This is a genomic window from Gimesia sp. (assembly GCF_048260065.1).
Taxonomy (GTDB): Bacteria; Planctomycetota; Planctomycetia; order Planctomycetales; family Planctomycetaceae; genus Gimesia.
In genome coordinates this window covers 1-57,671 of the sequence record NZ_JBLXHC010000021.1, presented here as the reverse complement: position 1 = coordinate 57,671, position 57,671 = coordinate 1, and the positions used below count along the sequence as shown (strand labels likewise).

Annotated in this window: 52 protein-coding genes (1 of these 52 running past the window's edge); 24 read left to right on the top strand and 28 right to left on the bottom strand. The window is 49.2% G+C overall.

The window, feature by feature from the left end:
* From ACN0YN_RS27485 to ACN0YN_RS27475, 3 genes are all read left to right on the top strand, one after another.
* Positions 1-134: the 3' portion of a hypothetical protein gene (locus ACN0YN_RS27485; protein WP_417388162.1), read on the top strand. Its footprint begins 256 nt before the window's first position; the window shows 134 of its 390 coding nt (coding positions 257-390); the start codon falls outside the window, past its left edge; it ends in the stop codon at positions 132-134.
* A 26-nt stretch (positions 135-160) separates the two neighbouring features.
* The gene (locus ACN0YN_RS27480) at positions 161-472 is read left to right on the top strand and encodes a S24 family peptidase (RefSeq protein ID WP_417388161.1); all 312 of its coding nucleotides are present in this window, start codon (positions 161-163) and stop codon (positions 470-472) included.
* Positions 473-812: 340 nt separating this feature from the next.
* Positions 813-1,772, top strand: coding sequence for a histone deacetylase (locus tag ACN0YN_RS27475; protein WP_417388160.1), 960 nt, complete (start codon positions 813-815; stop codon positions 1,770-1,772).
* A gap of 154 nt (positions 1,773-1,926) precedes the next feature.
* Here ACN0YN_RS27475 and ACN0YN_RS27470 read toward each other — a convergent pair whose 3' ends face one another.
* Positions 1,927-2,517 carry a hypothetical protein gene (locus ACN0YN_RS27470; protein ID WP_417388159.1) on the bottom strand — a complete coding sequence of 197 codons (591 nt, stop codon included), beginning with the start codon at positions 2,515-2,517 and terminating at the stop codon, positions 1,927-1,929.
* Positions 2,518-3,362: 845 nt separating this feature from the next.
* Between ACN0YN_RS27470 and ACN0YN_RS27465 the strand changes: the two genes are divergently transcribed.
* Complete coding sequence (locus tag ACN0YN_RS27465; protein WP_417388158.1) at positions 3,363-4,118, top strand: hypothetical protein; 756 nt, start codon at positions 3,363-3,365, stop codon at positions 4,116-4,118.
* A gap of 14 nt (positions 4,119-4,132) precedes the next feature.
* Here ACN0YN_RS27465 and ACN0YN_RS27460 read toward each other — a convergent pair whose 3' ends face one another.
* A complete protein-coding gene (locus ACN0YN_RS27460; protein ID WP_417388157.1) occupies positions 4,133-5,503 on the bottom strand; it encodes an aspartate kinase in 1,371 nt (456 codons plus the stop codon).
* A 336-nt stretch (positions 5,504-5,839) separates the two neighbouring features.
* Here ACN0YN_RS27460 and ACN0YN_RS27455 point away from each other — a divergent pair, with 336 nt between their 5' ends.
* The 5 genes from ACN0YN_RS27455 to ACN0YN_RS27435 all read left to right on the top strand — a co-directional run bounded on the left by ACN0YN_RS27455 (position 5,840) and on the right by ACN0YN_RS27435 (position 12,096).
* Positions 5,840-6,367, top strand: coding sequence for a DUF6790 family protein (locus ACN0YN_RS27455; protein WP_417388156.1), 528 nt, complete (start codon positions 5,840-5,842; stop codon positions 6,365-6,367).
* 30 nt (positions 6,368-6,397) lie between these two features.
* Entirely contained in the window at positions 6,398-6,709 is a 312-nt protein-coding gene (locus ACN0YN_RS27450; RefSeq protein ID WP_417388155.1) for a hypothetical protein, read from the top strand.
* A 46-nt stretch (positions 6,710-6,755) separates the two neighbouring features.
* Positions 6,756-9,164: a hypothetical protein gene (locus ACN0YN_RS27445; protein ID WP_417388154.1), complete on the top strand. Its 2,409-nt coding sequence runs from the start codon at positions 6,756-6,758 to the stop codon at positions 9,162-9,164.
* A gap of 83 nt (positions 9,165-9,247) precedes the next feature.
* Positions 9,248-11,650: a hypothetical protein gene (locus ACN0YN_RS27440; protein WP_417388153.1), complete on the top strand. Its 2,403-nt coding sequence runs from the start codon at positions 9,248-9,250 to the stop codon at positions 11,648-11,650.
* 254 nt (positions 11,651-11,904) lie between these two features.
* Entirely contained in the window at positions 11,905-12,096 is a 192-nt protein-coding gene (locus ACN0YN_RS27435) for a hypothetical protein (RefSeq protein ID WP_417388189.1), read from the top strand.
* A 27-nt stretch (positions 12,097-12,123) separates the two neighbouring features.
* Here the strand turns inward: ACN0YN_RS27435 and ACN0YN_RS27430 are convergent, their stop codons facing one another.
* The 7 genes from ACN0YN_RS27430 to ACN0YN_RS27400 are packed head-to-tail and all read right to left on the bottom strand — an operon-like array spanning position 12,124 to position 18,748.
* Complete coding sequence (locus ACN0YN_RS27430) at positions 12,124-13,227, bottom strand: SAM-dependent methyltransferase (RefSeq protein WP_417388152.1); 1,104 nt, start codon at positions 13,225-13,227, stop codon at positions 12,124-12,126.
* Positions 13,224-14,018, bottom strand: a complete 795-nt coding sequence (locus tag ACN0YN_RS27425; protein ID WP_417388151.1) for a DUF1295 domain-containing protein — start codon at positions 14,016-14,018, stop codon at positions 13,224-13,226. The genes ACN0YN_RS27430 and ACN0YN_RS27425 overlap by 4 nt, the downstream gene beginning before the upstream one ends.
* A complete protein-coding gene (locus ACN0YN_RS27420) occupies positions 14,015-15,325 on the bottom strand; it encodes a class I SAM-dependent methyltransferase (RefSeq protein WP_417388150.1) in 1,311 nt (436 codons plus the stop codon). Before ACN0YN_RS27420 ends, ACN0YN_RS27425 begins: the two co-directional genes overlap by 4 nt.
* Complete coding sequence (locus ACN0YN_RS27415) at positions 15,325-16,107, bottom strand: DUF1365 domain-containing protein (protein ID WP_417388149.1); 783 nt, start codon at positions 16,105-16,107, stop codon at positions 15,325-15,327. Before ACN0YN_RS27415 ends, ACN0YN_RS27420 begins: the two co-directional genes overlap by 1 nt.
* Positions 16,023-17,357 carry an NAD(P)/FAD-dependent oxidoreductase gene (locus ACN0YN_RS27410; protein WP_417388148.1) on the bottom strand — a complete coding sequence of 445 codons (1,335 nt, stop codon included), beginning with the start codon at positions 17,355-17,357 and terminating at the stop codon, positions 16,023-16,025. Before ACN0YN_RS27410 ends, ACN0YN_RS27415 begins: the two co-directional genes overlap by 85 nt.
* The gene (locus ACN0YN_RS27405; protein WP_417388147.1) at positions 17,354-17,770 is read right to left on the bottom strand and encodes a thiol-disulfide oxidoreductase DCC family protein; all 417 of its coding nucleotides are present in this window, start codon (positions 17,768-17,770) and stop codon (positions 17,354-17,356) included. The genes ACN0YN_RS27410 and ACN0YN_RS27405 overlap by 4 nt, the downstream gene beginning before the upstream one ends.
* Positions 17,771-17,803: 33 nt before the next feature.
* Complete coding sequence (locus tag ACN0YN_RS27400; RefSeq protein ID WP_417388146.1) at positions 17,804-18,748, bottom strand: sigma-70 family RNA polymerase sigma factor; 945 nt, start codon at positions 18,746-18,748, stop codon at positions 17,804-17,806.
* Between the two features lie 245 nt (positions 18,749-18,993).
* Between ACN0YN_RS27400 and ACN0YN_RS27395 the strand changes: the two genes are divergently transcribed.
* Positions 18,994-19,872, top strand: coding sequence for a MerR family transcriptional regulator (locus tag ACN0YN_RS27395; RefSeq protein WP_417388145.1), 879 nt, complete (start codon positions 18,994-18,996; stop codon positions 19,870-19,872).
* A gap of 2 nt (positions 19,873-19,874) precedes the next feature.
* On the opposite strand, the gene ACN0YN_RS27390 is transcribed toward ACN0YN_RS27395, so the two are convergent.
* Positions 19,875-21,689: an arylsulfatase gene (locus ACN0YN_RS27390; RefSeq protein ID WP_417388144.1), complete on the bottom strand. Its 1,815-nt coding sequence runs from the start codon at positions 21,687-21,689 to the stop codon at positions 19,875-19,877.
* 183 nt (positions 21,690-21,872) lie between these two features.
* On the opposite strand from ACN0YN_RS27390, the gene ACN0YN_RS27385 reads away from it, so the two are divergent.
* A complete protein-coding gene (locus tag ACN0YN_RS27385; RefSeq protein ID WP_417388143.1) occupies positions 21,873-22,325 on the top strand; it encodes a VOC family protein in 453 nt (150 codons plus the stop codon).
* Between the two features lie 5 nt (positions 22,326-22,330).
* Here the strand turns inward: ACN0YN_RS27385 and ACN0YN_RS27380 are convergent, their stop codons facing one another.
* Complete coding sequence (locus ACN0YN_RS27380) at positions 22,331-22,696, bottom strand: cupin domain-containing protein (RefSeq protein ID WP_417388142.1); 366 nt, start codon at positions 22,694-22,696, stop codon at positions 22,331-22,333.
* Between the two features lie 175 nt (positions 22,697-22,871).
* On the opposite strand from ACN0YN_RS27380, the gene ACN0YN_RS27375 reads away from it, so the two are divergent.
* Positions 22,872-23,522: an FMN-binding negative transcriptional regulator gene (locus tag ACN0YN_RS27375; protein ID WP_417388141.1), complete on the top strand. Its 651-nt coding sequence runs from the start codon at positions 22,872-22,874 to the stop codon at positions 23,520-23,522.
* On the opposite strand, the gene rny is transcribed toward ACN0YN_RS27375, so the two are convergent.
* Positions 23,519-25,066, bottom strand: coding sequence for a ribonuclease Y (rny, locus tag ACN0YN_RS27370; protein ID WP_417388140.1), 1,548 nt, complete (start codon positions 25,064-25,066; stop codon positions 23,519-23,521). The genes ACN0YN_RS27375 and rny overlap by 4 nt on opposite strands.
* 298 nt (positions 25,067-25,364) lie before the next feature.
* Positions 25,365-25,622, bottom strand: a complete 258-nt coding sequence (locus ACN0YN_RS27365) for a hypothetical protein (RefSeq protein ID WP_417388139.1) — start codon at positions 25,620-25,622, stop codon at positions 25,365-25,367.
* Between the two features lie 434 nt (positions 25,623-26,056).
* On the opposite strand from ACN0YN_RS27365, the gene tilS reads away from it, so the two are divergent.
* The 6 genes from tilS to ACN0YN_RS27335 all read left to right on the top strand — a co-directional run bounded on the left by tilS (position 26,057) and on the right by ACN0YN_RS27335 (position 33,830).
* Positions 26,057-27,121: a tRNA lysidine(34) synthetase TilS gene (gene tilS / locus ACN0YN_RS27360; protein ID WP_417388138.1), complete on the top strand. Its 1,065-nt coding sequence runs from the start codon at positions 26,057-26,059 to the stop codon at positions 27,119-27,121.
* Between the two features lie 283 nt (positions 27,122-27,404).
* Positions 27,405-28,958: an MFS transporter gene (locus ACN0YN_RS27355; protein WP_417388137.1), complete on the top strand. Its 1,554-nt coding sequence runs from the start codon at positions 27,405-27,407 to the stop codon at positions 28,956-28,958.
* 237 nt (positions 28,959-29,195) lie between these two features.
* Positions 29,196-30,425, top strand: a complete 1,230-nt coding sequence (locus tag ACN0YN_RS27350) for a threonine synthase (protein ID WP_417388136.1) — start codon at positions 29,196-29,198, stop codon at positions 30,423-30,425.
* A 42-nt stretch (positions 30,426-30,467) separates the two neighbouring features.
* Positions 30,468-31,418, top strand: a complete 951-nt coding sequence (locus ACN0YN_RS27345; RefSeq protein WP_417388135.1) for a hydroxyacid dehydrogenase — start codon at positions 30,468-30,470, stop codon at positions 31,416-31,418.
* A gap of 18 nt (positions 31,419-31,436) precedes the next feature.
* Positions 31,437-32,837 carry an MFS transporter gene (locus ACN0YN_RS27340; protein WP_417388134.1) on the top strand — a complete coding sequence of 467 codons (1,401 nt, stop codon included), beginning with the start codon at positions 31,437-31,439 and terminating at the stop codon, positions 32,835-32,837.
* Between the two features lie 165 nt (positions 32,838-33,002).
* Positions 33,003-33,830: a sulfite exporter TauE/SafE family protein gene (locus tag ACN0YN_RS27335; protein ID WP_417388133.1), complete on the top strand. Its 828-nt coding sequence runs from the start codon at positions 33,003-33,005 to the stop codon at positions 33,828-33,830.
* Positions 33,831-33,918: 88 nt separating this feature from the next.
* Here ACN0YN_RS27335 and ACN0YN_RS27330 read toward each other — a convergent pair whose 3' ends face one another.
* Positions 33,919-34,614 (bottom strand): TIGR04282 family arsenosugar biosynthesis glycosyltransferase, encoded by a 696-nt coding sequence (locus ACN0YN_RS27330; protein ID WP_417388132.1) that lies wholly within the window; start codon positions 34,612-34,614, stop codon positions 33,919-33,921.
* Positions 34,578-35,339 (bottom strand): TIGR04283 family arsenosugar biosynthesis glycosyltransferase, encoded by a 762-nt coding sequence (locus ACN0YN_RS27325; protein ID WP_417388131.1) that lies wholly within the window; start codon positions 35,337-35,339, stop codon positions 34,578-34,580. The genes ACN0YN_RS27330 and ACN0YN_RS27325 overlap by 37 nt, the downstream gene beginning before the upstream one ends.
* A 224-nt stretch (positions 35,340-35,563) precedes the next feature.
* On the opposite strand from ACN0YN_RS27325, the gene ACN0YN_RS27320 reads away from it, so the two are divergent.
* The 4 genes from ACN0YN_RS27320 (at position 35,564) to ACN0YN_RS27305 (ending at position 39,597) form a co-directional block, all read left to right on the top strand.
* A complete protein-coding gene (locus ACN0YN_RS27320) occupies positions 35,564-36,742 on the top strand; it encodes a methyltransferase domain-containing protein (RefSeq protein ID WP_417388130.1) in 1,179 nt (392 codons plus the stop codon).
* Positions 36,743-36,787: 45 nt separating this feature from the next.
* Positions 36,788-37,828, top strand: coding sequence for an arsenosugar biosynthesis radical SAM (seleno)protein ArsS (gene arsS, locus ACN0YN_RS27315; protein ID WP_417388129.1), 1,041 nt, complete (start codon positions 36,788-36,790; stop codon positions 37,826-37,828).
* Between the two features lie 500 nt (positions 37,829-38,328).
* Positions 38,329-38,607: a hypothetical protein gene (locus tag ACN0YN_RS27310; RefSeq protein WP_417388128.1), complete on the top strand. Its 279-nt coding sequence runs from the start codon at positions 38,329-38,331 to the stop codon at positions 38,605-38,607.
* 168 nt (positions 38,608-38,775) lie between these two features.
* Positions 38,776-39,597, top strand: coding sequence for a purine-nucleoside phosphorylase (locus tag ACN0YN_RS27305; RefSeq protein ID WP_417388127.1), 822 nt, complete (start codon positions 38,776-38,778; stop codon positions 39,595-39,597).
* Between the two features lie 46 nt (positions 39,598-39,643).
* Here ACN0YN_RS27305 and ACN0YN_RS27300 read toward each other — a convergent pair whose 3' ends face one another.
* The 8 genes from ACN0YN_RS27300 to ACN0YN_RS27265 all read right to left on the bottom strand — a co-directional run bounded on the left by ACN0YN_RS27300 (position 39,644) and on the right by ACN0YN_RS27265 (position 49,539).
* Positions 39,644-40,663, bottom strand: coding sequence for an NAD-dependent epimerase/dehydratase family protein (locus ACN0YN_RS27300; RefSeq protein WP_417388126.1), 1,020 nt, complete (start codon positions 40,661-40,663; stop codon positions 39,644-39,646).
* Positions 40,660-41,604 (bottom strand): UDP-glucuronic acid decarboxylase family protein, encoded by a 945-nt coding sequence (locus ACN0YN_RS27295; RefSeq protein ID WP_417388125.1) that lies wholly within the window; start codon positions 41,602-41,604, stop codon positions 40,660-40,662. The genes ACN0YN_RS27300 and ACN0YN_RS27295 overlap by 4 nt, the downstream gene beginning before the upstream one ends.
* A gap of 212 nt (positions 41,605-41,816) precedes the next feature.
* Positions 41,817-42,650 carry an aldolase/citrate lyase family protein gene (locus ACN0YN_RS27290; protein ID WP_417388124.1) on the bottom strand — a complete coding sequence of 278 codons (834 nt, stop codon included), beginning with the start codon at positions 42,648-42,650 and terminating at the stop codon, positions 41,817-41,819.
* Positions 42,650-44,167 (bottom strand): lipid II flippase MurJ, encoded by a 1,518-nt coding sequence (locus ACN0YN_RS27285; RefSeq protein ID WP_417388123.1) that lies wholly within the window; start codon positions 44,165-44,167, stop codon positions 42,650-42,652. Before ACN0YN_RS27285 ends, ACN0YN_RS27290 begins: the two co-directional genes overlap by 1 nt.
* Before the next feature lie 452 nt (positions 44,168-44,619).
* Complete coding sequence (locus ACN0YN_RS27280) at positions 44,620-45,939, bottom strand: O-antigen ligase family protein (RefSeq protein ID WP_417388122.1); 1,320 nt, start codon at positions 45,937-45,939, stop codon at positions 44,620-44,622.
* 269 nt (positions 45,940-46,208) lie between these two features.
* Complete coding sequence (locus ACN0YN_RS27275) at positions 46,209-46,898, bottom strand: sugar transferase (protein ID WP_417388121.1); 690 nt, start codon at positions 46,896-46,898, stop codon at positions 46,209-46,211.
* A 42-nt stretch (positions 46,899-46,940) separates the two neighbouring features.
* Positions 46,941-48,779, bottom strand: a complete 1,839-nt coding sequence (asnB, locus tag ACN0YN_RS27270) for an asparagine synthase (glutamine-hydrolyzing) (protein ID WP_417388120.1) — start codon at positions 48,777-48,779, stop codon at positions 46,941-46,943.
* A 73-nt stretch (positions 48,780-48,852) separates the two neighbouring features.
* The gene (locus ACN0YN_RS27265; protein WP_417388119.1) at positions 48,853-49,539 is read right to left on the bottom strand and encodes a class I SAM-dependent methyltransferase; all 687 of its coding nucleotides are present in this window, start codon (positions 49,537-49,539) and stop codon (positions 48,853-48,855) included.
* 350 nt (positions 49,540-49,889) lie between these two features.
* On the opposite strand from ACN0YN_RS27265, the gene ACN0YN_RS27260 reads away from it, so the two are divergent.
* Positions 49,890-51,164 (top strand): hypothetical protein, encoded by a 1,275-nt coding sequence (locus ACN0YN_RS27260; protein ID WP_417388118.1) that lies wholly within the window; start codon positions 49,890-49,892, stop codon positions 51,162-51,164.
* On the opposite strand, the gene ACN0YN_RS27255 is transcribed toward ACN0YN_RS27260, so the two are convergent.
* The 3 genes from ACN0YN_RS27255 to ACN0YN_RS27245 form a co-directional block, all read right to left on the bottom strand.
* Entirely contained in the window at positions 51,165-51,911 is a 747-nt protein-coding gene (locus ACN0YN_RS27255; RefSeq protein ID WP_417388117.1) for a creatininase family protein, read from the bottom strand.
* Between the two features lie 7 nt (positions 51,912-51,918).
* Positions 51,919-53,550 (bottom strand): sodium:solute symporter family transporter, encoded by a 1,632-nt coding sequence (locus tag ACN0YN_RS27250; RefSeq protein ID WP_417388116.1) that lies wholly within the window; start codon positions 53,548-53,550, stop codon positions 51,919-51,921.
* Positions 53,551-53,647: 97 nt separating this feature from the next.
* Positions 53,648-54,526, bottom strand: coding sequence for a hypothetical protein (locus ACN0YN_RS27245; protein WP_417388115.1), 879 nt, complete (start codon positions 54,524-54,526; stop codon positions 53,648-53,650).
* Positions 54,527-54,907: 381 nt separating this feature from the next.
* Between ACN0YN_RS27245 and ACN0YN_RS27240 the strand changes: the two genes are divergently transcribed.
* The gene (locus ACN0YN_RS27240; protein WP_417388114.1) at positions 54,908-55,474 is read left to right on the top strand and encodes a CDP-alcohol phosphatidyltransferase family protein; all 567 of its coding nucleotides are present in this window, start codon (positions 54,908-54,910) and stop codon (positions 55,472-55,474) included.
* Between the two features lie 42 nt (positions 55,475-55,516).
* Here ACN0YN_RS27240 and ACN0YN_RS27235 read toward each other — a convergent pair whose 3' ends face one another.
* Both ACN0YN_RS27235 and ACN0YN_RS27230 read right to left on the bottom strand, forming a co-directional pair.
* Complete coding sequence (locus tag ACN0YN_RS27235; RefSeq protein ID WP_417388113.1) at positions 55,517-55,921, bottom strand: carboxypeptidase-like regulatory domain-containing protein; 405 nt, start codon at positions 55,919-55,921, stop codon at positions 55,517-55,519.
* A gap of 247 nt (positions 55,922-56,168) precedes the next feature.
* Entirely contained in the window at positions 56,169-57,134 is a 966-nt protein-coding gene (locus tag ACN0YN_RS27230) for a DUF1559 domain-containing protein (protein ID WP_417388112.1), read from the bottom strand.
* Positions 57,135-57,671: the final 537 nt, after the last annotated feature.

The following is a 57,671-nucleotide window of genomic DNA, read 5'->3' as shown; positions in this document are numbered from 1 at the left end:
AGTTTGATTTTCATTGCCTGAACGAACCGGAGCTCATTAAAATTGTCCAGTGGATTAATAGTCTCAGGATACCGGACCGGGGACGCATCAGAAAAAGCAGATCAATCACAGTTCCACCTGGAAGCGGTGCCTGACCTGCAGACCAGACTGTTAAAAAGGAGTGACTCCCATCGGCTGGGCCACACACTACATTGAACAACTGCAGGCAGGCGAGACCGTCTCTTTTCGTCCGCGGGGGAATTCCATGAAGGGGAAAATCGAATCCGGGCAGCTCTGCACGGTCGCCCCCGTTACGGAAGACGAACTCCAGAAGGGGGACATCGTGCTTTGTAAAGTGAATGGCAGTCAGTACCTGCATCTGATCAAAGCCATCCAGGGCAAACGCTTTCAGATCGGCAATAACATCGGCCGGATCAACGGCTGGATTACGTTTCAGTCCATTTATGGTAAGCTGATCCAGGTTGAACCCTGACCTGATGGTGAAGTTTATCAAGTAATCAAAACCAGGGGAGAACAATCTCAACAAAACGAGGATGATTTAGCTGAAATCGGCTCAATCCTCCCCCCAAAAGCAGAAGCTGGGATCGAAGGTAATTCAATCCGCGGGCAGGGATTCGCAGCTACCGCGATCAATTCAAAGTAACCGGTTTTCTTGAGAGCCTTCTGTTGAGCGAACCCAGGAGGAAAAATAGAATCAATCTACTTAGCAGTCGTTTCAATGATCTGATGTTGCCAGTTGCGCTTTACCAGGGAGTCACGCGACATCGACATGAGATGCGAATTACTTTTAAAGGAAAGTCGGAAGTCCAGCCATGTGCCGCGTTGTTTATTCTCCAAAATACAATATTGGTTTTTACGGACTGGAGCGTCTGCATCCGTTCGACTCGCGCAAATACGGGCGAGCGTGGAAACAGCTTCGTGCGCGTTTTGGAAAATCGCTGCGTCAGATTCATGTTTCCCCGGAACGAGCCGTCAGTCGTGAGGAACTGTTACTGGTTCACACGGAAGGCTATTTGAAACAACTTTCCAATTCGATGTATGTCGCGCAGGCTCTTGAACTGGCACCGCTGCAGTTTCTGCCATTCTGGATCATTGATCACCACGTGCTGCGTCCGATGCGCTGGGCTACGCGCGGCACTATTGTGGCTGCTCAAGAGGCGCTGGAACATGGTCTGGCCATCAACCTGAGCGGGGGATATCACCACGCAAAACCAGCGCAGGGCGAGGGGTTTTGTGTTTATGCTGATGCAGCGATCGCGGTGGCTGCGCTGCGACAACAGGCTTTGATCTCAGAAACCGACCGGATTGTTTATGTTGACACCGATGCGCATCAGGGGAACGGAGTGAGCCATTCGTTTATGCACGACAATCGGGCGTTTCTGTTCGATATCTTCAATGCGCGGGCCTATCCGCAGAACGATGTCGCTGCGCGGGAACGACTGGACTGTGAGATTGGCATCACGGGAAGTTGGACCGATCGCGAATACATGCTGGAGCTGGAAAACAGACTCCCCGGCTTTCTCGATTCGGTTTGCCAGTCGCCCGTTGGACTGGCAATTTACAATGCAGGCACTGACATTTTCGCGGGGGATCCTCTGGGGGGACTGAATATATCCGCAGCGACGATCCGTGAACGCGACTTATATGTTGTCAGCGAGTTACGCAAACGGCAGATTCCCACGATCATGTTGCTGAGCGGCGGTTACACAAAACAGAGTTTTCAACTGGTAGCCGATTCTGTGACCGGGCTGCTGGAGAGAGAAGGATATTAAAACGGGGCCTACTACTGAGGCGTCTTAGTGATTAATTTTATCAGATGTGGGTCAATCCAGACGCCGGGGGCCGGAGCTTGCTTGTCCAACTGTGCTGAAACAGCGTCATAACCTGTCGGATCAGCCAGTTTGGAATCTGACTCCTGTTCCAGCCTTAGAGTTTCTTTCGCTCTGGAGCATAGTCCTGTCCCATATGAAACGCAGTACGCCCGAACATGGTTGTGAGGAACAATAAACCAATTAGAACCGGCCAGATCTTACCAATGGAACGTGTGCGGACAAACAGAGTGTAGACAGGGGCTGCCAGTGTCAGTAAAAACAACACCAGGCAGAATAAGGCGAACAGGTAACAGAGCACGGAGAGCGCTCTGTTGCCGGTTTGCAGCACGGCGTCTGGGTTGTTTGTTCGAATCCGATTCTTAAGTTCCTCCAGAAAGGCCTCGTATGCTTCCAGCTGGTTTTTCGCAACCTGCATTTGTCTCGATCCTGGTCTGATGTAATAGCTGGATTGAAAATTGATGGACAGTCCCCAGTGGGGGATGATCCGAACCATTTTAACCGGGAACGTTTTTTTCTCTTCATCATACGCTGACAGGCCAGAGTAGGAATTCACTTTCGAGATCTGTTTGTAGGGAAGCTCCCTTTTTACCTTCCCGTGCCGATTGAGCCTTTGCAGTGAATGCTCCGTCAAAACGAGGGTCTCTTCTCCGAATAAAAAGCCTTTTCGAAAACGATATTCCATCATGGTGATCCTGTTTCAATTTAAGCTGCTCCACGGACGAGAACCGTTTTCATGTTACCCTATCCAGGTGGTGATCTCCAGTCTGTTTTTCCAGCTTCCGGGACCGGCGGTTGACAGGTCAGCGAACTCTGCTTTCTGATCGTCGTCTCTCGACTCCCGCGATCACTCTCATACCTCCTGTTGCCCGCAGCAATCCCGCGTTTCATCCGTTTTAGTGGTTCGCGATTTTCATCTGCAGGGGTGGGGACACTTCTTTTATAATGCTTTGTGAAACATACAAGGGGACGTTTACACAAGCACTGTCGGGCAAGCCGACAGATGGCACCCGGAGGCGTGGGAGGATATTGAATTATGTTTGTGGTTGTGATGTTCAATCTGATGACCAATCTGGTGGCTGGTGTCAGTGGTTCATTGCATGTTGGATTATTTTGTGGAAAGGCGTGGGGAGGTCAAGAGGGATGAACCATCAAAAGTGGCGATCGGAGTTGACAGGGGGACGATGCCTGGCGGTGCTGAGCGGGTGCCGGGACGAAAGCCTGCGATGTGTGGCGACCCGCAGGCATACATCACGAACGGGTGCTGATCTGATAAGTGAAGATCTGGAAAAAACAGGCTGTTTTATAGTGCATCTCCCTAACTGGTGTCGCGTGTTTCAGTGCACTGTAAACTGGGCACGCGCGCGACCCGAATCAACGCTTATCGCCAGTGGCGCGCCGCGGTCAAGTTCATTTTATGCAGGAGGAGTGCGGGAATGTGTAGCAGCCGGTGTGGGAATTCCATTTCGTTTCCGTCCATTTATGGTAAACTGATCCAGTTAGACCCTGACTTGAAATGTGAGGAAGGTAAGCATGAACGACGCGTCCGCAGATGAATTCGAGAACTGGCAGCCTCCCGATGATTGGTCATCGCGGGAAGTTCTCAGGGAAGCCCAGGCAGACCGGCGTGCGGGTCGGTATGCGGCAGCGCTGGCCAAGCATGTCTGGTATCATCAGAATGAAACGTTACCTAAAATTCGTCGAGAATCCGTATTGAGAAAATGGATGGAGCTGGGAGCTGAATATCCCCCTGCTCTACAAAAGCTCAAGGAATTTCGCGATCTGGCAAAAGCAAAACTAGTGTGCGGAGAGAGTGATATTCACGAGTTTGCTGAGTTCACCCAGATCAATCAAAAGTTGGAGGAAGTGCAACAAACGGCCTCACTGTTTCTCACGCTGGATGAGGAAAACCCCGAATTGGCCTTCAAATGTTATCCGTATGCCGAATCGCCATTGATTCGTGCGGGCGAGTATCAGGTGTGCGGGAAATATATTGATCCAGATCATACACTGGAAGTCCATTTATCAGCACTGAAATTCCTGCACCAGCGCCCCTCTCATACGAATCTGCCTCAGCATCTCCGTCAACACTCCCGCTTCTGGTATGACAGCGACTTCAATCTTTCCTTCTATCAGCACGCTGCTGTTCTCATCGCCCTGTTGATTCACAACGACCGTACTGCCGAAGCGCGGGCCTTTGCAGGCCGTGTGCGCTATGAGTTTAACGATCAGGTGCTGAATGAACTGGTGGCAGAAGCACTGCAGGGAGAGTTCCCGCCGGGGTACTGACTCCGGGTTCCCGTTTATGAATCTGCAATCAATACCCGATATAGAATATTCAGCGCATCGTCGGCGATGGCCTGGCTGACGCCAATATGGAAACAGATCTGTGAGGGACTCTGGTCGATCATTTCGATGGGGATATGATGTTCGCCCAGCGCGTTGATCGCATCGACCAGCGGATAGGAGTTGCGTTTGAGCCCCAGGCCGACCGGGGTGATGACCGAGAGATTATAGACTACATCCATGAAATCAGGCTTGAGCTGTTTTTCAATCGCCCGCCGCAGATCGTTGATGCTCCCTTTGAGGTCATCCTGTTTGACCAGAACAGCGATGTCGTCTTTATCGGTTGGATAATGGTAGGTATTGATTCCGTAGCTCTGGAAGATTTTCAACAATGTTGCGGTGAAGCCAACCTCTTCGCAGAGCATGTCCTTTTCCAGGTAGATGTAGGCCATGTTATCCAGCCGGGCGATGCCGACCACACCCTCTTCAGGCACACGCTCGTTCAGAATCTGTGTACCGGCGGCTTCGGGGTGATTGGTATTGCGAACATGAATCGGAATTTTCCGCTTGCGGCAGTTGAGCATCGCATCGAGGTGAAAGACATTCACTCCCTTGGAAGAGAGCAGACGGATCTCCTTGAACGTCAGGCGGGGAATCGCCCGGGCAGCGGAGATGATACGGGGGTCAGATTCCAGCACGCCGCTCACGTCGGTCCAGTTTTCGTACTTGTCGCCATCAATCGCGTACGCAATCTCACCCCCGGTCAGATCGGAACCGCCACGGGAAAAGACGGCGATCTCCCCCTGATCGGTCACGCCATAGAAACCGGGAATGACGGTGACCATGTCGGTCTCTTCCTCTTCCAGGGCCGCGATGTTTTCGTAGGCGGGCTCTTCAACTTTGGCATCGAGGTAACTGTCGGTGACCAGGAAGCCGAACTCTTCGGGCAGACAGACCCGAGCCTGCATCCCTTTTCGTTGAAAGTAAGCAGCAATGATACGGGCGTTGTAGTGTTCGCCCCGCGAGGCCAGAAAGGCAATCCGGCGGTCTCCTTCGAGATCGGGTTCAAGATCCTGTCTCAAGGAAGCGAGCAAGTCTTTGCCGTCAATCTCCAGATCGGCCATGATCCCGCTGAAACGATCGACGACAGCCTGTTTACTATCGACCGCTGTAATCGTTTTACGAGAGTCGCGAAAGTGTTGACCATTGGTCGCGATATTGAGCAGATGATCGGTGATCTTCTCTTCGTTTTTCTGGATCCGTCCTGGTGCCGAGACCACTACAAACCGTCGTTGGGGATTGTCAGCGACAATGCGACGGACTTTTTCAATTTGTGTTGCGTTCGCTACGGAACTTCCACCAAATTTACAGACTACACTGTTTGTCATATTGTATGTTCCCCCCTGTTGTGCGAGCTCTCACACGTCTGGCAGGATTACTGACAGCACGCGTTCAACAAACTCGGGGGGCTTCCTCGTCGTTTCCTCTTCGAATTTCAATCAGATAAAGTATTATTTCCACAAGCGACTGCCTGAGTTACATTTGCAACAAACAGATACCATGGAACCGACCGCCGACAATGGTAAAATCAGCTTTTGATTCCTCAAAATATCGGCAGATGGTTAGCAACCCTAATGGAACGGTCGACAGATAACAACTGTATAAATGCTGTGACGATGTAAACTAACATGATTATCACAACTTTCTCCAACCGAGAGTGATCTATGAATAAGCTGATTCAATTTGTGATGGAAAATTTCACACTCAGTTTTCTGGTGCTGGGCCTGGTTGTCTCGGGGATAGCCCTGTTGAGAAAACCGCGACCATGGTCGAAAGCGATCGTGGTCGAGGCCCTGTTTGCCTGGTATCTGTTCTTTTCCATCGGCTGCTCTTTTTTCTACAACTTCATCATGCATTCGTTTTTCGGTGAGATCGCAGCCAGTTTTATTGGCTGGTCGCAGAGCCCGTTTCAATTTGAAGTAGGGACTGCCAGCCTGGGTTATGCCGTCGTTGGTTTTCTGGCATTCCGCGGCAGTCTGGGGATGCGGGCCGCGGCGGTCGTGGGGCCGGCAATGTTTCTGCTGGGCGCTGCGGGGGGCCACATCTACCAGATGGTTACAGCACACAACTTCGCCCCCGGGAATGCAGGCGTGATCTTTTATACGGACATCCTGCTGCCCCTTCTCGGTATTGTACTGCTGGCGATGCAATGCCGTTGTCAGAAAGCCGCACAGACAGAGACCGCACTTTGATTCTACTCACCCTGCCCGGAGGGCAACCCGATGGCTCTGAAAATTGACATTCAACAGGAACTGGCCGGCAAGAACCCGGCTCGTGTGGCACCGCAGATCAGGAAAAATATTCGCATCCAGAAACTGCGCGTCCGCGCGCACCTGGTTATGTTTCTGCTGGCCCTGGGAATATTCGGTCTGTACCTGATCGTTGACTGGATGCCGTTCTGGATTGCGATTAGTGCACTGATCGCAGCTCCATTTTCTCTGCTGGGACTGTATGGAGATGGGAGACTGCTCCAGATCCAGCAGCAGAAACTGAAACAGATCGAAGAAATTCTGGAAACGCGGGTAGAAAAGTAAAAATCCTCATGATCCTGCCTGCAGTATCTTACGTTTCTACTCAAGTATGCAATTTCTCTCAGCAGAAAAAATCAGACAACTGAAAGCAGACTGGCCCCGATTATTACTGGTGGGGGTTCTGGTATTACTGAGTCTGCGTCTGGTCTATGTGGTCAGTAATTCCCCTGCCGGCTGGCGATCGCTGTGGGATGACTGGGAAGATCAGGCTCTGTGTCTGCTGGACCGAACGACATCCATCGGCGAAGAGATGCCTCCAATTCAGGCGCAGTTCTGGCTGGATCAGATCAGCAGGATCCCAGCGACTCAGACCGATCCCCAGGTCGCACTGGGAGCAGCCTGGATGCTGACCGATCCACAGTATGAGTTCCTGACACGAAAGATCGCCTCCAAACGGGACCTGCAGGAACTGTCTGAAGGATATGATGATCGATTCCATCAGTCCCAGGCGGAATATCGATCTATCTGCCGCGCTGTCTGCCTGGAACAGGCGGCGATTGCCACGCGATTGGATCCGGAGAATGTCGAATTCTGGAGACAACGCGCGTTGCTGCTGTTTGCGACCCGTAAAGATTCAGAACGAAAGCCATACCCAGAGGACTGGCTGCAGGTGCTGGAAGCAGCTGCGGCCCACGATCCGGAAAATGCCCTCTATGACTATCTGGCGGCGCTCCAGTTCTATCAGCAGTCAGCCGAAACGGACTGGGATGAAGAAGATCAACTGACGCTGATAATTACCGACCCACAGATCTATGCACAAGCTGAGCAACGACTGCAGGCGGGGTTAAAAAAAACAACCCTGGATATCGGCACGAGCACCTGGTCAGCCACCCTCGTATTCTTAAAACAGACATCGCTCCCCCTGGGAGATCAGATCAAAGCTGCAGAAGGAAGGAATGCCTCTTTCGCCGCTATCAGTTTCGCCGCTCAATTACAACGCTGGTTGATCAATGTCAGCAACTCCGATCTGCGACAACAAATGTATGAAAAGGTGATCAGGAATGCAGACCATCAGCTGCGGATCGCAGAGCAATTAACGGGTCCGCAGAATTTCTATGAGCAGACATTCTTCAAATACACCTTCCGCACATCGGGACTGGGACAATTATTCCAGGTACTGCAGGTGCATCCAGAGTCGTTTACTTCCGCGAAAACAGAGAAACTCAAGCAGGACCTGTATCAGGCATGGATGCAGCGGAAAATATATATGGAAGCATTGGACCGATATCATCAACGACGAAAGTCGCAGCCTGTTGGTATAGGAGTCCTCGCGGCACTGCTGACGGGGCTCTGTGAACCTTTCATGCTGTTTCTGCTTCCACTGTCACTATTAATGATTTTGGCAGTCCGCTTGATCGGCCAACCGGTGGACAGTTCCACGCCTCGACCAGGCTGGTGGCGAACCCTGATTGCCTGGTTCGCTGGAGTGAGTCTGAGCCTGTTTATCTGGGGAGTGATCCCGGCTGATGTCATCTCGGAACCGGTATGGAACAGCCTGCTGCTGGGTCTCTGCTGGATTGCTCTGATTCTGGCTTTGACGCTTTCTCTACGGTTGCTCCGCAGGCGAGAAGACCTTTCCTGGCGACAGCTGATTTCACTGTTGCTGGTTCTGGCGGTTCCTATCCTGATCTATTTTCAATTCGCGTCCCTGCTGACATTCGTGGAACAGAACTGGATACATACTTCCCTGGCGCTGCTCATCCCGGTTTCGCTGCTGCTCGTTGTTTTTTATGGAACGGCAGTCTATATGGTGATTCGTTTTTTGCGTTCCCCCGGGCGATCTGCACGTCGTAACCTGACTGCCTGCGGTCTCGTTTTTCTGGTCGCTCTGCTTATTGTTCCCGCTGGTGCCAAGATCTTTCGGGCCAGTCTGAACCCCGTGGAAATGCAAACCTGGTTCGGCCGCGAAGCCTCCGTCACAGATGAAAATCCGTTTCGGATGCTGGCCGCCTGGAACAGGCAACCGCAACAGCAGGTCCCCACATGGATCTGGATCTATCCGCAATGGACTGCCCGTCATGGCGAGGGTTTCGCCGTTCTGCTGTCTCTGTCCATTCTGCTTGGCTGGTCTCTGCTGCGCTGGTCACGCTCTCTCCAAGCCCCGCTGTCCGGCTCTACAACTGCCCGCCCACAGCCGCAGAACTGGCGCACGGGAGTTCGGATGTTGAGACGTTCCAGCTTAACCACCCTGCTGGTTGTGACAACAATTTATCTGGCTGCTCTCCCCACTGTGATCAAGGCACAGAATCGAGATCACCTGAAACGCTTAGAAGCCCTGCGTAACGTGCAGCAGCCCATCCAGGAAGTGGAGCGCATCCAATCAGAGATCAGACAGGATCCAACACTGATGCAGTCATTTGAACTACAGATCAACGAAATTCGACAACAACTGACTGACGAAGTAATGTATATCCAAAGTCGAAAATCACAAGCAGAAACTTCCCAGCCTGAAAATTGATTCCCTTTTCCCGTCTGACTTGTCTATAATCTAACCTGTACATCTGCGTTCTTACCTATTTTGATTCCCCCCCTGGTTACTGCATGCGTTTTCGAGTCCGTTGGCCCATCGCGTTATTACTACTGGTATTCCTGGCACTTGCTGTACGGCTGGTATGGGTCGTGGGAGCTTCTCTTCCCGGGTGGACGTTGATCAAAGATGACTGGGTAAATCATGCCGTTTCACTTGTGTATTGGAAACCGCCTCTCAATTATCAGACTCCGGAAGAGCAGGCTCGTTTCTGGAAAAAGCAGCTACCGACCCCCGACGAAATCAAACAGAACCCACATCTTGCCCTGGGAGCCGCTTGGCGCCTGAATTCTTCGCATCCCGATTTTCTGAAACGACATTATGCGAGCGACGAAGATAGTTATGAGATTGCCTCACGCATCGCGAAAGATTCGCCCTGGGACAATCAGGATATCCAAAGGATGCTCGAATCCTATCAAACTTCCATCCGCGAAGACTGCCTGAAACTGATGGAAACCGCGACACAGGATTCACCTGAAGATATCGAACTCTGGCGGAATCGGGCACTCCTGCTGTTTCGAATAAATGGTACGACCAGGCACTCTTACCTTGAACCACGAGATCCAGACTGGCTGGCTGTTCTGGACGAATGCGCCCGGCACGATCCGGATAATGCACTTTATGATTACCTGGCGGGATACCAGTTATGGTACCAGTCTACTGAGGTCTATTATAATGACCAGGGTACTCTCACCTTGATCATCAAGCAGTCCGAGGAATATGCCCAGGCTCAGAATCGTCTCAAGGCGGCACTCAAAAAAACATACTTGCAGATGGGTTCCCAGGGATTTGAAGCTGGCTGGGAATTCCTGTCTGAAACGCCCCTTTCATTTACAGATCAGATTCGCTTCGCAGCCAGCCTGAATTGCGACTGGATCTGTGAGCACTTCCTCAATAAGCTCATCAACTGGCAGTCGACGGAACTTCAAATCTCCCTGAATCGGGGTCAGATACCTGAAGCAGTCAATTATGCTCGAAACCTGTTACAGATGGCGGATCAACTGACTGAGGAACAGAATGGTGATTATGCCTTAGTATATCGATCACTCCTGAGAACCACAGGATTAAACGATCTGTTAATTATACAAAGAGAGCATGCACATACATTAACACCTGAGGAAGTGATAGCAACAAAAACGGAATTCGAAGCATCTCTGCTGGAAGACAAGATTCTGATCGAAGCTGCCGATCGTTATAATTCACGATTTGAAAATCTTCAGAAACCACCGTATTTAAGAATGGCAATTCTAACGGGAACTGCACAAAACTTTTTGATACTCTCCCTGGTGTTTTACGGTGTGGCGGGAATGATCAGCCGACTTTCTCGAAAGCATGCCCCCGTCGAAGAAATAAAACCAGGATACCTGGGGGCGACCATATGCTGGTTGCTGGGAACGGGAGTCAGTTTTTTTGTTTGGGGAATTGTGCCGGACAAAATGCTCTCATACCAAGCTGAATTCTGGATTGTACCTCTCTTCTACTGGGTTTCGTTCATTCTGCTGATTGCAGGGGCACTGTCACTTATCAAACATGGAATAAACCTCCCCTGGTCTCAAACAATCGGCATTTCCACGCTCATGTTTCTGATAGTCTGTTTATTCTGGAACATCAAATCACTTCCGAGTGAACTCTACAGTCTCTGGAAACAGAGTCAACCTGTAACGCTGATTGCTTACACTGCAGTTCTTGCATTGCTCGCTGCATTTCTTGTTCAAGAGGTCAGGGCATTCATTCAAAATAAGCAGTTGAATCGAAATCGAAAACTCCTGATGTGTGTATCTACCCTGATGTTGACATTGCTTGTCATTCCAGTCGGAATAGTACTTGGAGACGCTGTCCCCCATGCCTCTCACATGAGAAATTTACTATCGCCTGTCACCTGGAAAGAAGTGGCAGGACTTTACTCGACCATCGGAAGGCCCGTCAATCAATTCCAACTGATTGATTCTCCCTGGATATGTGCCTGGCTGCTGTGGTACTGGAATGATGGAGAACTCTTTGCCGTTGGCCTTTCCCTGCTCTTTCTGCTGCTCTGGTATCTCAAAATCAGGTCAAAAACTCTGGAGGGAGGATTCACGGAACTGTTACAGACCCGAAAACGTTGTGAATTACACTCTCTCAGTCGGATGATGGCTAAAATGTGCCTGATGTCTGCCCTGTTCTTTTTATTGATTTATTTGGCAACATTACCTGAGATGATCCAACCCCGAATTCCAAAAATTCAGGATGACCTTCAACTGATGACACACTCCTCGCGCAATCAACAACGCTACACTGATTTTATCGTGGAAGTCCGATCAGAGAAGCCACTGCTGAATCAGTTCAAACAAGAAATCAGAGAGAATATTCTAGACGCTTTTGAACAGAACAATGAACAAAAAAAACAACGTGAAGGACAGCTTCTCGATATTCTCTAGACTCTGTCCAGTTTTACTGTAGCGTCTCCAGATTCATCTGGACCGAGTATCTAAGATTGACAGAAGATATGGTTAAAAGTAGTGATGCGTTCTCGTGTTCAATATCCAGTCGAAATTCCTGCCTGCCGGTGAACTCACTTCTTGAGGACTGATTAGAACATCACACTATTCAGATATCGGCTGCATCAAACAAATCAGCTGAGTCAGTCTTACCGGTTATATGGCCAGTCAGATGCCCGAACCGGATAGACTGGATGCAACGCGACGAATTTGAGAACTGGAAAAACGGGGGCCTGTTAGAGAACATACTCCCCCTCGTAGCGCTCACTGCAAATGCAATCAAAGAGGAGCGGGAAAGATGTCTGAAAGCAGGCATGAATGAATACCTGAGCAAGCCGGTTCAAAGGGAAGAAATCAAATCCATGAGTTCAGAGTTATCAGAATAATTCTGTATTCAAGCTGCTGCAGCCGATTCAGAATGATGATAATTCTCTTTCTGGAGTAACGGAACCAGCCGTGTCAGTAGACTGCGGCTCCAGTAGATAATGTGAAACATACCATTCGGTCCCTTCTCGGTAGCCAAACAGTTCTGCAACGGCCATAAAGAATAACCGCCAGCGTATCAGCCAGCGTGCTGCCTGTTTTTTTCCATACGTAGCAGCGAGGAGGGGCAAGATCGTTTTTCGCTGCTGATCCAGTCGTGACAGCCATGCTTCGGCCGTTTTCTGATATTGTTGACCTCCCCAGCGCCATTGCTTCGTCACGCGCATCTGCTCTGGATACTGAGCCAGCAGCTGATCACAGGGCATAATTCCACCGGAGAAGAAATGACGTGCCATCCAGTCATCGGCGTTTTGATCACTGAATTCATACGCAATTTCACGATGGCAGAAAATGTGAATGAATAATTTTCCTTGTTCGTTCAACCAGCTTGAGATCCGCTGCAATAGTTTTTCATAGTTCCGCATATGTTCGAACATTTCAACGGAGACCACACGGTCATATGTTCCCTCGGGACGGAAATCATTCATATCAGCAGTCATCACCTTAACCCGGTCTGCTACTCCCCGCGCTGCAGCCTGTTGCAGGATATATTCTCGCTGCGAATGAGAATTTGATACCGCCGTAATCTGAGAGGCGGGATAGTTTTCCGCCATCCATAATGTCAGAGATCCCCAGCCGCACCCCAGTTCGAGAATCGACATCCCGTCCTGAATTTCCGCGTGTTCACAAGTTTCACGCAGGGCAGTTGCCTCGGCTTCATCCAGCGAATTCACTCCCTCCGGCCAGTAACAGCAGCTGTACTTACGATGGCTGCCTAACACGTTCGAATAGAATTCAGCGGGCACTTCGTAATGCTGTTCATTGGCTTTTTCCGGCACCAGGGCAATTGGGCTCTGACGGCTGGCAGTAACGAATTCCTGCAGATGTAATCTGTTTATCTCTGACTGACCAGAATCCAGGTTCGATAACCGTTTTGTGCATAATTTCCGAATAGCGCGACGAACGATCGCATCAGGCACCCAGCCCCGCTCCACCAGTTCAATACTTAAATTAATCAGCAAATCCTGTTTCATGTTGTCACCTGTCTGGAACCGGGAAGCCATGGAAAAAAAGCACTCGTCGTCTGTTGATATTCACGATAGGCATCACCACGACTTTTCAACGCCTGCGCTTCTGTCGGAGGAATGCCCGTTACGTTAAGAATAAAATGCAGCATCAGAAGCGGACCGAGCAGAGTCAGCCAGCCCCACGGGGCACTTAATGCCAGACAGACATAAGCCCACCAGTGCAGCCATTCGAAAAAATAATTGGGATGTCGGGAATAATTCCAGAGCCCTGATCGACAGACCTGACCTTTGTGATCTGGATTGGCACGAAAGCGAGACAGCTGGCTGTCTGCAATCAATTCACCAACAATCGCGATCAGCCAGATCAGCACACCAACCCAATCGACCAGACCGAAGGGCGCCTTCCCTCCGGCAGCAATCAGCATTGGTAAAGCAAATAACAGACTCCCGACTGCCTGAAGCTGATAGAACCAGAACATGCGAAATTGTGCTGCAGGTCCCCAGTTTTCTTTTAAAGTCTGATAACGCCCGTCTTCAGGCAGCGTCAGCACTCTCCAGAGCACATATCCACTGAGTCGCAGCGCCCAGCACATTGCCAGCACTGCCAGGACAATCCGTCTTGTCAAATCGCCATCATCCCGGCCCCAGACAAAATAGACGGTCAACAAACCGACTCCCATGCCCCAGGCCACATCGACGATTCCTGAATCTCCGGTTTGACGCTGCAGCAGCCACAACAAAGCCATCGCCGCAGACATACACAATCCGCCAGTTACGATCATCAACCACAGATTCATGCAGAAACCTCCATTTCCCGCAAGGAACATCGTTCGCCTGACGGAATGGAATGCGGATCAAACCGACAATCAGGGCGGGCAAACAGCATCTGCACGGTATTGCATTGCCGCTCTTCGAATGCTGCCTCACAATAACAGAAGTAATAATTCCACATGCGGATGAAGGATTCGGAATATCCCAACGCGCGCACCTCGTCCAGTCGTTCGTGAAACTGTTCCCGCCAGCAGCGCAGCGTCTGAGCATAATGCGGAGCGATATCATCCAGCCGCAACAGTCGCAGATCGGTTACCCTGGCAGTGGTATCTAAAATCGCAGAGACGGAAGGCAGACAACCGCCGGGAAAAATATAACGCCTGATGAAATCAACACTCCTGAGATATTCCTGGAATCGCTGATCTTTAATCACGATACTCTGGAGAAACATCATTCCGTCGGGTCGCAGCAGTTCACAACATTTTTGAAAGTAGGTTTCAAAGAACTCAGCTCCTACCGCTTCGATCATTTCGATCGATACCAGCTTGTCATATTGTCCCTCCAGATCACGATAGTCAGTTAACAGAAGCTGCACTTTACCTGACAAGCCTGCAGCATCAATGCGCTCTGCCGCCAGCTGGTACTGTTCACGCGAGATCGTTGTCGTCGTCACACGACAGCCGTAATTCTGTGCTGCATACAACGCCAGCCCCCCCCAGCCCGTCCCGATTTCCAGCAGATGATCCTGAGGCTTCAGGTCCAGGTAGCGACAGACTCGGTCCAGTTTCGCCAGGGATGCTTCCTGCATGGTTGCACTGGGATGCTCAAATACACCACAGGAATAACTCATCGTCTCATCAAGAAATAACTGGTAGAAGTCATTTCCGAGATCGTAATGCGCATGAATGTTTTGAGCAGCCCCCCTCCGCGTATTTCTTCTGACCCAGTGTCCCACTCGCGCAGCCACCTGTCGAATGCGGGCCAGTCCTTCTTCAAACCGATCAGTCACTTCCAGGTTTCGGATAAAAATCTGTACCAGTGAAGTCAAATCATTGCTCGACCAGTCACCGTCGATCAAAGATTGTGCAATACCCAGTCCTCCCCCCTGCACGGCTGCCTGAAAAAAACGGGGATGATGGACCGTGACTTCCGCCCGCAAATCCGCATCATCTTTACCCAGAACGGTAATTTCCGTTCCTTCTCTCAAGATGATCTGGCCTCGAACTAACTGGCCCAGTTTCTTTAACAGCAAATGCCGACAGGCGGAATTCAATATTCCGATTCGGGCAGGAGCCACTGATACCTGCTGCTCTTTCTGATGATCTTGTAACATCACGATGTCCTTGAACTTTTACTTTGATTTGAAGCTGTTTTCTGTTTCGGATGCGGATAAAAGGGTACACGTTTCAACCAGAGCCTCAGTGCCTGCCAGTAGATGGCAGCAAACACATACCACGTCATCAAAGGATAGAAGACCAGCGATCGCAGCAGGTTGAGCGTCGTGATCTCCTGGCGCTGCAGACGCATGGTCACGTCAATCACGGGTTGTCCTCCCTGATAGTTCTCGATGTGGACCGTTAATCTTTCATCAGGTGTCGTAAACTTCCAGAGATATTCCATCTCCATCGGAAGAAAGGGTGAGACATGGAATTCTTTGTTCGTGAACTGTTTCTCCCTGTGATTACCAAACTGCTCCTGACCGATCACATAGATGTGCCGCTCCCCCCAGGGGGTGTTATTCACTTCTGCCACGATCGTTTCCAGCACGTCATTCTGAGCGTCAAAGCAGAAGTAAAATGAAACAGGATTCATTACAAAGCCGAAATATCTCAGATGTGTTAATAGTCGAATTGCACCTTGCGGACGAGGCCGCCCCGACTGAACCACAACCTCCCTCACTGCTTCATCCAGTGATACCTGCGGATCTCCCAGATGGTCTTCCCGTCGGAATCGGGCCAATGCCATGCGTTGAGTCGACCAGCAGACACGACCTTGGAATACAGAATCCAGTTCAGCCAGATCCAGATACATCAGGAAGATTCGATTGCGAAAGCTGTGCTCGACGGGAGCATGGCGTCGGTGTCGAACCCAGCCTGAGTAGATGCCACTTTCCATAAATCTGTTTTTCCCATTAACTCACGACAGACAGCCATGGCACTGTTCACGCCATCTTCGTGAAAACCATTCCCCCAGTACGCCCCGCAAAACGATGTCGAATTCTGGTTGATCACCTCCCCCTGCCTGCGCTGTGCGGCTGCGCGTTCGCGGGTAAAAACAGGGTGTGCGTACTCGATTTCTCGAATCACTTTCGAGGGATCAACCCGGTCCTGCCCATTCAGAGTCACACAAAAAACCTGTTTTGACTGAATTCCCTGCAGCAGGTTCATCTGATAAGTGACTGTGGCCTTCCGGTTTTCACCGCGCGGCATAAAGTAATTCCAGCAGGCCCAGGCCCGTTGTGACACAGGCAGTACTGATTGATCGGTATGCAGTTGTGCGATGTTTTTTTCATAAGGAAACGCAGACAGCAGTTCCTGCTCAAGCGACGATGCCTGATTTCCTAACATGCGTAACGCCTGATCGCTGTGACAGGCAAAGATCACATGCTCGAACTCTTCGACCGATCCATCCCGCAGGCAGACTTTGACCTGGTTCTCACCTCGTATTACCGAATTGACCGGTGTATTTAATCGAATGGAGTCAATAAACCCGGCAGTCATTGATTTTACATACTGCTTGGAACCGCCACAGATGACGCGCCATTCAGGACGGTCACGAATCGCCAGGATGCCATGATTCAGGTAGAATTCGACGATGAACCGGACCGGGAAGTTTTCAAATGCCCCCACCGGGCAGGACCAGATTGCTGACCCCATCGGCAGAAAATACTGTTCAATAAACTCGGGAGAGTAATTATTCTCCGAGAGATATTCTCCCACCGTCTGCTGATCTGCTTCAGACTGTAACAGTTCGACTGACTGTCGATTGAACCTGAGAATATCAGCAAGCAGACGATAAAAACGCGGATTGACCAGATTGCGACGTTGTGCAAAAAAACCATTCAGGTCAGCACCACGGTACTCAAGACCAGTCCGATCGCACTTCATGCTGAAACTCATCGCGGTCGGCTGTGATTCGACACCCAGCTCATTTAAAATCCGGGTAAAATTCGGATACGTCTGATAGTTAAAGACGATAAACCCGGTATCGACGGCATGTTGTTCTCCATCGATTTCGACATCAATCGTATTTGTGTGCCCCCCGATATAGTGGTTGGCTTCGAACAGCGTAATTTCATGTTCATGTTGTAGAAAGTAAGCAGCGGTGAGTCCGGAAATGCCTCCGCCGATAATCGCAATCTTCATGAACTCACCCCTGACTTTTGAGATGAAAGTGTGCAATGGGAACCCTGGTTTGGACAACGACCTGTCAGGCTTAGTCGTTTTTTCGCAAAGATCTGATACAGATAATCCAGACCGTGCGAGATGCCGGGCAGACGTGACGGCCAGACCAGACAACCAAATCCCACGGCAGAATAGAGTCTTCGAAACACTTCGACTCCGGTTACCCAGGAACCGTCTGGCAGGCGGGCATGCATCTCTTGCATGAACTGCTGCTGAGTTTTACCATACTCCTCTGCTCGAAAACCGGGGCTGGAAATATCGGTAAACTGAATCCTGTCCTGGCGGTCGAGGCGTTTTAACAGCCTGACTTCCCGCAGACAGAGGGGGCAGGCACCGTCATAAAATGCCTCAAGCTCATACCATTTTGTTTGCATCCGGCTGCTCCTCAGAATCTTCGTTGACTGAAACTATTCGCAGACCAGATCTCGTATCAGTTCCAGCCGGGTCCCCTCTGCAACAGTTCGCAGTTTGGCGACGGCACGCTGTTCCAACTGCCTGACACGCTCTTTGGAAATTCCCAACTGATCAGCCAGCTTTTGAAAGGTCAGGATCTTGCGATGCTTCCCCAGAGCAAACCGGCTTTTCACAATCAACTGCTCACGTTCGTCCAAAGTATGAATTGATTCATTCAAAAGTTCGGAAAGCTCATCCCAGGTTGCGGTTCCCATCAGAGGATTTTTCACAGCCCCCGCTTCTTCCATCGAGCGTTCCGGAGGCAGCTGTTTGTACTTGGCACGTTCTTTTCTACGATTGGCTATTTTTCGATAGGCATAATTGGAAATCGCGTGATAGGCATAAGTGCTGAAACGAAATCCCCGCGAGTAATCAAACTTATCGATGGCTTTCAGCAATGTCAGACAGCCATCGCTGAACAACTCATCAAACGAGACTCCGGTCGTCGTGCATTTCTTCACGATAGAAACAATCAGCCGCATATTGCGACGCAGAATTTCATCACGTACCAGTTCCGCCTGGTGTAACAGCTGCTCAATCAGATCAAGTTCATTTTCAGTGACCCACTCGGGATCCAGTTGTGAACGATGTTGATTTGCTTTGAATTTCAGATAATTCAACCGACGAAACAGAACTCGCTCCTCTTCGGCAGAAAGGACCTCAGCATTACACAGACGCGAGATTGTTGTGCTACTTCCAGATGATGCTGCTGACCGGTTTTCGTCAAACGGTGCTTGATGCGAACCGATATCACAATTTTTGAGGATATCTGATTCTGCATTGGGATCACCAAAACAGGGATTGGAGATAAATTCGATTTCCTGATTCAGCAATTTACGGGCACGGCAAGATAATCGTTCCTGCTCACAAACATCAGATTCTATTGAACATACGACCATAATTTTCTTCCAGCAGAGAGAAATCGTTGATTACGTTCTACAGAAACTATATGCAGTCCCCCGTTTGAAAACAACATAAAATTCGTTCAAAACGTTCATTTTGCGATATCTAGTCCTATATCGAGAAATAATAAACACTTACAAATTGGTCACTTGTCATATTCCCGTTTCTAAACTAAGATTTTGGTACTGAATCACTTAATCTCGTGTTAAAACGACCATATCGTTCAAACGAAACTGGCAAAATGAACGAATTTTTAACTCCGAAACAGGTATCCCGGGCCATTCAGGTCAGCGAATCCTCTGTGAAACGCTGGTGTGATAAGGGTGTTATTCCCACGCAATACACTGCCGGAGGGCACCGCCGTATTGCCTTCTCGGAGCTGATTGAATTCCTCCGTACCAGTAAGTATCAGCTGATTCGCCCGGAAGTACTGGGACTGCCTTCCACGACCGGGCAAACGGTCTGGGTGATCGATCGCGCAGCGGCTCAGATTACCGAAGCCCTACTCGCAGGAGATGAGGAACAGTGCCGCCAGATCATTCTTGATCTTTATCTGGCGGAGCATTGCATCAGTTCAATCTGCGACCTGGTACTTGCCAGAGCATTCAACAACATTGGTGATCGCTGGGAATGTGGAGAAGCTGAGGTCTACCAGGAACGGCATGGGTGTGAAGTCTCCTTGCGAATCCTGCATGAATTACGAACTTTGATCCCACCTCCGCCATCTGACGCTCCCGTTGCAATCGGAGGGACCCCCGAGGGGGATCAATACAGTCTCGCGACCACAATGGTTGAACTGGTACTGAGGGACTCGAAATGGAATGCGGTCTCACTGGGAACGAACCTCCCCTTCGCGACTCTGAGAGCCGCGATTCTACAACATCGACCACGCATCTTCTGGCTCAGTGTCAGCCATATTATAAATGTGCAGGATTTTATCCGCGAATACACAGAACTTTATGATGAATTTGGCCTGGACGTTGCTTTTGTGGTCGGAGGGCGTGCCATGACAGAATCGATCCGTCAGCAGATCCAGTATTCAGCCTTTTGCGATAATGTCCGGCACCTGGAGTCGTTTGCCCAGACTATTAAACATGCGACCGAGAAAAACGCGGATTGAAATCATTCACTTTGACGTTTTACATATACGTAGTAAGCTCCGCAGATTTCTTTTCCCTGTTCATCCAGCAACCAGGTCGTCAGTTCGACAGGCCCTTTTTCCAATGCCGCAGAAAAGGTAATCGAGTCTCCACCGGATTCCGGTTCTGCTGTTGCTGTCAATGATCCGATTTCGATTTTTGCTTTTGCGACAGGTAATGCGACACCTTCCGCAAGTTGTCCATCAGTGACTTTCAGTGCCGGGGCTCCCTCCGCCAGTCGCAAACCGCTCCCACGCGGCCAGCGTCGCAATTCAAACTGATAGCTACCCGGACGGTCCACGATCAGGTGCCACGTGCCATTTCTCCGGACTCCCCGCCGAACCTGCCCCTGTTGATCAACGAAGACATCCAGCCATTCACAGGCTGTCAGCATCGTCGGGTTCTCTGCTGGATGACCAATAATGACCCGTTGAGGGACTGCAACCGTGGGCTCGAGTTCATTCCACCATTGATCCAGGTGTGCCTGCATTTTTCCGACAACCTCAGGATATTCCGCAGCAACGTTTTTCTGTTGAAGCGGATCTGTCGTGAGATCGTAGAGTTCCCGGTTTTCCAGCCAGCGCCAGCGTTTCCATAGAACAGCTGCTCCCTCCTTTCGAGGTTGTGAGAGATACATGCTTTTTTTGTTTCCAGGAAATGGCATGCGGCTGTAATCGACGACCAGCATCCGATCAGGCAGGGACTGAACCTTACCTTTGATCCTGGGCACCAGACTGATTCCATCCAGATCAGGAATTGATTGAGGGACCCCACACAGCTCGGTCAAAGTCGGCAGCAGATCCTGCACGTGGGTTAAATCATTCAGCTCACGAGGTGGCCCCAGTTTGCCGGCTGGCCAGCGAATAAAACAGGGGACGCGATGGCCGCCTTCCCAGAGCGTGACTTTTTTTCCTCGCATGCCTGCATTGAAATAATCGGGCCCCATCGTACTGCCATTATCGGTCAGAAAGATGAGAATTGTATTATCGAGCAACCGGGATTTTCTGAGAGCCCGATCCAGCTCACCGATATTCTGATCGATGTTCGCACACATGGCGAGATAGCTCACCAGTGACTTACGTTTCGCTGGTGAGAGATGAGCGACCAGTGATTCATTCTGCTTCATAGCCGCTTCAATCGGCTTGCGAAACGGATCGGGAACATAGTGGGGGCCATGCGGTGCATTCAAAGGCAGATAAGCAAAAAAGGGATCAGCATTTTCCTGCGAATTAATCCACCTGGTCATTTCACGAAAAAACACATCGGTACAATAGCCCTGGTATTTTTCCCTGCGCCCGTTATGCGTGTAGGTATCTTCGAAGTAATCGTTATTCCAGAAATCGGGCACTGCACCGATATGCGAAGAAGGAAACCACAGCGTTTCCTGAAAGCCCCGATCTTCCGGACGAAAGGGATAATTATCTCCTAAATGCCACTTACCGAAGATACCAGTCCGATACCCGGCTGACTGAAACAGGTCGGCCATCGTTTTCAGTTCGGGTCGCAAGAGCGTACGACCGCTACTGACATTCATCGCTCCGTTCCGAAAGGCATCCAGGCCGGTCATCAGTTGCCCTCGCGTGGGAGTACACATGGGAGCGACATGAAAATCAGTCAGCCGAATACTCTCTGTAGCCAGCTGATCCAGATGCGGCGTCTTTAATATCGGATTTCCATGGCAGGAAAGTTCGCCGTAACCCTGGTCATCACTCATGATCAGAATCACATTGGGGCGCGAAGCAGCATTGATTGAATTAATCGACAAAAGCAGAACACAGATGACGAACGATAATCGCATTAGAAGTTTTCCCCAAACTGAAAGGAATCGCTGTCTGCATTCAATCGATGCAAAATTTGAAGTTACCAATATGGGTCTTGAACCATTGATTGTATAATGAGCGTTTATCAGCATCAAATACTGCGTCTTGAGAATATGCCCTTTTCAGATTCCACTTCCGTTAATTCGAGCAGGAGAAGAATAATGACGACTCCCTATATCCCCAAAGGCTATCACACCATTTCTCCCTACCTGCTTGTGGAAGGGGCAGCTGAAATGATCGAATTTCTGCAAACGGTGTTTGATGCCACCCCGAAACTCATTTCCCATAATGGTGATAAAATCGGTCACGCGGCACTGCAGATTGGTGATTCCATGCTCGAAGTGGCCGATGCCTGCGAGGAATGGGGGCAGACTACCGCAGCCATTCATCTGTATGTGCCCGACGTCGATACAACTTATCAGAAAGCCCTGGATGCAGGCGCAACAAGTTTGCGTGAGCCCGCCGACATGTTTTATGGAGAACGGGGCGCTTCAGTGAAAGATCCCTATGGTATCAGCTGGCACATCGCAACTCAGACAGAAGAGCTCACCACCGAAGAACTTCACCAGCGAGCGGAAGAGTTCAAAGCACAACAGGCCCAGCAGCAGCAATGAACCGCTCAGGCTTGATCGTCTGAAACGGGAATGTATTTGTTAAAGAGCTCTGCATAGTCTTCCCGAACCGGGCTGAATACATCCAGGACAACAGCAGGTCCATCGACGGCAACTGCCTGATGAGGCGTATTGGGAGGAATGATAAACATGGCCCCCGCTTCGACAACCCGGACTTCGTCCCCCATCGTCAGCTCCAGTTTCCCTTTGAGTAACATCCCCCCCTGTTCATGAGGGTGATGATGCAGAGGGACAATCGCGCCTTCGTCCATTTCCAGATAAGAGAGCATCAGATTCTCTCCAAAGGGAGTTCGCATTTTACAGCCGGGAAGGACCTCAAGGGGTTTAACGGAATTGATATCGATGAATGGCATGTCGGAATCACTCCTGAATTCAATGGGACGCGGGATATCTGCTGATCCGATAGACGGCTCTTCCCTCAAAATAAAGAAATCACCGGGGAATTGATAGTCTGACGAACCTGCTGTACGCTTCCACTGTCATATCAGGCTGACAGAAAATTTGAATATCTCCCGCAGGACACACCCGATGTATGTACCCTCCTCGTTTGCAGAAACCGATTTGAACACGCTGCATCGATTTATCGAACAGCATAGTTTTGCGACTTTGGTCACTAAGGCAGAAGATCATTCGACAGCAAGCCATCTGCCTCTGTTACTGGACCGTTCAACGGGAGAAATCGGACAGCTGATCGGGCATCTGGCGAAAGCCAATCCCCAGGCTGATCAACTTCGGAACGGAAGCCTGCTGGCGATCTTTCACGGCCCGCACGCTTATATCTCGCCAACCTGGTATGAGTCAGACCGCACTGTCCCGACCTGGAATTACCAGGCGGTACACGTTTATGGTTCCTGCACCATTGAGAGCGATCCAGCACAGCTGAAACAGATACTCAACCAATATGTAGCCTTCTATGAGGCAGCTCAACCAGCGCCATGGTCAATACCCGATTCGGATATTGACTTTGTGGATTCTTTACTGCCGGCGATTGTCGGCTTCCGGATACAGATTGAACGAATCGAAGGAAAATTCAAACTCAATCAGAACCATTCTGCAGAACGCCAGCAGAAAGTAATCGATGCACTTCTACGCCAGACTGGTGAAAACGAAAGAGCCATCGCCGCCCGGATGCAGGCCAATCTGCATCAAAGTGGAAACGACTCCCCTTCCCGGTCTTAGCGTGCATATTCGACAGTGCGTGCTTCCCGCATGACGGTCACGCGAATCTCTCCGGGATAGGTCAGTGTATCTTCAATTGCCTTGGCAATATCTTTACACATCTTCGCTGCTTCACGGTCATTGACCTGATCGGAATCGACAATCACCCGGACTTCACGGCCCGCCTGAATGGCATAAGTATGATCGACTCCCGGAAAACCGCAAACCAGCGTTTCCAGTTCTTCGAGACGACGGACATATTTTTCGAGAGTATCCCGCCGAGCACCAGGACGCGATGCAGAACAGGCGTCCGCCGCAGCCACCAGTACGGTATAGATGTAGTCAGGGCGAATATCATCATGATGGCCGGCGGCAGCATGCACCACTTCCTGAGATTCACCATAGCGTTTCAGTAACTGCGCCCCGACAGCAGGGTGGCCCCCTTCCATCTCATGGTCAGCTGCTTTACCGATGTCATGAAACAGACCACATCGTCGGGCGATGGTCCCGTCCAGACCGAGCTGCTCTGCCATCATGCCGGTCAAAGCTGAGACTTCAATCGAATGCCGGAGCACGTTCTGGCTGTAACTGGTGCGGAAATGCAGACGTCCCAGCAGATCGATCAGTTTGGGATTCACGCCGGAAATATTCACTTCCTGACAGGCATTCTGCCCCATGGTCTGAATATATTCTTCCAGCTCTTTCTGGGTCTCTTCGACCACTTCTTCGATTCGTGCAGGATGGATTCGTCCGTCGTTGACCAGCTTCTGTAATGACATTTTACCGATCTGGCGGCGGACGTTATCAAAAGCGGAAACCACAACAACACCGGGAGTGTCATCCACAATCACATCGACTCCGGTCGCTTTTTCAAAGGCACGGATGTTGCGTCCTTCACGACCGATAATCCGGCCTTTCATTTCTTCTTCAGGCAGTTCGACCGTGGAAACCGTTGTTTCCGCGACGTGACCGGAAGCGAAGCGCTGCACCGCCATGCCAATTGTCTCGCGGGCAATTTTATCACAGGTCTGCTTCAATTCGTTCTGGTGCTTCATAATCAAAGCACCCGTTTCGTTTTTCAGATCATTATCCAGTCGATCCAGCAGCATCTGGGAAGCGGTTTCCCGGTCCAGGCCACTGATCTTAAACAGTTCTTCCTGCTGTTTCTTCAGAGAACGCTCCAGTTCCTGCTCGCGTGCTTCCACCGCTTTGGAGCGGGAGGCCAGCTTTGACTGGGTGGTCTGAATCATCGCTTCTTTTTTCAGGAAATCAGCCTGCTGATCTTCCAGCGCATTTTCGCGCTTACTGAGTTTCTTTTCGACAGCCCAGAGCTCTTCGCGCTGTTTGTTGACTTCTTCTTCCAGCGCTTCACGACGCTTGAGTAATTCCTCTTTGGCTTCCAGCTTCTGGCTTTTGAGCAGGTTTTCTGAATCGAGTTCAGCCTGTTTCAGAATCTGAGCATAAGACTGGTAGGCAGATCCTCGGCGGATCCGGTCAATGAAATATCCAATGATGACCCCGACAATGAACGCCAGGGTCGCTCCGATTGCGACTTCGGTTAACATATTCCAGGTGCTTCCTATGCGCCTATAGTGAAAGCCCCTTTCCTGCCAGATACCATTTGGCGTTGGTATTCGACAGAGACAAAATTGTATCTCCCCGAACTCACCAGCAGGTGATTTCAATCAGATCAATACAAATCGTGTTGTCAGGAATTTCATGAGAACGACAGGAGCGTCAGAGAGTTTCCCGATTTTACATGCCTGATAAAAGAAATGAATTCAAAGGCATGGTGTAACCTTAAGCAGCCCAGAAAAAAGATAATACGCTTTCAACAAACATATGGCCCGTGCTTTTACCTGTTTAACGACGCTTAAAGCACCATCGGTCAGAGCGCACCTTGACCGGCACACGTAACCGCTGTTCTATCCCCAGACAAGACAAGACTCGACGCATCATTTCATTTTCCTCTGTCTGCTGAGTCAACGACTCAACGTGCAGATAGAAATCTCTCTCAGAACGAGTCGATTTCCATGGTTGCATCAGCGTCGGCAATATGCGCACCACTCTGGTGAGCAGGACAAAAATTGCAAGAATTGTCTCATTGAGAATACCAAACATTGTTGATTCTCCAACTCAACTGAAACCGGGACTACCTTAGAAACTCTAAATCACAAAGAGAACTCTACTTCAGGTGAAGTGTCGATACTCGTTTGCGACAATGCTCCCTGTCAAACTTTGAAATGCCGAAAGGAAACCTAAAAATAAATAAACAATGAAACTATTATGAAAAGCTCACTCCAGAACATCCAGAAAAAAACGACAAACATCTGCCAATTCGCAAAGTTCAATCACCTGCGAAAAGGGAGTTGAGAATGCGTGTAACTCGAATGAGAGTGGAAACTTCTCGTAAAATTCCTTTTTTATGGTAACAAGACATTTCCGGTTTCGATAGTATATAATCAGAAATATTGCCCGAAAGTCAAATCTCGAACCGACACCTGCGGGGTGCTCTGTTTCAGACTTCACACCGCTTTGCAGAACTCCCGTTTCCGATGAATCAGTTTATCCAGGCCGTGAAATGCGGATTGCTTACCTGTCAGAAACGCATCCAGGACGAATCAAATCCCGATCCCCACATTAGTTCACATCAAAATCTGCCTGCGCAACGCACGTTGATTGCCGTATCCGGGGGCGCGGACAGCATGGCTTTGCTGCGAGCACTGCAGTGTCTGGCGCAGTCTTCCGAATCGCTGATTCCTCCCGATGGACTGGTGGTTGCCCATTTAAATCATGGCCTGCGAGGAACCGCCTCTGATGAAGATGCGGAGTGGCTGAAACAGGAATGCCGGCGTCTCTCACTCCCCTGCGTGACTGAGAAACAGGAGCTTAATCAGGGGCCTGATTCCGGTCTGGAAGAACAGTGCCGCACAGCCCGATATGATTTTCTCACCCGGGTTGCGATTGCAGAACAGTGCCCGCAGATTGCTGTCGCACATACCCTGGATGATCAGGCTGAGACGGTACTCCATCACATGATTCGCGGGACAGGCATCACTGGACTGAGAGGAATTCCCCAGACCAGAGCCTTACAGCAGGGTCTGCATCTGATTCGCCCGCTGCTGCAGATCAGTCGTGAAGAGGTTGTCGAATTTCTGAACGTATGTGGCCAGGGATACCGGAATGACGAAAGCAATTCGGACACCAGTTTCACCCGCAATCGCATCCGCCATCAACTGTTACCTTTATTAAAAAAAGAATTCAATCCCAACGTAGTGCAGTCCATTCAAAGACTCTCACAGCAGGCGGAAGAAGTCACCAGCGTCATTAATTCAGAAGTCGACCAGATCCTCACCGCTTCCACCCTGGATCGCAACCAGGAAACATGGAGACTGGACTGCCTGGTACTCCAGAAAAGTCCCGATTACCTCGTCCGACAGTGCTTTCTGAAAATCTGGCAGGAAATGAACTGGTCCCGTAAACGGATGGGTTTCGACCACTGGCAACGACTGCTGGAACTGGCACAGTCTGGCCAGAAGTTAAGTCTGCCCGATCAGGTTGAAGCAGAACGTCGAGACAAACTGCTGATTTTACGCAAGCGGAACCAGAGCAATCAGTGATGGAGAGTGAATCTGATAAACATTCACATTCCTGCATACGTGTTGTGGAAATCTCAATCCGGGTTGGTTAGAATCTGGCGTTGCTGATGCTGATAACAGTCTGTTCATCGGGTCTTTACCCTTCGCTCGAACAGCCGTTGTGAGTTACCGTTGTGTGATCAAGACCATTCAAAGCATCCATTCCTGATCAGCTTCGATCGATCCGCTTTTGAATGATCGTTTCTTGCAGAACACATTGCACCTGATAATCACTCGCCCTCATTCATTCAAAGAAGTCACAACCATGAATAACAATAAACCACTGTTTATTGCGAGTTTTATGACGCTCATCGCCGCCGGCGTCGGGTTCGGTATTCGAACAAAGGTTCTAGACTACTGGGGCGCCCAGTACGGATTTACCAAGTTCGATCTGGGAACGATCACTGGGGGTGGGCTGGTTGGGTTCGGTATTGTGATTCTACTGGCAAGCTTGATCACAGATAACATTGGATATAAACCGATCCTGCTGCTGGCCTTCATCCTGCATGTTCTCTCTGCATTAATCACTTTCGCAGCGACTCCGATTTTCAATGCTGCAGGTAAAGATGCCACTTACTGGTGTCTGTATATCGGGATGTTTATCTTTGCGGTCGCCAACGGACTGTGCGAAGCGGTGATCAACCCTCTGGTTGCAACACTCTACCCGAAGAAGAAAACTCACTATCTGAATATCCTGCATGCCGGCTGGCCAGGGGGGCTGATCATTGGCGGTATTGTGGCTGAGATTTTTGTAAAGATGGAAAAAAATATTTCCTGGCTTCGCTGGGAAGTTCCCATGGCCGTCTTCCTGATACCGACCCTCATTTACGGTTTCATTGTCATCAAGCAGAAATTTCCTCTGTCTGAAGCCAAATCTGCTGGGGTCAGTTTTGGCCAGATGCTGTTGACCTTTGCCAGCCCCTTACTGATCTTCCTGCTGTTACTGCAGGCCTGTGTCGGTTATGTGGAACTGGGTACCGACAGTTGGATCTCAAGCATTACTGATTCAATTCTTGAAGGACAGGGACTGTACCTGTTTATCTATGCGTCCTCGATCATGTTCATCCTGAGATTTTTTGCCGGTCCGATTGTAGAAAAAATCAATCCACTGGGTTTGCTCTGTATCAGTGCCTGCTTTGGTGCCACTGGACTATACATGATTGGAAATTCGAATGAAGCCATTATGGTCTGGATTGCGGTTACCGTTTACGGACTGGGTAAAACGTTTCTCTGGCCAACCATGCTGGGTGTAGTCGGCGAACGGTTCCCTAAAGGGGGAGCTTTAACCATGGGTGCCATGGGAGGCATCGGAATGCTGTCGGCTGGTCTGCTGGGTGGCCCGGGTATCGGTTACAATCAGGACTATTATGCGACACAGAAACTGGAATCACTTTCTCCAGAAGCTTATGAGCGCTACTCCGCAGCTGAGGAAAAAGGCTTTCTCTTTCTGCCTGAGATCAAGGGGCTGAACGGTCAGAAAGTTGATGTTCTGAAGAACGATGGCAAAGAACTGGCCAAGGCTGTGGAACAGATGAAAGCAGATGGTAAGCCGAATGAAAACATCGAAACCCTGAACCAATGGTGGCAGGGTGCAGAAAAATATGCCAAAGAAGATCAACCGGAAGTGAAGGCCGCTGGGATCTACGGCGGTCGGATGGCCCTCCAGTGCACGGCTCTTGTTCCGTTGTTCATGGCCTTCGGCTACTTAATTTTGGTGATCTACTTCTACAGTAAAGGTGGGTACAAAGCGGAAGTGCTACACGGTGAAGAACCGGTGGGTGAGCACTATACAGGTGGCGTTGAAGGGCCTGTGGAATAGCAGACCGCCTCGCTTTCGCATTCGAACGACTACCCGCCTGCGGGTGGTCGTTCTTTCATTTTGATTCTCAACCGGAAAACAGAAAAGTTCGACAGGAGACACCACCAGAGGAAAACCATTTCACCAGTGTCAAAGGGTTGACTTTCACGTCAATTGCTGGATAACAGAATGATATTTCTGGAGTAAAATCAACAGTACAATACCTTCAATCAATGATCTGATAACAGGCACGCTCCCATGGATAATCCATTTCCCGAAGCTCAAACGTTTGTCACACATCTTGAATGTGGCATGCACCATGATCGTTACGAAGCAGATCAGTTGCACGGTCTTTCCAAAGCGGGAAAACCTCTGCTGGTTAAATATGACTTAGATGCGCTCGCCCAGGCAGTCACAAAGGAAGAACTGGCCTCCCGCCCGGCGACTCTCTGGCGGTACCGCGAATTCCTGCCGGTCCGTAAATCAGAAAATATTGTCAGCCTGGGGGAAGTACATACGCCGCTGATCCCTGTTCCCCGTCTGCAGGGTGGAAATGGCACGGTCTGGATTAAAGATGAAGGCCGCCTCCCCACAGGTTCCTTCAAAGCACGCGGACTCTGTATGGCCGTCTCGATGGCCAAAGAGCTGGGCGTCACAAAAGTCGCGATGCCCACCAACGGAAACGCCGGCGCTGCACTGGCCGCTTATGGAACCCGGGCCGGGATGAAGTCCTATATTTTCTGCCCGGATGATACACCGGAAATCAATGTCCGCGAGATCGCTGCACAGGGAGCCCAGGTCTGGCGGGTGAATGGACTGATCAATGACTGCGGCAAGATTGTCGGCCAGGGCAAAGATCAGGTAGGCTGGTTTGATTTTTCTACCCTGAAGGAACCTTATCGCATCGAAGGTAAAAAGACGATGGGACTGGAACTGGCCGACCAGATGGGCTGGCAGGTTCCCGATGTCATTTTATACCCGACTGGTGGCGGCACCGGACTGATTGGCATGTGGAAAGCCTTTAACGAACTCAAAGCAATGGGTTGGCTGAAAGGAAAACTGCCTCGCATGGTTGCCGTCCAGGCATCAGGCTGTGCCCCGATGGTCAAAGCCTACGAAGCGGGTGAAGAACATGCTGAACTCTGGCAGAACGCACATACGGTTGCCGCCGGTATTCGCGTCCCTGTTGCGGTAGGTGACTTTCTGATCCTGCGAGCGGTCCGGGAAAGCAATGGGTTCGCGACCGCCGTCGATGATGAACTGATTACCGCAGCGCTGGATGAGTGCTCGCAGAAGGAAGGCTTCCTGATGTGTCCGGAGGGAGCAGCGACTTACGCTGCCTACAAACAGGAACTGGCCTCTGGCAGAATCAGCCCGGACGAAAGTGCCGTGCTGTTCAACTGTGCTACCGGACTGAAGTACCCCCTCCCACCAGCCGATCAGTCAATCGACATTAATCAGCCGATCGATTACTCTCAATTCAATTGATCGACGCTGTAGTAGTAAAACGTTATTGCAGGAAGTAGTGACATGAGCGATGTTCTGGTAACAGAGAATATTCAAGGCGTGTCCATGAATCGTCTCATCCAGGAGCACGATGTCGAGTTCGATGCCTACCTGTGGCAAAATACCGATCTGCTCAAACAGAAGATTCAAAACACCAAAGCGTTGATTGTCCGAAATCAGACGAAAGTCGATCGCGAACTCATCGACGCAGCTCCCGAGCTGAAAATCATCGCCCGGGCCGGTGTGGGTCTGGATAATGTCGACACGGGATATGCCCACGAAAAAGGGATCATCGTCTGCTTTACTCCTGATGCGAACTCACTCTCGGTAGCCGAACTCACCATCGGACTGATGCTGGCGCTGATGAGAAAAATTCCGGAAGCCCGTCAGGATACTCTGACGGGGGGCTGGAACCGCCTCAAGTTTACTGGCAGTGAACTCTATGGGAAATCGTTCGGGCTGATCGGCATGGGACGGATTGGTTCACTAACAGCAGCCCGCGCCAAGGCATTCGGGATGAGGATCCTTGCCGCCGATCCGTTTTTGAAAGCAGATGCACCACAGCTCAAAGAACTGGATGCCACCCTGCTCCCCCTTGATGAACTGCTGGCCGAGTCAGATGTGGTCTCCTGTCATAGCCCGCTGACTCCCGACACGCGCAAAATGCTGACTTATCAGCATTTCAGAAGAATGAAACCGGATGCCTTTTTCATCAATACCTCGCGCGGAGAAGTCGTGGATGAGAGAGGACTGACCCAGGCGTTACTGGAGCACAAACTGGCAGGAGCCGCTCTGGACGTTCGAGAAACAGAGCCCCCCAAGCAGAGCCCTTTAAATCAGATGGAAAATGTCATCTTAACCCCGCACATCGCCGCCTTTACGGTGGAAGCCCAGGATCGGGTGGTCGATTCCGTCTGCGAAGACGTTCGTCTGGTATTGAGCGGTAAAAAAGCAATCAATGTATTTGAACCTTAGCCTGAGAGACACAGCCTGATGCAAGACGAACTCAAAGAAGAAAAATGGTATCACGGCATTTCGCGTTACCAGTGGCTCGTGTTGATCATTGCTTCTCTAGGCTGGGTGTTCGATGTGTTCGAAGGTCAGATCTTCGTCGCCAGCATGAACGAGGCGATGCCTTCACTTGTACCCAAAGGGACTTTGCCTGGTGATATTAAAAATTATAACAATATCACTTTTGGAGCCTTTTTGATTGGCGGCGCGCTGGGAGGTATTGTATTTGGTGCACTCAGTGACCGGATCGGGCGCAAAAAAACAATGTCTTTGACGATCTTGTTTTATTCTTTATTTACTTGCCTCTCTGCATTCTCTCAGGACTGGTGGCAATTTGCAGGGTTCAGATTTCTTGTCGCACTGGGTGTTGGCGGCGAGTGGGCGGTGGCGAGTACTCTGGTGGCGGAATCGTTTCCCCAGAAAGCCCGCGCCCGCGTAGGGAGTATTTTTCATGCCTCCAGTGTATTGGGAACCTACCTCGCAATTTTGGCAGGGGCATTTATCATCGGGAATGAGAGTATCCAGACATATGCCGAAAATGCAGGTCACCCCAGTCTTCCATGGCGAATTGGTTTTGCACTCGGGGTCGTACCTTCATTTTTGATTATCTGGATTCGGCGTAGTTTAAAGGAGCCTGAATCCTGGCAGCATGCACAAGAGGCAGCAAAAGCAGACACGACAAAGCAGATGGGGACGGTAACGGAGTTGTTCTCATCCCAATACGCTAAGAGCACCTGCATCGGAATCATGCTGGCGGCGATTGGTTTTGCGACCTTCTGGGGAGTACATATTTACGGAAAAGACGCCTTCCTGAATGCTGTCAAAGCTGACTATCAAGCCAAACATTTTCAAGGTCAGGTAAATGTTGCGGAAGAAGAAATCGCAGCTTATTTTGACTCTGAGAAAACCACATTAAAAAAGTGGGAAATGCTGGGAATGTTTCTAACAACGACAGGTGGTGGCTTAGGCCTGTTGGCCTTTGGTCCCCTCTGTGAATGGTTAGGGAGACGTGGAGCATTCTTTCTGTTCCACGCTGGGGGATTAATCAGCACCATTCTGCTGTTTCAACTATTTCATAACGCCATAGTCATTGGCTGTTTTCTACCCATCTTCGGTTTTCTGACTCTCGGTATGCACGCCGGGTATGCCATCTATTTCCCGGAACTCTACCCCACACGACTTAGAGGAACGGGAGCAGGCACATGTTTCAACGCCGGTCGCATTCTGGCGGCGCCCATCCTGTTTCTGGCCGGTTGGATGCTAAGTTCCGCAGTAGGAATGACTCTGGCACAAACAGCAACCAGTTTGAGTATGCTGTATATCATCGGCGCATTTCTGCCCTACTTTAATAGAGAAACCAAAGGCAGTGAGCTGCTGGAATAAACGTTTTTTCAATGAATCCAGTTCCCAATCCGTGACAGCCTGTCAACATGATCTGTGATTCGTTATTGTTTATGGAATTAGTTTTCACAAATACTCCCCGCCGCGTTCACCCCCGCTTGACAGAGTCATGCTGCCTGCAGGACTCATTTTGACTTGTTCACGATCATGATGTTTTCTGATCCACAGTTGTGGTTTTTTGTTCTGGCTGTCGCTTTTCTATCTGCATTTATCCAGGGAATTATCGGATTCGGGTATGCCATTGTCGCAATGGCGGTGCTTCCGTTAATGCTGGATTTTCGCGAAGCCAATCTTCTGGTGGCATTGAGTATCGTTTTGCCTGTCATCTGGATCTTCTGGGCATATCGGAAACATTCCAACTTCAAAATCCTCTCAGGTGCAATTCTAGGCTCACTGGTCGGATTACCTCTGGGTCTGTTGACGTTTACGCTGATCAATCTGGACTACCTGGTGCGCGGCACCGGGCTTGTCATACTGCTGATTGTGATTGACGGTTTATTCCAGAAACCGGTTCAGACAGAAACCGGACCTCAACAGGCCTCCCCCCTCTGGAGTACCTTTGCCGGTTTCTGCAGTGGCTTCCTGGCCGGGTCGACAAGTATCGCAGGACCGCCGATCGTGATCTATGCCATCCGACAACCCTGGACTCAGGACCAGTACAAAGGTTTCATCTTCGGATTCTTTATTCTGATCTCCATAACGCGTGTGATTGGCTTAACTCTGATGGGCCTTGTCACCATGCCAGTCATTCTGACCTCCGCAATCGTGATTCCCTTTGTCATTGTGGGAATGGCGCTCGGAACCCTGGTGGGTCCCCGGATCAATCCTGTGATTTTCAAACGTTGCCTGCTGATGCTGCTGGCTGTCAGTTCGCTGTACATGGTCATTCAGGGAAGTGCGGGCGAAAAGGAACTGGAACCGGAATTCGCTTCTGGTACCGCTCCATCAACTGCCGTCGTCCGGCAGCAGGACTAGAGCGCATCACATTTAAGTATAGCGTCTCTCAATCTAATATACTCGGGCCAAACTGCCCTGGAAACGCTACAGTAAAACTGGACACAGTCTAATCGGACTGCGTTTCCCATTCCTGAATCCAACTGAGGACCTGACGCTGTTCTTCCAGCCAGTCTTTGCCTGTTGATATCTGCTGTGCCACCAGAGGGAGTTCCTGTACGGTATCCACATCACTCAGTTCTGGCAGCAGATGGATTTCTCCCAGATCCTGAATCTGTTCCCGCAGCACACATGAAGTGTTCTCGACACTGTAAGGCACGTTTTGCCAGATCGCAGGATCAAGGGCTGTCTGACTTCCAAACAGATAAAAGCCGCCATCACAGGCCGGTCCAATGACAAACTGCGGTGTTTCATTTTCCTCTGAGAGAATCTCAACTGCTGTATTCAGTAATGTCACAGGCAGATGCGGCATATCTGCCCCCAGAAAAATGATGAAATCATAATCAGCAAATAACAGCTGTTGCACATGCGCCAGTCGAGCTCCTAAGCTCCCTGCTCCCTGCTCTACTGTTTCAAATTGACTCCAGAGTGAATCCTGCATCGCCTCTGGTTCGGCGACCGCCCAGTAGGGAGTCACTGAGTTCTGTTGAACCACTGAATGCACAACCGCTTCGACAGCTTTGGCGGAAAGGACATGGAACTGCTCCGCGCACGCCGTGCCGACCGATTGCGCCAGTCTGGTTTTTAAAGGAGAGTAACCGGGAGTTTTTACGAAGACGGCGATGGCGCCTTGCTTTGGCAGCATTTCAAAATTCGATCTTTTATCAGGAGTAAAAACTGAGGGATTGCCTGCCGTGCCGTCAGCCAGAGATGTCTGACTGTCACCTTCAGCCAGCCCTGTTCTCGATATTTCCGGGCACTGGTTTCGATGTCTGCGCCTGTGCATCGAAGACGTATCCCATGCCGCCTGGCGGCCCAGACCAGCAGATGATCTTCTCCATACGTTGCCTCTTCATCAAATCCATTTAGTTTCTGAAACAAAGTACGAGGCAGACAGAGTCCCTGATCACCGAAAGGCATTCCCAGTACATGCGAACGAAAATAAACGCCCCAGGAATTCAGATGCATCAGTAAAAAACTCTGATCGCGGAACTTGAGATTAAAATAGAGTAACGCCTCCGGATATAATTCCAGACAGTGAAAGAGTTGCTGGACAGCCGCATCACTGATTCGAGAATCAGCGTGCAGAAACAACAGATAATTCGCTTGGGCGTGCTCCGCGCCGTGATTCATCTGGATCGCCCTGCCTCGGGATGTACAATGCCAGTGGCTGCGACTGTTGATACCATATAAAGAGAACTGATCCTGCAGATCGGGTGGAGCCGGACCGTTCGAGATAAACAGAAATTCGGTGGATTCCGGAAAAGCCCCGAGATCCGCGAGTAATGCCTGCCAGCTGTCATCCCCCTGTAAAACGGGAATGATAACTGAAATCGAACAGGACGTTTTGCTCTGATTGACGCTACTCATTTTTTATGCTTAAACTGGAATTGTAATTCGTTTCACAGTATTGGAATTCATCGTATTACATAATACAAACTCCCAAAAGTAAACTTCATTTGGAAACGCAATGTTTCTGAAATTCACTGACTCGGCTATACTGAATGATCTTCAGGCAGCCTGTTGCATCCAAATATATTCGTCTACAAGAAGCCAACAGAATTCGACCGGACTTTAAAGGAACCCAGAACAAGATGAATTCCGCCAATTCGCAGATCTCCTCCAGTGAAGAAGAATCAGTCTATGCCCGTTACGCAAACGCAGCGCACCAGACTGAACCGGCACTGTGCTGTCCTGTTGAATACAACCAGGAATATCTATCGATCATCCCGAAAGAGATTCTGGAAAAAGATTACGGATGTGGCGATCCGACTCCTTATCTCTCGCCCGGTGATACTGTTCTGGACCTGGGTTCAGGGGGAGGCAAGATCTGTTATATCGCATCACAGATTGTAGGTCCTTCCGGAAAAGTCATCGGCGTGGACTGCAATGCAGAAATGCTGGCTCTGGCCCGTAAGTATCAACAGGAAGTCTCTGACAAACTGGGATACTCAAATGTGGAATTTCACAGCGGAATGATCCAGGACCTTCAACTGGACCTGGAGCTGTTGAATCAGGAACTGACCACCAGCCCGATCAACAGTCAGGCACGCTGGCTGGAATTACGAAATCTGGAAGAACGCCTGCGACAGGAGTCGCCACTGATCCCGGATGATTCGATCGACTGTGTGATCTCAAACTGTGTTTTAAACCTGGTACGCGAGAGCGATCGCAGTCAGCTGCTGCAGGAAGTCTTTCGAGTTTTAAAGCGAGGCGGCAAAGCGGTCATCAGTGATATTGTCTGTGATGAAACAGTGCCTCACCACCTGCGGAAAGATCCTGAACTCTGGTCTGGCTGTATTTCTGGCGCCTACCAGGAAGCCGCTTTCCTGCAGGCTTTTGAAGATGCCGGTTTCCATGGAATTGAAATTCTCAAACGGGAAGAAACTCCCTGGCAGACCGTGGAAGGCATTGAATTCCGCTCGATGGTTGTCTCTGCTTATAAAGGCAAACAAGGGCCCTGCCTGGAACGAAATCAGGCAATGATTTATCGCGGGCCCTTTAAAAAAGTGGAAGACGACGATGGTCATACTTATTTTCGCGGTCAACGGATCGCAGTCTGCGATAAAACATTTCGGCTCCTGCAGACGGAACCATACAAGGGCCTGTTTCTTCCAGTTGAGCCACATCAGAATATTCCCCTGGAGCAGGCGCGTGAAATGGACTGTCGCCGAAATGCGATCCGCAGTCCAGAGGAAACCAAAGGTAAAAATTTCGATCTGACAACTCAGATCATGGATGACTGCTGCAGTCCGGACAGTGGTTGCTGCTAACCTCTGCTCCCGTCAACTTACTCTCAATTTCATATATGGGAAAAAATGGCATCTCTCACCCTGCTCCGACAACACAGTAAACTGGCAGATCCGCAAGAGCAGCTGCGGATTCTTAATGCACGTTCTCAACAACCATCATTTGACGAACAGTTGCAGAAACAGCAACTACCAGTCTTACACGCGACAACGATTGAGACACTCCAGCTCAACCTGGGAAAACTCTGCAATATGACGTGTGAGCATTGTCACGTTGATGCAGGACCAGACCGTAGAGAAATCATGTCTGCGGAAACGGCGCAATTCTGTCTGCAAGCATTCGAACATCCAGGTTTTCAGACACTGGATTTAACGGGGGGTGCGCCGGAAATGAATCCACAGTTTAAAAGTCTGGTCATCGCAGCTCGCAAGCTGAACCGACGCGTGATTGATCGCTGCAATCTGACAATTTTACTGGCGCCCGGTTTTCAGGATCTTCCACAGTTTCTGGCAGATCATCATGTCGAAATTGTAGCCTCTCTTCCCTGTTACCTGCAGGAAAATACCGATGCGCAACGAGGTGATGGTGCCTTCAATAAATCGATACAGGCATTGCAGAAGTTGAATTCGCTTGGCTATGGGGTTCCTGACTCCGGATTGAAACTGACCCTGGTGTATAATCCGGTTGGCTTCTCACTGCCGCCTGATCAAAGTGAACTCGAAACAGCATATCGTCGTGAATTAAAACAACAATTCGAAGTTCAGTTTACCAACCTGATCACCATCACCAATATGCCCATCAGTCGCTTCCTCAGTGAACTGATCCAGCAGGGACGCTTTGAAGCGTATATGGAGCGTCTTATAAACGCATTTAATCCGGCTACTGTTTCCGGACTGATGTGCCGTTCGATTCTCTCTGTCGACTGGCAGGGTTATCTCTACGATTGTGATTTCAACCAGATGCTGAGTCTGCCTGTCTCAGTACCGGAACGGAAGCACATTCGGGATTTTGATTATCAAGATCTCGTTAACCGAAAAGTTATTACCGGGCAGCATTGTTTCGGATGTACTGCCGGAGCCGGATCCAGCTGTGGCGGCGCTCTATCCTGAGTTGGCATTTAGCAGCTGATTGATGATTCTGTACGCCTCGACTGCGCCGTTTCCTCAGGTGTTTAACTGCAGGTTCATGAAGTCAGTTTTAATAATTGATGAAGTACCTCAAGTCTTACAATTCTGGCATTCCATGATCCCTCTGCCCGCTGACTATTCAGGTTATCACTATCTGAATTTATCAGGAAAAACAGACCAACTTGAGGATGATTATTTCCTCATGGTCGTGAAAAACGGGGATTTTTTCCTCATGTGTTCGCCCCTTACAGGCGGAAATAGAACTATATATTTCCAGTTCATTTTTTTCGCACTTGACAAAGCATTTTAAATATAATAATGGAAATATTCTGAACATAATATTTCCCTGAAAACAGCCGAAATAGTTCTGCCCGAATGTTAAAAAGATCCCGCGATTAAAAGTTGACATCGGGCTTAAATGCTCTGTAAAAATCGTTTAGAAATTTGGAAAGATTGCACAAAGAAACAACGAGGATTTAACTGTGTTACTAGCCGATTCAACTCTTATCGAATCTACTGAAGAACTTGATCCATTTACGGAAGAGACCCCCATCGTATTCTTTTCACTGGATGACGATGAAGAAAACATTGGTTTCGACGATCTGGAAGACCTCGACGATGATGAATTCGACGATGACGAAGATGATTTCGATGATGACGATGAAGAAGAGGATGACGACGACTTCGATGACGAAGAAGAGGATGAGTTTGACGACGATTTCGAAGACGACTTCGAAGACGACGATGATGACATGTTCTAGAACTCATTCACAACACAGCTGAAACACTCGTCTTTGAACCAATTCAAAGGCGAGTAAGCCGCTCTCTTCTCCGTCTGTCCAATGCAACAGACTCACCACCCGTCAATCAACTGAGTATGGGTGCTCCCACCAGCTTCCTGAACTCTCCAGCAGAAAAAGAAACGAACAATGCAGGGACTGGTCGAAAAAATTAATGATGCCGTTGAGTTTCTGAAACCTCAGATTTCTGAAGCTCCCCAGGTCGGTTTAATCCTGGGTACCGGACTGGGTGATTTCACGAAAAAGATCAGCCAGGAAAAATCGATTCCTTACGAATCAATTCCTCACTTCCCCCGCTCCACAGTAGAATCTCACGCAGGTCAGCTGGTATCGGGTAATTTAAATGGAACCCCGATTATTGCAATGGAAGGTCGGTTTCATTTTTATGAAGGGTACTCCATGAAGGAAGTCACCTTTCCCGTCCGAGTGATGAAAGCTTTGGGGGTTGAAACGTTAATCATCACAAATGCCGCGGGCGGAATGAACCCTCACTATCGGCTGGCTGATATCATGATCATTGAAGATCAGATTAATTTAATGGGTGATAACCCACTTCGCGGCATCAACGATGATCGACTCGGCGTCCGTTTCCCGGATATGTGTGCCCCCTATGATCACAGCTTAATCAAGCTGGCGGAACAGAAAGCACTGGAACTCCAGATTCGTACTCAGACGGGAGTATTCGTTGCCGTCGCCGGGCCAAACCTGGAAACACGCGCGGAATATCGCATGCTGCGTCAGATGGGTGCAGATTGTGTGGGCATGTCGACAGTCCCGGAATGTATCGTCGCCAACCATGCTTCCATGAAAGTTCTGGGGCTTTCTGTGGTGACAGATCTCTGCCTGCCAGACGCGCTGGAACCTGTTGAGATCAGCAAGATCCTGAAAGTCGCTGCAGATGGCGGGCAGAAACTGGCTCAACTCATCCCGCAGATCATCGCGGAATTATAAGCAACACGTTCCAGACGTGCATGTCCTGGATCGTCTGACCAGACGATTAACTCTTCGAGTGATATTCCAGGTACCAGTCGACAAATCGATCAATCCCCTCTTCAATCGAGGTCGAGGGAGCAAATCCGATTGCCTGCTGAAGCTCTGAAATATCTGCATAAGTCTCCAGAACATCTCCTGGCTGCATGGGATAGTTTTCTCGAATCGCGGTCTTGCCGACTCTCTGTTCTATCACATCAATCAGTCGGGCAATACCAACAGGCTGATGGTTCCCGATATTATACAATCGATAGGGAGCAGCAGCCTCGATATTCTGATCGACAGCTACCGCTTCTGACACAGACTCTGTTCGCTGAGGAACCTGTTCCAGAACCCCCAGTACTCCACTTACGATATCATCAACGTAGGTAAAATCCCGTTTGAGATTTCCGTGGTTGAACACCTTAATGGGTGTCCCTTCCAAGATTGCTTTGGTAAAGAGATAGACGGCCATATCAGGACGACCCCAGGGGCCGTAGACCGTGAAAAATCGCAATCCGGTTGTCGGCAGATCGTATAGATGGCTGTAACTGTGAGCCATCAGTTCATCCGCCCGTTTTGTCGCAGCGTACAGGCTGATGGGATGATCAACGGCATCATGAGTTGAATAGGGTATCTTCCGGTTCGCACCATACACGGAACTGGATGAGGCATAAACGACGTGTTCAACCTCTTTCAGGCGGCACTGCTCCAGCAGATTTACAAAGCCCAGCACGTTGCTTTGAACATATTCCAGTGGCTTAAGCAGAGAGTTCCTGACTCCTACTTCAGCGGCCAGATGAATCACCCTTTGAAAAGCATTCCCGGTAAACAGACGGGAAAGATATTCGACATCAGTGATATCTGCTTCATGAAATTCGAATGTCGGGTATTGCCGTAATTCTGCCAGGCGATCTCGTTTCAAACCGACATCATAATGACTGTTAAGGTTATCAACGCCCGTCACGCGATGCCCTTGTGAAAGCAGGCGGGCTGCGACATGAAATCCAATGAAACCAGCTGCCCCTGTCACCAGAATATGGTTCATGACGATTCCTGTTGCATCAGATTCTGATAGTACTCAACGGTCCTGGCCAGGCCTTCCTGTAAAGCGACTTTCGGCTCCCAGTTTAGAAATTTTCGTGCTTTAGTAATGTCGGGACAACGCTGTTTGGGATCGTCGGTCGGCAAAGGCTCGTGAATCAGTTTCGATTCAGAATCAACTGAGTTCAATACTGCCTGTGCCAGTTCCAGCATACTGTTCTCGACCGGATTTCCCAGGTTTACCGGTCCGGTGGTTTCGTCCTGTTGCATCATTCGCAGGAAACCTTCAATCAGGTCATCGACATAGCAGAAAGAGCGGGTCTGTTGACCATCACCATAAATCGTCAATGGCTCTCCCCGCAGCGCCTGATTGATGAAATTCGAGATCACGCGACCATCATTGGGATCCATCCGCGGCCCATAAGTATTGAAAATTCTTACAATGCGTATCGGTACCTGATGTGCCAGATGATAATTGATACACAACGATTCTGCCAGCCGTTTGCCTTCATCGTAACAGCTGCGAGGGCCAAGAGGATTGACGTTCCCCCAATACTCTTCCACCTGTGGATGCACATCCGGATCACCATATACTTCTGATGTCGATGCATGCAGCACCTTGGCGGAACAGCGTTTTGCAAGTCCCAGTACATTCACCATCCCAACGCTTGAGGTCTTGATCGTTTTGATAGGATTGTACTGGTAGGCAACCGGAGACGCCGGACAGGCAAGATTGTAGATCTCGCTGACTTCCAGATAAAACGGGTGAACGATGTCATGCCGAATCAGTTCAAACCGGGGATGCCCAATCAGATGAGCAATATTTCTTTTGCTCCCGGAAAAGAAATTATCGAGGCAGATGACGTCCCGGCCCTGTTCGATGAGTCGGTCACATAAATGACTTCCCAGAAACCCGGCCCCACCAGTTACTAAAACAGAGTTCACCAATCATTCCTTTATGTAAATCAAGTTACGATGATCAAGGACGATACCCTTGAATGACTGTAACGATATATCATCAGTGTACTTAAACAGAACCAGAAACACGAGAATAGAAATCCGTTTCCAACCTGGAATTCTACGGAATTCATTCGAGAAACTGAGACTAGAGTTAAAACAGAATCTGAAGTCACGAGAGGTGTGATTAAAAACCGGGCTTAAGAGGCATTACGTTCTGCGACTTCTTTTGAAGTGACTTTGTCCACAGCCTGGCAGAGTAACTGCTTGTCCTGTTCAATCTCAAAATCGGTACGCTTCAATAACTCAGCGTATGCCTCGTCAACTTTCTGAAGCTCCAGAGGGAGATTGATTTTAGACTGCAACTCAGTCAGGCTTGTTGCAAGCTGGTGAAAAGAGCGGGAGAGAATCACCCACTCAGAGCCCAGTCGTACATGCTCACTCAAGACCAGTCGCCCAGATACGAGCCCCTGATCCATTGTAGAAATACCACCAATACCGAACGGAATACCTGCTCGTCTGCAAATACCAGACATATGGTCCACAGTTCCATTTGACATCAGTTCAAACATGAAATCCAACTCCAGATCGAGATGTAAATCATTCAAACCAATATGAATCTGTGAGACATCGGGCAGCTGAACAATTTGCTCGAGCTGATTCATTGCTCCGATCGTTTCTACCAGAGGTACCACTCTGGCACGCGAGTTGACTCGATCGCAGAACCATTCGATTTCTTCAAGCGAACGGAACATCGGCAGCATCAGAGCATCAGCCCCCTGATCCAAAGCTTTCTCAATCTCAACAGACGATTGAGGATTTAGAGAATTTAAGCGAACCAGAACTTCAGCGTTTTGGACAGCATCCTTAACGCGTGAAATGTTTTCAACTTTATGATGCGAAATCACGGTATCCCTGCCCCCCTGACGCTCGACTTTTCCCAATAACTCGAGGTCAATGAAGACACAATGCACGCCACACTGGTCGACGTATGTTGCAATCTCAGGGCAATCAGTGATAAATAAATACTTCATTATAAAGACAACTTCCCGTTCAAACTCGGCAAGTGATTCTTCAGGATCAATAAAACAGCCCCAAAACAAAGCCCACCCAGTCCCGCAGAGCATATAAACAATTGGATATGATCCGACACTAGATTTACTATCATAGTAGAAATTGAGATCCCTGAGAATGTCAGAAAGACCAAGGCTGAATAATGTTTCAAATCAATACCTTGAATTACAGATACCTCATATTTTATATACAAAGAAATAGTCAGACCCAGAAAATGCAACCAGCTGGTTAAAACAAAGGCCAGCATGACTCCCGACATCCCCCAAAGCTCACGTAAGCCCAGTGAAAGCAGGATGAGACAGACCAGGGAGATACAACTGATTTTGAAAGGAGTGATCGTTTCATGCCTGGCATAAAAGACATTCATTGTCAAAATAGATAAAAACAGGGCTGGCATCGCCAGAACTGCAAACTGCAGCAGTTTCGCGGTAGCTGACACATCCGAAACCGAGAATTGACCTCGTTGGAACAACAGGGAAACGACCGGTTCAGCACTTACATAAACCGCAATTCCCGCAGGAATTGAAATTAACAGGATCAAGCCGGCTGTCTGGCTGACGATTCGCGCGCCTGTATCCAGATCGCCCGCTGCGAAAACTCGACTCAACCTGGGAAAAATAACCATTGAGATCACAGCGCCTATCAATCCTCGTGGCAGTTCCACCAGTTTTTGTGAATATTCAAACAGGCTGATCCCCCCTTCATACATTGAAGCAAAAGATCGTGATACAACTGGAAAAGCAACGACCAGACCAATTGCAGCGAGCGCCTGAAAGTATTTTACCATTAAATTTCTGTTCAAGGAACTCAGGCGATAGAAAGAGTGAAAGGCTCCTCTCAAATCAGTGACAAAATAACAACAGAAAAGTTGAGTCAGTAACCGGAAAGCACTTGCCGCCACTACAGCCCAGGCGAGTATTTCAATTTGCCCTGGTGTCACCCAGAGTACAATTACCAGAATGAGAACGAGATTAAAAAACAGGTTTCCATATGCAGGAATCACCGGTTTATGATGTCCCTGCAGAACGGCAGAAGTGACGGCAGTCACAGCGCTGACAGGAAACGCAAGCAATACAATTGAGATCAGTCTACTGGCTTCACTAATCTGGGCAGGTGTAAACCCGGAAGCGAGCAGTTCTGTAAACCATGTCCCTCCCATAATCAGCAGGAAAGTCAGGGCACTGGCCAGGACAGCGCTTGCAAAGAAACTCTGTACGATCAACTGACTGGCAGATTGTTCTGAAACATCTTCGCTTAAACGATGCATTTCTGGTATCAGAACCACTCCCAGCGCGCCCCCCACGAGCATGGCATTGAGAATATCCGGGACAGAAATAACGAGAATGGCAAGATCGTTTGCATGGGTAACACCGAGCACCGTTGCAAGCCCGAGGATGCGCAACAGCCCGGTCATTCGCCCCAGCAGCATTGCCAAAGCTACCAGCATCGCCGATAGTGATGTGACTCGTTGTGTCATGCTCGCTACACGCTCGTTGAAAAAATACTCTGCTTAGAATTCATGTCACATCCCCTCTTATACTCTCCGTTGATCGATTCAAGATTCTGTCCAATCAAAGTCGGCAGTCTCAGCATGCTTTGGCTCAAAAATAATCAGTCTATTCCAGCCGGACAATTTTCGATTTTGCTTGTGCCTGCCAGCAGACGGGAAACGAATGTTTTCGTATTTCGAAACAAACCCATTCTTCATCAGCAGGTTCTAACTTAGCGAGACAGTCTGATCCCTTCTTCGGTCTTACAGATGCGTCCGCTTCTTAAGCAGGACCGCATTGTTACCGGAAAAAGAATCGTGAATCATATTCAAAGGGGAGTTTAACAAATCAAATTTCAGTCTGTGTTCTTTTACGTAAAATTAAAAATTAATACTCATCAGGAAATGCTCTGAGTTGTCAAAGCAATTTTCTTACTGGATTAAGCCGCCTCTCGGGAAGACTCTTCCTGAGACGGTTGATCCGTCATTGAGGTCTGAGGTTCATTCTGTTGAGCCACTTTGATTCCTGTAACACCTCCGGCCAGCGTCAAACCTACCAGATAGCCAAACAGGCACCCTTCGGTCGTGTCCAGCATCAGAGAATTCACCATACAGACAAACAGATAAACGGCAAGAACCGCCTGTCCCAGCGCCTGATCAATTCCAGTGAGACCGCGCGTTGTCTGCCAGCTTACCCAGAAGAAAGCCAGAAAGAGTCCCACACCAATAATTCCATTCTGGACCAGTAACATCACATATTCATTATGTGGATTCTCAGTAACATGCTGGCCTTTCTGTTTCATCAGTTCTCGATATTTCATGGCGAAACTTCCGATCCCGGAACCCAGCAGAGGACTCGATTTGGCAATCTGAAGACCGTTTCCATAAAACTCCAGCCGCAGGTCAACTGAGCTGCGGCTCTTATTTGAAAAGCGATATTCTTTTATTTCTTTTACGACTTGATCAATCCTCTTCTGAAATCTTGCTGAATGATGATATGTCACCATACCGAGCAGTCCCACACAGACAGCTGCAGGCAGAATTCCTTTCACCCCCAGCTTCTGATACATGAGCAGACCAATCAGAATCACCAGAGCCAGATACCCGGAACGTCCAGGGACAACTGCCAGGATGTTATAGGTTGCGATGATTGCGATCAGTGCATAAGGCCAGCGTCTGGAAGGACGTTCCAGAAATTTCCAGAGAGAAAGATAGACCAGAAAAGACATCAGGATATTTTGCGTGATCCGGTTCTTGAAGATCGAGTTATCCATGAGACGTACAGTACTGTCAATCGAAAACATCCAACAGATATAAGAGGCAATCAAAGTGATTATCATTGCCAACTCGAACATCTGTATTCCACGCCATCGTGCACGAGGATCCATAAAAAACGCCAGGTAGATGGGCATCATCAGAAACTGTCGATACTTGAATAAATTTCTGGATGCCAGCGAAAATGCCTCAGGCGTGTATAACAAACTACAGGCGAGACAGCAGAACAGAATCACCGAAATCGTGACAATGCGATATTTTTTGAAACAGTCGAGCGTGACTCGATATTGTCCGGAGAGGCCCCAGCAGATAAAAATCCCCAGATTACAGACGGAAGTCAAACTGGTTGAAACCGGAATGGTAAATCCAGTAATAATCGCCAGTACCACGCCGAACTGGAACATCAGGTCCTGAAATCGGGATCGATTCAGAATCCCGAAATCACCTGTATCATTTTGGATTGAGGTACCCTCAAAAATATGCATGAGATCCATTCCAGTATTAGAAAAGAGGCTTTCGACCTCGAAGTCAAATCATCTGAGGTAAGAGATGAATTTCACTCTCCTTCTCTTTCCGATTAAAACGTTATTTCAGGTGTTCAATAGCATGAATGCAGTTCTATTGCGATAGTAATTTCTCTCAACCAGAATTTGAGTCAATCAGAGTGAGACCCTCTGAATACATTGATTGTGCAACCGCACACTGTTTCAAATCGTTTTTTACCAGAAAAAGAACTCTTAATATGAACTGATCTTCAATTGCTACCATCACAAGTGACAACTTTCTGTAGTGTCTGACACACGATTTTGAAATCGAGCCACAGACTGCATTGCTCTACATATTTGATGTCAAAATCAATCACCGTTGACTGTGATAATGTACTGCGTCCAGAAACCTGGGCCAGCCCCGAGATACCAGGCCGCACACTCGACCGCATCTCCCGGATGGAAGGGGATGCATCTTTCAATTCAAATCCGATATAAGGGCGAGGTCCTATTAAACTCATTTCCCCGCGAAACACATTCAGTAACTGAGGCAATTCATCCAGGCTGGTTTTACGAATCAACTTACCTACAGGCGTGATGCGGGAGTCATTGACGGTCGTAAATTGAGATCCTGATTTTTCCGATCCTGTACGCATCGAACGAAATTTCAGAATTAAGAACGGTTTTTCATTCACTCCCAGCCGTTCCTGCCTGAAAAAGACCGGCCCCGGTGATGTGAATTTGATCAGACAGGCAATCAGTAGAAACACGGGAGACAAAAAAACGAGTGCCAGACCGCTCAATACGAGATCAAAGGGACGTTTCAGAAAATAACCAGATTTGACACCGGTCTCTGCTGCAGCTTGAGATTGCGCCATCAGCTGAGGATCAAAATGCGGTCCCCCCTGACTGCGTTCAAGCTTTTCAGTCGATCTTTGTGACAGTTTAAAATCGTCCATGATTCTCACTTATCCGGATTGGTGATATTACACATGCTAAGTTCAGGCAGCGATCGATGAACCGGCCCCCAGTTCGACCGAGCTGTTGACTCCCAGTTCGGAAAAAGTGGGAGCATGATCAAACGACTGATCAATAAAGGTACGCTGCCACAGCTCCAGAGCCAGTAGCGCCCGAATCGCACGCGTATGATTGACCTTTTCATTCTGATGCTCTTCAATCATTTCCCGGAGACGTTCCGGCTGGAACATTCTGCGTTCCAATGATCGCTCAGACAGCAGAACTTCTTTGACAAAGGGAGACAACTCGCGCTTAAACCATTCTCCGATTGGCACTGTAAACATCTGTTTTTTTCGATAAATAATTTTCTCAGGCAGGATTGATTTGCAGGCATTCTTGAGAATGGATTTTGTAACACCATTTCTTAATTTCAATGAGCCTGGTATGCGAAACGCCAGATCAACCATCCGATAATCGAGATATGGCGCGCGTGGTTCCAGGGAAACTGCCATTGCCATCTTGTCGGGTTTCACCAGATTGTTACCGGGCAGCAGCATCCGCGTATCAAGGGCCAACGCCTGATTGATCGGGTCCAGATGACGGAATTCCTGCAAGTGGGACCGGGCGAAACGGCTTGAATCTACTCCCGCCAGCTCTTGCCTGGCGGATGATGAATAAAGTTTTTGCTTCTCAGCTGGTTCCAGCAGGCTGATCGCTCTGATGTAAGCAGATTCAATTTGCTCACGCGGAAGTGTCAGATCCTGATTCGCAAAAAAGTTTCGATGAACATCATAGCCGGCAAACAGCTCATCGCCTCCATCACCTGTCAGAACAACTTTGACTGATTTCCGCGCCAGTTGGCTGACCCGGTAAGTAGGCATAAACGAAACGTCGCCATGGGGCTGATCATTGTGATATAACGTCAAAGGCCAGACTGATGTTAAATTCGGGCTCAGGACTTCGCAGGTGTGACGGGTCTGAAATAAATCGGCCAGTTCCTGTGCATAATGCGATTCATCAAAACGAGGATCATCGAACCCGATACAAAACGTCTGGACGGGATGAGGCAGTTCTCGACTCATCAGCGAAACCACCGAGGAACTGTCAATTCCGCCAGATAAAAAGGCTCCCAGAGGCACATCTGCCCGCAAACGAATTTGAACGGCGGCCTTTAATGTCTCGATGATCTCTTCGCTCCAAGACTCTTCTGTACGAGACTCAACCGGTTTGACAGCCAGATCCCACCATCGTCGCTGTTCAGTTCCCTGCGGACTGACCTTCAGCATCTGCCCGGGCATCAGATGGGTAATCTTCTTGTAAAGCGTAATGGGCGGCGGTACGAAATTATAAGTGAGATAGGCATCGAAGCCCTCCCAGTTCATCTCGGCTTTCACACCCATCGCAAACAGTGATTTGATTTCTGAAGCGAACAGCAGACGCGTTCCATCGTCATACAGGTAAAGAGGTTTCTGCCCGATACGATCGCGGTACAACAACAGCGTCTGCTTTCTCAAATCGAGAATCGCAATCGCGAACATCCCATTGAGCTGTTTGACAAAATCTTCGCCATCCCGTTCATACAGACGCAGAATGACTTCGGTATCGCAGCTGGTTTTGCATCCCAGCCCCTGGGCCAGCTCTTTGAAATTATAAATTTCTCCATTCTGAACTACGACAACCTGCCGGTCATCGGAAAACATGGGCTGATGGCCACCAGCCAGGTCCAGGATCGACAAACGCTGATTACCAACCAGCATTCCCTGTGTTTCAAACCAGCCGCGATCATCGGGCCCCCGATGTTGCATCCGTTCGCAGGCCCGCTCTGCGAGATCCGATCCCCAGGGTCGTTGCTGACGATCAAATCCGCCTATGATTCCACACATTTCGGTTCCTTCCGTTCCCCGGTGGGGAATACTTCACGGGCATTCCCTGCCCGATTCTCCAACAGCCGTTAAATCATGCTGCTTTTCTAACTTTATCCAATTTTTCCATCACAGAACTGGGTAAAAGATTCTGTAGATAGATTTTCAGATGTCGACGGCGAACCAGTTTCTTTGTTATCGATTTACCTCGCCGGATCTGTGCTTCATCAGGAGAAAATTTCACATCCTTCTCTTTGACGGTGATCCAGCTGGGATACTGACAGTGAATGGTCTCCTCCGTTTTTCCGGTCACCATCAGTTCTCCCCCCGTCTGCCGAATAAACTCATTCACGGACTGCATCACTAAAGGCCAGCTTTCGTGATAATCATCACCGGCCATCACGCCGCCCACTTTTAATTTCTGATACCATTGATACATGGTTTCGCCCCCTTCTTCTCCGGAATGGGCATAACCGTCCACGTAAATGAAATCAAACGTGTGATCATCAAAAAGATCCAAAGCTTCCGCGAAAGTCATTCTCAACAATTTATAGGGAGCAAACAGTCCGACTTTCTTCAATGCGCCTTTGTATTCTTCAGTGTCGTGTGTGTCCGCATACATATCCACGCCAAAGAAGGTGGAGAACTTGCCCGACTGAATCATCCGCTCTGAAAAGATCCCCTGGGCAACTCCCAGTTCAATGCCTGTGTTGTCAGTTCCCTTCAGAAACTGAACCACATCCTGTCGATGAAAGTCTTCCAGCAGCTTAATGTCCGGCATCTTTATTTAACCCCATCCTGTTCAAGAAACAGATCAATGAAAATCAATCAGAGGTGAACTGAAGAAATCTGTTCCCTCAAAATTGCATGCAGCTTAACTCGTATTCTACGAGCCAGTCCCATTCACGATCGCTGATTTTGTATTATTTGCAGGAGCGGTAAAATAAGCGATTTCAGTTTTTCGGGAAAGACCAGATTGAGATCGTCAACTCTCTCTGTAGTAACGCTTTATTTTCGCCCAGGCACTCTGGTTGGTCTTGACGTATTTCCTGAAATCCCTGTCTAATACCGCCGCAAAATAACGCCCGGTTTCCCGTTTCCAGAACAGTGCCTCTAACCCGTTTGTGAGCAATGTCTTTTACGAAGTCTCCACAAAACATTAAAACCGTAAAGCATGTACTGGCTACATGTTATGGCGGAGGACATGTGCAGATGCTGCTCCCGGTGCTGCAGGAGCTCAAGGCTCAGGGCTGCCGGATTTCGGTACTCGGTTTGACTACAGCAACTGAACCGCTGAGGGCCGCTGGCTTTGAACCAATCGGGTTTCGACATCTCCTGACTTCGGATGATGAACGCGCGCGCCAACATGGCATCCGACTGGCAGAAGAAATGGGCGCTGATGGAAAATCGGTCCCGCTGGAAGAAACGATTGCTTATCTGGGACTCTCGTATGCAGACCTGGAAGAGCGTATCGGTACGGAAAATGCTAAACAGCTCTACCAGGCACAAGGACGGCGTGCGTTTCTTCCCCTCAATCCAATCAGACGTCTGTTTCATCAACTGAAACCGGATGCCTTACTGACAACGAATTCTCCCCGTGCGGAACTGGCGTCAGTCAAAGTAGCGCAGGAACGAGGAATCCCCGCAATCAGCATGGTCAGTCTGTTTGGGCTGCAGATCGCCGACATCATTGCGGACCGGGTCTGCATTCCATTTGAAGCGACCATTCCTCAACTCACGGCACGAGGCGTCGATCCTCGTACGCTCGTCATCACAGGTCACCCCAGTTTCGACTGCGCCGCAGATGTTCTGCATCAGGAATCGGCTGGAATCGAATGGCGTACCAGGTACTCAATTAATAATGACACTCCACTGGCCCTTTATGCAATGCAACCTGGTATCGGTAATCAAAGTACCCTGGTTGAAGCCAGCCTGCTGCAGGCGATCAAACAAAACCCGCATCTTCGAATCGCAGTCCGCAAACATCCCAATCATCGTGATGCTGATGTGCAGAAAGTGATCGACCAGTTAGGGCCGGCAGCTTTGAATGCCTCCGACGACTCACTGGGTACGGTCTTACACGCTTGTGATGTACTGGTCACTCATCACTCCACAGTGGGAATCAAGGCCGCATTAATTGGGAAGCAGGTCGCTTTTTTTAATCTGGAAAACGACATCAGCGTTTATGGCCTTCCCCTGCATGAATATGACTGGGCTTCGTTTTCAACAACAGTCGATGCAGGAGCCAGCGCACTGGCATCGATCAAACGGGACCCCCTGGCACAACAGCAGGCGCGGGGAAATCAGATCCGTCAGACATGGAACTGCGATGGCCGATCACATTACCGAATTGCAGAAACCGTTCTGCAGTCACTTTCCGCGCGGGCGAACAGAGATGCTGCCTGATCACTCAGGAAACGGTAATAACTGGAGCGTTTTCAGTACTTCCGTTACCCGGTTCACGATTTTTGAAAACATCGCAGCTCCCTTCTGGGCTGATGCCAGATCCGGTCGCCCAGTCGCTCCCTGTGAGGTTCGCTGAAACATATCGTTGCAGAGATACACCCCTTCGAGCATATCCAGCTTATAGTCATCAAAATTCATCAGCTGTGATTCGTCTACTAATTCGGGCCGCAGATGCATGATCAAAGAAGTTTCTGCTTCGCAGGCATGGCCCACGGTTTTACACTTTCCTTCCAGCTGGGACGCGATTTCTTCCTCGGCAATGGACCAGTAAGAAGCCGCCATCAGCCTGGTGTTGGGATAATCAATCTGCAAACGCCGCAAAGAAATCTGCATCGGACCGATATTCCCTCCATGCCCATTCAGAATCAGAATGCGGCGAAATCCGTCGCCCAGCAGTGATTCACAGATTTCACAAAGCAGAGTCTCATAGTTCTCCACGCGAGACGTTAACGTTGCTCCCCAGCGCAGATGATGCTGGCTGGCACCGAGCCAGAGCGTCGGTAACAACAGAACCGAATCCGGAAGGTTTGCTTCAACCGCTTCTGCTACGGCGGTGCAGATAATGTGATCCGTGCCCGTCGGCATATGAGGGCCATGCTGTTCGACGGCGGCGATCGGGAGAACGACCAGCGTATCTTCACGGGATACATTTTTAAGCGCGAGGGCATTCATTTCAGCATATTTCATGAGATCTTTACTCTCCGGCATCCGGGGGATTTTTGAAATTTCCGTGGATCACATTCCAGTAGGTGAGCGATGCTTCAGTTGCATCTGGCTTCTGCTTCGCAGTCAGCAGACTCACGATCAAGCCAATCAACATGGTCAGTCCAAATCCGATCGGCCAGAACCAGACTGAAAACCAGTATGGCGCCAGGTACATCAGTGCAATTGTAATCAATGCCCCGGAAAGCGCCCCAGTCATGACCCCCGCGGTCGTTGAGTTTTTAAAAAACAACGCCAGGATAAACACGGCCAGTAAAGGCCCCCCAAAACCGGCCGTCATTTTTTTCCCAATGGCAAATACATCTCCCATCTCACCGACATTACAGGCAAGAAAGATGGAAAGGATTCCAATCAACACTACCAGTCCCCGGTCCTGTAACATTTCGATCATATTATTTTTCGGTTTCCAATGTGCGAAATGACGATCACGGAAATCAACCATCAGCGCCGTGGTTACAGAATGAATTCCCGAGTCGATGCTGGACATCACCGCCGCCATCAGTGCCACCAGAAATAAACCAACCACACCGGGTGGGAAATGGAGACGGACGTATTGCGGCAGTGCTTCATCCTGTTTATTTAAAGCCCGGATATCCTCTGCCACATATTGGGGATAGGATTCGTAATATTCAGGGACCGTCATCCCGTCCCCCGATCTCCAGTCGGGCAGCTCGCCATTCAGTTCGGTAGCAAGTACCGAAACGATTTCTTCGGGAAACTGCTGATAATGCGAATACAGGCCGACTCCAATTGCCAGTAACCCGGGGACGACGGTCCACATTCCCAGGATATTAATCGAGAATCCGATCTGTGATGTTTTTTCTGAGCGGGCAGAGATATAACGCTGGACGGCAACCTGATCTGCACCAAATGCAGACAGGCCTTCCAGAAACAGACCAATCAGCAGAGCCCAGCTGCCATACTCCAAAGTCATCGAAGGCGTGAAATCGATCAGGACATTTTCACGACCTTCAAAATAGGTCGAGATCATCCCCGACACGCCCCCCTCTGTCTGGGAAAGAATCAATCCCAGTGTCAATAAGATCGTCAGGCTGAAGATAAAAAACTGCAGAACGTCAGTCCACATGACTGCCCGCAATCCGCCGAGCATCGTATAAAAAATCGAGACGACGCCCAGTACGATGATCACCGTTACCTGGTCGACCTGCATGACATTCGCCAGTACTACGGAAGCAGCATAAGTTGCAGAAGCCATCCAGCCAATGCGCAGAAAAATAAACAGACCACTGGCCAGGGAACGTACAGAAACGTGATATCGTCGCTCCAGGTATTCATACGCCGTCTGGCATTTCAACCTTGCATATACGGGAATAAATACCCAGAGCACCAGGGGGGCCATCAGTGAAATGGCGATCAGAAACAGACTGATTCTGAGTCCGCTCCCGTAGGCAATCGAAGGATACATGACAAAACTGTTCGCGGAAAACAGGGTCGCCATCACACTCAGTCCCACAGGCAGCCAACCCATGGAATTCCCGGCAGCAAAAAACTCCTGGCGCGACTGGTTACGCCCAAAATAAATACCCAGGGCAACCGAAAACAACAGATAGACAAAAATGACACCGTAATCGAGCGAATGCATCTTGCAGACAGTTCTAAAAAGAAAAAATTAACGTCACAGCGAATCTTCTCGCTGCAGCAGAGAAACCGAAATTGTTCCAGATTCGAAGAGCAAAGACTTAATGCGTTGCTTTTTCATCAAAACGAAATGCCGGTTTACCGGTAAATGTGGTGGAGGTGATCGTGGGACAGATTTTCTTCTCAATATGTTCGACCACCAGATCGGTACCACGAAAATGACTGACAGGAGGATCATTCTGCTGAAAGAGGGAGTCGGTCAGGTCGCGGCAGAGAACCGCATTTTTTCCCTGATACACCATCTGACGTAACCCGAATGGGCGCCCACAGACACAGAGATTGGTATGAACTCCCATCAGCACCACATTATTGATTCCCCGTGCTTCCAGCAGATTAAAAATTTCCTGGCCGTTATCGCTGATGGCGTCTTCGTCGGCAATTTCAATTGTTTTAATCTGTCGGGTCCAGGGAATTTTCTCCCCTTTCCAATGGCGAAGACCCGTTTCATCGGGTTCCCAGCCTTTGCAGTTTACTTTGCAGCCACAACCGCCTGCCCGAACAAACGGTAGCGGTGCCCCTTCTTTTTCATCATTCCAGTATTTCCACTTAAAATCGAGGGGTGCTTCTGCAAAGGGAGCTTCAATGGCGCGTTGACGTTGAGGAGTCCCCTCATAAAAATTCATGCGACCACTGGGAGCATGGATAATGAAAACACCTTTTTCACGGGCCGCCTTCAGAGTTTCATTCATCGCGGGAGCCATTTCAGCGACCCGTTTCGCGGCCTGCTTGCAGGTATGATCATCCCACATATCGCAGACAATTATTGCGGTCTGCTCAGGCTTCCAGTAGAAAGCCTCTTTCACAGGTCGAAATTTACCAGATTCATCTGCGACTCGTTTCTGCAGAACCACCGGAAATAATTTCGATTCACCAGGTGCTGCACTCCATCCCGTACCACAGAGGTGGAAAAACAGAACCAATATCAAGCATCCAGCAGGAATTCTCATAGACTTTGAACAGAGCCAACTCAAGATCATGATTTTTTCTTTCGTTTGACAAACTGAAATCGACTGAGCAGGTAGAAATCTACCAATATCATATCAAACCGCGTCCATATAAAAAGGAAAGCTAAGAAATCTCAAGGTATTTCAAACCAAAGTCGCGGTACCGATTCTGAATATTTTTCAGACAAAAAGCTGACGCCGCTGTTTTCTATCAATGAGAGATATCAGTCCGCACCTTTTTGTATGGGCCAATCGAATAAAAAAGATGTAATCATTCGATGATCGAATAACATGTGCACACAGAATAAAACCGTTAAAAGCAAGGTGTCAGTCTACTCAAGCGGTGAAGAGTCATTGATGGACGCTTCACAGTCTCGCCGTCAACAGATTTTTCTTCCGCTGCTGAAATGGTTTGTGCTCCAGGGAATTACTCCCAACCATCTGACCCTTTTATCATTACTTTGTGGAATCGGCTTCTGTTTTACCTTCGGGCAATCATGGGAAGCCGCGCGGCTGGTGTCGTTCGGTTTACTATTACTCCATGTTCTACTGGACGGCATTGATGGTCCTCTGGCCCGATATCAGGGAACGGCAGGAAATCGGGGATCATTTACCGATACCACATCGGACCAGCTGGTCGTAGCTTTTACGACTATTACTCTGATTCATTATGATGTCGTCAATGTAGTCACCGGGGGGCTGTATCTGTTTTTCTACACGCTGGTCGTGGTATTCGCCATGATTCGCAGTTCACTGGCGATTCCTTACAGCTGGCTGGTCCGGCCCCGTTTTTTTGTGTATGCGTGGATTCCCATTGATGTTTATTTTCTGCCAGGCAGCTTGAACTACCTGTTATGGCTGTTCGTACTCTCCCTGGCCTGGAAATCGATTACCGGTTTTTACAAAATCCGGAAAAAACTCTGAAGAGTTTATCCGGATTTCTACTCAATCTGATATCGAGCCGACTTATTTACTGGTCAGGTCAAACTGAAATTCGTTTTCCTGGTCGGCTTTGACGTCGGCGGTCAAAGTTGACTTCTCATTATATTTTGCGGGCAGCAGTTCGTTTCCGGGTTCTTCCGGATTTTTCTCTTTCGAAATTTTGACGGTATAACTGCCGGGAGTGGCTCCCGTTGTATCCTGGTTATACATCAGCTCAAATTTTCCGTTTTCATCGGTCATCGCAAAGGCAGTTTTACCCTGTTGAGGCTGAAAAAGAACGTTGGCAGACGGTAACGGACTGCCATCCAGGATTACACTTCCAGTGACACTCGCCAGGTCAGGCAGTGATTGTCCGCCGGAACAGCCAGTCAGTCCTGCCATAACGAGCAGGGAGCAGACGATTTTTATTTCAAATGATATTATTTTCATGACTCTGTCTTTCTATATATTTTCTCCGTCCAACCACGGATCAATTCATAACGATCCATGTATGCGATCATGCGAGCTGCAGGACTGGGGAATATTGAATTAAAATTCCCGCTGCTTCCGTGAACTCACGATACAGCGGGAATGAGATCAATGATTTTAGTTTTAGACTGTGACCAGTTTTACTGAAGCGTCTCCAGGTCCAGTTGGACCGAGTAGATTCGATTGACAGACGCTAATGTGAAATGCTCTAAAATTCGCCAATCACTTCGCCACCCCTGGCAGAAATCAGTGCCTGGACAACAGCGGTCATATTTGCATTTTCACTCAGGAAACGGACTGCACCATCTCCCAGCAGAATGTGGACTCCACCAACGTGAAAGCTTCCCGCTCCCCACCCATATACCCGCTGACTGTAAGCAGCATTCCGAGGTCGGTTAATTCCCTGACCGGTAGGTCGAATAAAATGCGTATGCGTAAAAGTATCCCAGAAAGGACCAAAGCCGACATAAGTATCAGATCCACTGGTCGTTTTCAGCAGAGGAGTTTCAATCAGCATCACGGTATTACTGGTTCCGTCTGTAATTGAAGAAATTTTGGCAGAACCATTCAGACCGAGCACACCTTTTTGTGCATATGTGTCTCCCTGAAAGGAGGATGCTTTATCGGAATCGTATTGATTCGCGGCAACACCGTAACTCGTGCGGTGTGCACCATTCGAATAGTATGTCGAACCGGTATCCGTTCCGATCGGTGTTCCACTGTCTGAAGGACAGAGAAATACAGGCAGATTCGCGCCAATCAAATTAAATTGATTTGATGTAGCCGCAGGTGCTGTGTGACCACAACTGGAATGCATTGCTGAACCACTGGGAATCGACCAGTTATAAAGATTGTATAATGGTGCCTGATCCAGAAATGGGAGCAACATCTGGTAACAGGTATGATTCATGATGTTATTAGTCGGAAAGACTGAGGTGCATTTTGCACTACCGGGATTGATTGCCGCTGGAGGAAAGACACGGTGAGTATCATGATAGTTATGGAATGCCAACCCTAACTGTTTCAAATTATTTTTGCAGGTACTCCGGCGGGCTGCTTCACGCGCCTGTTGTACGGCAGGCAGCAGGAGGGCAATTAAAATGGCGATGATGGCAATGACGACCAGTAACTCAATCAGGGTAAAGCCACGTTTACGAGACGAAAAATCAAACACAAAGAACTCCTGGGACAAAAGCAGAACGCAATCAATGTACGGAATCTGAGCAGTTACGTTTACAGATCTGTCATGTGGGGGAAATCAGGATGAATGCAGGAGTCTCGGCACATTCCCGGAGTCTGTTTTACTGCAGAATCCATTACCACAGTCAAACAAGGGAAACAGGTGGGAGAATAGGTGATTTCCAGAACCTCATTGATTGGTCATTGATGTAGAAAGAAAAGCAAGCACTATTTTCTTTCTTAACTTTACTTCTTTTGTAGGATCGTAACATGCTACCTGAAGAGTAGCAATCTACGCAGGGAGTTTCTCCTTAAAAAGCCATCACTTCAGTATGCATTGATGGGATCAATAGATCATGCGGGATCTAGACTGTGTCCAGTTTTACTGTAGTGTCTCCAGGGCCATTTGGCTCGAGTATATTAGATTCTCAGACGCAATGGATAAATGTGATGCGATCTAGAGCGCGTCACATTTTAGTCTAGCGCGAATGCGGTAAGTCTGGTAGACTGGTGAAGTCTCATTTCATGGAGG

What these genes read in the sequence shown, in the direction of transcription:
- ACN0YN_RS27475 (WP_417388160.1), top strand. Translation starts at nt 813, where the DNA reads ATGTGCCGCGTTGTTTATTCTCCAAAATACAATATTGGTTTTTACGGA.
- ACN0YN_RS27470 (WP_417388159.1), bottom strand. Translation starts at nt 2,517, where the DNA reads ATGATGGAATATCGTTTTCGAAAAGGCTTTTTATTCGGAGAAGAGACC.
- ACN0YN_RS27465 (WP_417388158.1), top strand. Translation starts at nt 3,363, where the DNA reads ATGAACGACGCGTCCGCAGATGAATTCGAGAACTGGCAGCCTCCCGAT.
- ACN0YN_RS27460 (WP_417388157.1), bottom strand. Translation starts at nt 5,503, where the DNA reads ATGACAAACAGTGTAGTCTGTAAATTTGGTGGAAGTTCCGTAGCGAAC.
- ACN0YN_RS27455 (WP_417388156.1), top strand. Translation starts at nt 5,840, where the DNA reads ATGAATAAGCTGATTCAATTTGTGATGGAAAATTTCACACTCAGTTTT.
- ACN0YN_RS27450 (WP_417388155.1), top strand. Translation starts at nt 6,398, where the DNA reads ATGGCTCTGAAAATTGACATTCAACAGGAACTGGCCGGCAAGAACCCG.
- ACN0YN_RS27445 (WP_417388154.1), top strand. Translation starts at nt 6,756, where the DNA reads ATGCAATTTCTCTCAGCAGAAAAAATCAGACAACTGAAAGCAGACTGG.
- ACN0YN_RS27440 (WP_417388153.1), top strand. Translation starts at nt 9,248, where the DNA reads ATGCGTTTTCGAGTCCGTTGGCCCATCGCGTTATTACTACTGGTATTC.
- ACN0YN_RS27435 (WP_417388189.1), top strand. Translation starts at nt 11,905, where the DNA reads ATGCAACGCGACGAATTTGAGAACTGGAAAAACGGGGGCCTGTTAGAG.
- ACN0YN_RS27430 (WP_417388152.1), bottom strand. Translation starts at nt 13,227, where the DNA reads ATGAAACAGGATTTGCTGATTAATTTAAGTATTGAACTGGTGGAGCGG.
- ACN0YN_RS27425 (WP_417388151.1), bottom strand. Translation starts at nt 14,018, where the DNA reads ATGAATCTGTGGTTGATGATCGTAACTGGCGGATTGTGTATGTCTGCG.
- ACN0YN_RS27420 (WP_417388150.1), bottom strand. Translation starts at nt 15,325, where the DNA reads ATGTTACAAGATCATCAGAAAGAGCAGCAGGTATCAGTGGCTCCTGCC.
- ACN0YN_RS27415 (WP_417388149.1), bottom strand. Translation starts at nt 16,107, where the DNA reads ATGGAAAGTGGCATCTACTCAGGCTGGGTTCGACACCGACGCCATGCT.
- ACN0YN_RS27410 (WP_417388148.1), bottom strand. Translation starts at nt 17,357, where the DNA reads ATGAAGATTGCGATTATCGGCGGAGGCATTTCCGGACTCACCGCTGCT.
- ACN0YN_RS27405 (WP_417388147.1), bottom strand. Translation starts at nt 17,770, where the DNA reads ATGCAAACAAAATGGTATGAGCTTGAGGCATTTTATGACGGTGCCTGC.
- ACN0YN_RS27400 (WP_417388146.1), bottom strand. Translation starts at nt 18,748, where the DNA reads ATGGTCGTATGTTCAATAGAATCTGATGTTTGTGAGCAGGAACGATTA.
- ACN0YN_RS27395 (WP_417388145.1), top strand. Translation starts at nt 18,994, where the DNA reads ATGAACGAATTTTTAACTCCGAAACAGGTATCCCGGGCCATTCAGGTC.
- ACN0YN_RS27390 (WP_417388144.1), bottom strand. Translation starts at nt 21,689, where the DNA reads ATGCGATTATCGTTCGTCATCTGTGTTCTGCTTTTGTCGATTAATTCA.
- ACN0YN_RS27385 (WP_417388143.1), top strand. Translation starts at nt 21,873, where the DNA reads ATGACGACTCCCTATATCCCCAAAGGCTATCACACCATTTCTCCCTAC.
- ACN0YN_RS27380 (WP_417388142.1), bottom strand. Translation starts at nt 22,696, where the DNA reads ATGCCATTCATCGATATCAATTCCGTTAAACCCCTTGAGGTCCTTCCC.
- ACN0YN_RS27375 (WP_417388141.1), top strand. Translation starts at nt 22,872, where the DNA reads ATGTATGTACCCTCCTCGTTTGCAGAAACCGATTTGAACACGCTGCAT.
- rny (WP_417388140.1), bottom strand. Translation starts at nt 25,066, where the DNA reads ATGTTAACCGAAGTCGCAATCGGAGCGACCCTGGCGTTCATTGTCGGG.
- ACN0YN_RS27365 (WP_417388139.1), bottom strand. Translation starts at nt 25,622, where the DNA reads ATGTTTGGTATTCTCAATGAGACAATTCTTGCAATTTTTGTCCTGCTC.
- tilS (WP_417388138.1), top strand. Translation starts at nt 26,057, where the DNA reads ATGAATCAGTTTATCCAGGCCGTGAAATGCGGATTGCTTACCTGTCAG.
- ACN0YN_RS27355 (WP_417388137.1), top strand. Translation starts at nt 27,405, where the DNA reads ATGAATAACAATAAACCACTGTTTATTGCGAGTTTTATGACGCTCATC.
- ACN0YN_RS27350 (WP_417388136.1), top strand. Translation starts at nt 29,196, where the DNA reads ATGGATAATCCATTTCCCGAAGCTCAAACGTTTGTCACACATCTTGAA.
- ACN0YN_RS27345 (WP_417388135.1), top strand. Translation starts at nt 30,468, where the DNA reads ATGAGCGATGTTCTGGTAACAGAGAATATTCAAGGCGTGTCCATGAAT.
- ACN0YN_RS27340 (WP_417388134.1), top strand. Translation starts at nt 31,437, where the DNA reads ATGCAAGACGAACTCAAAGAAGAAAAATGGTATCACGGCATTTCGCGT.
- ACN0YN_RS27335 (WP_417388133.1), top strand. Translation starts at nt 33,003, where the DNA reads ATGATGTTTTCTGATCCACAGTTGTGGTTTTTTGTTCTGGCTGTCGCT.
- ACN0YN_RS27330 (WP_417388132.1), bottom strand. Translation starts at nt 34,614, where the DNA reads ATGCTGCCAAAGCAAGGCGCCATCGCCGTCTTCGTAAAAACTCCCGGT.
- ACN0YN_RS27325 (WP_417388131.1), bottom strand. Translation starts at nt 35,339, where the DNA reads ATGAGTAGCGTCAATCAGAGCAAAACGTCCTGTTCGATTTCAGTTATC.
- ACN0YN_RS27320 (WP_417388130.1), top strand. Translation starts at nt 35,564, where the DNA reads ATGAATTCCGCCAATTCGCAGATCTCCTCCAGTGAAGAAGAATCAGTC.
- arsS (WP_417388129.1), top strand. Translation starts at nt 36,788, where the DNA reads ATGGCATCTCTCACCCTGCTCCGACAACACAGTAAACTGGCAGATCCG.
- ACN0YN_RS27305 (WP_417388127.1), top strand. Translation starts at nt 38,776, where the DNA reads ATGCAGGGACTGGTCGAAAAAATTAATGATGCCGTTGAGTTTCTGAAA.
- ACN0YN_RS27300 (WP_417388126.1), bottom strand. Translation starts at nt 40,663, where the DNA reads ATGAACCATATTCTGGTGACAGGGGCAGCTGGTTTCATTGGATTTCAT.
- ACN0YN_RS27290 (WP_417388124.1), bottom strand. Translation starts at nt 42,650, where the DNA reads ATGAAGTATTTATTTATCACTGATTGCCCTGAGATTGCAACATACGTC.
- ACN0YN_RS27285 (WP_417388123.1), bottom strand. Translation starts at nt 44,167, where the DNA reads ATGACACAACGAGTCACATCACTATCGGCGATGCTGGTAGCTTTGGCA.
- ACN0YN_RS27280 (WP_417388122.1), bottom strand. Translation starts at nt 45,939, where the DNA reads ATGCATATTTTTGAGGGTACCTCAATCCAAAATGATACAGGTGATTTC.
- ACN0YN_RS27275 (WP_417388121.1), bottom strand. Translation starts at nt 46,898, where the DNA reads ATGGACGATTTTAAACTGTCACAAAGATCGACTGAAAAGCTTGAACGC.
- asnB (WP_417388120.1), bottom strand. Translation starts at nt 48,779, where the DNA reads ATGTGTGGAATCATAGGCGGATTTGATCGTCAGCAACGACCCTGGGGA.
- ACN0YN_RS27265 (WP_417388119.1), bottom strand. Translation starts at nt 49,539, where the DNA reads ATGCCGGACATTAAGCTGCTGGAAGACTTTCATCGACAGGATGTGGTT.
- ACN0YN_RS27260 (WP_417388118.1), top strand. Translation starts at nt 49,890, where the DNA reads ATGTCTTTTACGAAGTCTCCACAAAACATTAAAACCGTAAAGCATGTA.
- ACN0YN_RS27255 (WP_417388117.1), bottom strand. Translation starts at nt 51,911, where the DNA reads ATGAAATATGCTGAAATGAATGCCCTCGCGCTTAAAAATGTATCCCGT.
- ACN0YN_RS27250 (WP_417388116.1), bottom strand. Translation starts at nt 53,550, where the DNA reads ATGCATTCGCTCGATTACGGTGTCATTTTTGTCTATCTGTTGTTTTCG.
- ACN0YN_RS27240 (WP_417388114.1), top strand. Translation starts at nt 54,908, where the DNA reads ATGGACGCTTCACAGTCTCGCCGTCAACAGATTTTTCTTCCGCTGCTG.
- ACN0YN_RS27235 (WP_417388113.1), bottom strand. Translation starts at nt 55,921, where the DNA reads ATGAAAATAATATCATTTGAAATAAAAATCGTCTGCTCCCTGCTCGTT.